A 54,499-nucleotide genomic window follows, 5' to 3' on the forward strand; every position below is an offset into this window, starting at 1 on the left:
CGTGAAATGCCGTCGCAGCTGGAAATACTTCGATCCGGCAACCGCTGACCCGGCTTTCCCGGACATCACGCCCCGCGATGCCCTGGCCGTGAAGGCCTGGGACGCAATGCACGACTGATCAGGGGCGGCCCTCACCTCCCATCGCTTTGCGATGGGCCCCTCCTCTCCCAGAGGGAGAGGGGTTTGACGGCTCTGAACCTCTTACCCCCTCTCCCGCTTGCGGGAGAGGACGGGCCTGCTGCCGAAGGCAGGGGGAGGTGAGGGCCCCAAGTGTACAGAATCGCTTGATCGGCTGGGCGGGGTCTGCAATCTGCTCGGCATGAAGTTCAATCCGGCTAATATCTGGGCGCTGGCCCTGGTGCCCGTCGTCATCCTGGCTGACCAGGTGTCGAAGTGGCTGATCCTGTCCGAGCCGCGTTTCAATGCGCTCGACTGTCTCAACGCGCCTGTGCCGTGCGGCCGTATTCCGCTGCCGGGGCCTGTCGACTTCAGCATGCTTTGGAACCGGGGCATGAGCTATGGCTTCCTGCAGTCCGAAGGCTTCATGCGCTGGGTGCTGAGCGGCGTCATGCTGTTGATTGCGCTGGGTTTTCTGGTCTGGCTGTTGCGCGCCGAGGGCCGCATGCTCAAGCTGTCGCTGGCCATGGTCGTCGGCGGGGCCTTTGGCAACCTGATCGACCGGGTGCGTTTCGGGGCGGTTGTCGACTTTATCGACGCCGGCGCACTGTATTTCCCGTGGGTCTTCAATGTGGCCGATGCTGCGATTAGTGTTGGTGCGGTCTTGCTGTTTGTGGATCAGTTCTTACTGTCGGGCCGAAAGCAGCCTAAGGCCGCTAATGAGAATTAAACCGATGCCAACCGGAGGCGAGGACGCCCTATCATGATGAAACCAGTTCTTTTGATCGCGGCCGGCGCGGCCCTTGCGGCCGCCACGGCCTGCACATCCGGCGGTGGCGGGTCGCGTACGCCTGACGAATTTCGGGTTGTCACCAAGGCGCCGCTGATCGTGCCACCGGAATATGGCCTGCGTCCACCTCCGGCCGGTGGCTCGCTGCCAGCGGAAGTCGATTCGGCCCGCGCCGAAGTCGCGACCGCTTTCGGCACCACGGTCGGCAAGGATGCCAGCAAGTCCGAGCGTGCGCTCGTGGCCGCAGCCGGTGCCAATGCGGTCAACCCGATGGTCCGTTCGCAGGTCGACTATGAAGAGACCAAGACGATCCGCAAATCCACGGGCGTGGTCGACAAGATCCTGTTCTGGCGCAAGGACAATGCGGAAGACATCGAAGCCGCCAGCACCGATAACGCCACCGGTGGCGGTGCTGTCGAGATCGTGAAGGCCAAGCAGGGCGCCCGCCTGAAACTGCCGGGAACCTGATCCAAGACTGATAAATGCGCGCAAGAGACGACCAGAGGGAGTAGCCCATGAAACGGATAATCACCGGAGGGCTGCTCGCGGTCGCTCTCTTCTGCGGAGGCGCTTCAGCCGAAGACGCCGCCTGGACCCCAGAGACATTCACGCTCGACAATGGCATGCAGGTCGTTGTCGTGCCGGACCATCGCGCGCCCGTCGTGACGCACATGGTCTGGTACAAGGTTGGCGCCGTTGACGAGGAGCCGGGCAAGTCCGGCCTTGCGCACCTGTTCGAGCACGTCATGTTCAAGGAGACCAAGAACCTTGGTCCCGAAGAGTTCACCACGATCGTCCAGCGCAATGGGGGCCAGCTCAACGCTTTCACAAGCTGGGACTATACGGCCTATTTCGAGCGCGTGGCCAAGCCGCAGCTGAAGACCATGATGGAACTTGAGGCCGAGCGCATGCGCAACCTCAAGATCAATGATGATCCCAAGGGCCCCTTCATTTCCGAACGCGACGTCGTGAAGGAAGAGCGCCGCCAGCGGATCGACAATGATCCGGGCTCCATCCTGCAGGAACAGGTCCTCTCCGAACTCTGGAAGGGCCACCCCTACGAGATCACCGTCATCGGCAAGATGGACGAAGTGGCCAAGCTCACGCCCGCCGATGGCATGGCCTTTTACCACAAGTATTATTCGCCCGAGAACGCGATCCTCGTTGTCGCCGGAGACGTGACGACAGATGAAGTCCGCACGCTGGCCGAGGAAACCTATGGCCAGATCGAGCCTACGGGCACGGTCGACGGCACACGCAAATGGGCGCCCGTGCCGCTGTTGACCGAGAACAAGCTGCTCGTCCATTCCGACCCCAAGGTGCGCCAGCCAAGCTGGAGCCGCTATTATAGTGGCCTGTCGGAATCGCGTGAACGCCGCGAATCCTATGCCCTGGATGTCGGCCTCGCGGTTCTGGGCGGCGGCATGACCAGCCGTCTCTATCAGGCACTGGTCGAAGACGAACAGATCGCCATTGATGTCAGCACCGCCGCATGGACCACGCTGCACGACGAAGGCCCGGCCGTCATCAGCGCCAGCCCCGTGGACGGTGTCTCGCTGGATGAACTCGACACGGCCGTGATGGCCGAGGTCCGCAAGGTGCTCGCTGAAGGCTTTACCGATGCCGAAGTGGAGCGCGCTCGCAACTCGCTGGCTGCCCGGGCGATCTATGGCCGCGACAGCCAGTCCAACATGGCCAACACGTTTGGCTCGACACTGGCGCTGGGTGGCACCATCGATGACATCCTCGACTATCCTGACACCATCAAGTCGATCACGACCGAAGAGGCGCTTGCAGCCGTTCGCACCGTGTTCGGCGAGGACCGGCATTATATCGAAGCGGAACTCATTCCAGCCGAAGGAGACCAGTAAGATGACCTACCTTAAGCTGATGATGGGCGCCGCCAGCGCGCTCGTGCTTGCCGCCTGCGCCTCTGCCCCGGTGACTGAACCGGTGCCCGAAACGCTCGTCGAGACACCGGCCGCCGAACCGGCCATGACGGTCGACGTCCACAAGGGCGACTTTGTCGAGATCCAGCAATTCGTGACGCCCGGCGGCGTATCGGTCTGGCTCGTGTCCGAACCATCCATTCCGATTGTCTCGGTCGAGATGGCCTGGAAGGGCGGCGAGACGTCCGATCCGGAAGGTCTCGAAGGCCTGTCCGACGCCGTCGTGTACAACATGAATGAAGGCGCGGGCGACCTGGACTCGCTCGGCTTCCAGACTCGGATGGAAGAGCTGAACATGAGTTTCGGCTGCTCCACCGGCAATGACTGGACGAGCTGTTCAGCTTCCATGCTGAAGGAAAACGCGCCCGAGGCTATGGGCCTGATCGCGACGGCCTTCGACGCGCCGCGTTTCGATACCGGCCCGTTCGAGCGCTTCCAGCGGGAAAACCTGATCGGCATCAAGCAGCGCGAAACGAGCGCCGGCTGGCTCGCCCGCAAGGCCATGACAGACGCGCTCTATCCCGATCATCCCTATGCCCGTCAGACCAGCGTCGAGAGCATCACGGCCCTGACACCGGAACTGGCGCGCGAACAGATGCGCAAGCTGATGGTCAAGGACCGGCTTCTGGTAACCGCCGTTGGCGCGGTGTCGCCGGAGGAACTCGCGCCGATGATCGACATGGCCCTTGGTGGCCTGCCGGAGACGAGCGAGCTGCCGCCTGTCGCCGATATCACGCTGCCCACACCACCCGCCGAGCCCATCGTGGTGGACCTGCCGCAGCCGCAGAGCCTCGTGATGTTTTCCGCGCCCGGCCTTGAGCGTCATGACCCGGATTTCTTCGCCGCCTATGTGCTGAACTACACGGTCGGCGGCGGTGGTTTCGAAAGCCGCCTGATGAAGACACTGCGCGTCGACAAGGGCCTGACCTACGGCGTCAGTACGGGCCTTTCCACGTCAGACCATCTCGACACATGGACGGGCGGTGGCCAGACAAAGAACGAGAGCGCGGGCGAATTCCTGGCCGGCATCCATGACGAGCTGAACCAGTTCGTTGCCGATGGCATGACGGAAGAGGAACTCTCCGACGCCAAGGCCTATCTCACCGGTTCCTACGCGCTCGGCTTCGATTCCAATGCGAAGATTGCCGATCAGATCATGTCGGTGCGCCAGCAGGATCTCGGCATCGACTATTTCGACACGCGCAATGCGAACATGAATGCCGTGACGCTGGACGATGTGAACCGGGTGGCGAAGGAATATCTCTCGCCGGATAATTTCATCTACGTCGTCGTCGGCGAGCCCGAAGGCGTGGAATAGTCAGTCCGGCGTCTTGCGCGGTGTCGCAAGGCCCGGGGCGGCAATGCCCCTGACATAGTCCCGGCGGAATGCGTAAAGCTCCGCCGGGCGCCCGCCCGTCCCGGTCTCAAGACGGCCTGTGCCCTCGACGAGTCCGGTCTTGTCCAGTGCACGGCGGAAGTTCTGCGTGTGCAGGGAGAGGCCAAGAATGCCCTCCACGGCGCGTTGCAGCGATGACAGCGTGAATCGATCCGTCAGCAATTCAAACACGACAGGCCGGTACTTGATCTTGCCGCGCAGGCGCGACAGCGCGGTGGCGAGGATGCGGCGGTGGTCGGAAGCCATCGGCGCGCCGAGCGTCACGGCGGGCTGCGGCAGGCCGGCATCGCGCGCGCATTCGGCGACGAGCCCGGCTTCATAGAGCAGCTCGTAGCGTTCCAGCACGCGCTCTTCCACCCAGCGGGCCCCATCGAGGCCGAATGCGATGCGGGCACGGTCCAGCCGCTTCGGATTGCCGGCAGCCCATGTGTAGAGATGCGGCGCGAGCTCGCCATCAATCATGGCCGGGCGCCCATTGCGGTGGTCTTCCCACGGGAAATAGCGGTACCAGCCCTGCCAGCGCGCCTCGAACGCCGCGCCGGTGGGCGCAGCATCCGGCATCAGCGCAAGATAGCCGACGGAGATCACACGCGCGGCAGGCGGCGCATCTGCCAGCGTCGCCTCGGGCGTGTCGCGGTCCTTGTCGCCGAACGTGTAGAGCTGTTCGACATAGCCGAGCTCGAATCCGGTCTGCTCGCGCACCCAGCCGCGCAGCGACAGGTCGAACGTGCGGTGGCGTTCCGGGTCGAACGGGCCGAAGGGCAGGGCGTCCTCGCCCGTCTCCCGGGTTGTGATCAGCACAAGCGGGTCGCCATCATCAATGGCGACCATTACGGCGGACAGACCGATCAGGACGGAAAGGGTCATCGGCGCTGGCTCATTTCAAAGTCATGGTGCAACTGGTTGTAGCGCGCAAGGAAAGCTTCCTGCGCTTCGGGCACGGCGAGCGGCTTCAGTTTCATGTGCATGCCTTCCGGCGGCTTGCCGAACAGCTTGTTTGATTCCTCCTCGGAGAAGCCGGCGAGTTGGACCGCTTCGAACCAGGCGCAGATAAGGTCGGCCCGTTTGATGAGTTTTTTCAGGCGCTGTGGCGTCACCGGCACGAGTTCGAATCGAATGTGGATGGCTTCCTGCAGGCGCGCCTCGATGGATTTGTAGCTTTCGCCGAGCAGCGCCTTGAAGGGCGAGATCATGTCGCCGATCACGTATTCCGGGCTGTCATGCAAGAGGGCCGTCAGGCAGTCGCGGGGCGTGAGATCGGGATTCAGCTCGCGGCAGATGCTTTCCACAATGACGGAATGCTCGGCCACGGAGAAGGCATGGCCGCCCCTTGTCTGACCGTTCCAGCGGGCAACACGGGCCAGGCCATGGGCAATGTCCTCGATTTCCACATCCACCGGCGAGGGATGCGCAAGATCGAGTCGGCGGCCCGACAGCATGCGCTGCCAGACGCGGGGAGGCTTAACAGAACGCTTCGCGGGAGTGCTCATCGGGGCCATCTTTAATGTATTGGTAGCAAGGGTAAAGAAACGGAGGCGATACGGTTACAAACTGACCCCATTTCTGCCTCGATCCAAGAATGCAGTGTTAAGGCCTTTCCGGCATAAGGGTTGCACCACACCGGACAGAGACCGCTCAGCCAGATGCGGCCAGACCTAGGACAAGACATGATCGACATGATGACACAGTTCGTTTCGGGCCAGACACTGCCATTCTGCGTGTTGCTTGGGGGCTGTATCATTATGGTTGTTGAAGCGGCCCGCGCCAGCCGCCGCGCCCTCTGGGGCGACATGTTCTCCGAAGACCTGGAAGAATAGTACGTCTGCGGCTTGCCGCCTCAGGCCGTCTTTTCCACCAATACAGTCCCTGCCGAATAGCCTGCGCCGAATGAGCAGATCAGGCCTTTTTCGCCCGCTTTGAAATCACCCGAATGCTTGTGGAAAGCGATGATCGATCCGGCTGACGATGTGTTGGCATAGGTGTCGAGCACGGTCGGGCTTTCGTCTTCCGTCGCCTCGCGGCCCAGCACTTTTGACGAGATCAGCCGGTTCATGTTGGCGTTCGCCTGGTGCAGCCACATGCGGCGCAGGTCTGTGCCTGACATGCCCAACTCGCCGAGATGTTCGCCGATCATGGTTGCCACCATGGGCACGACTTCGCGGAACACCTTGCGGCCTTCCTGAACGAAAAGCTTGTCCGGCGAACCGACGCCTTCCGGCGCAGCACGGTTCAGGAAGCCGAAATTGTTGCGGATATTGTTCGAGAACTCGGTCTTCAGTTTGGTGCCGAGGATTTTCCAGTAGCCAGCCGGGGCAATGCTTTCTTCTTCCACGAGCACGGCCGTGGCCACATCGCCAAAGATGAAGTGGCTGTCGCGGTCGGTGAAGTTCAGGTGGCCGGAACAGATTTCCGGATTGACCATGAGCACAGATTTCGCGCTGCCGCTGCGGATGAAGTCTGCGGCGGTCTGGATGCCGAACGTGGCGGAGGAGCAGGCGACGTTCATGTCGAAGGCAAAGCCGCTGCACCCGAGCGCGGCCTGGATTTCAACAGCCATGGCCGGATAGGCGCGCTGCATGTTCGAGGCGGCGCAGATGACGGCGTCGACGTCTTCCGGCTTGCGGCCAGCGCGTTCCAGCGCCTGGCGGGCCGCATGAACGGCCATTTCGGCCATGACGGAGATCTGCTCGTTCGAGCGTTCCGGAATGCGGGGGGCCATGACGCCCGGATCCAGCACGCCTTCTTTGTCCATCACATGGCGGGATTTGATGCCCGAAGCCTTCTCGATGAATTCCACCGAGGAATGGGTCTTGGGCTCAACCGCGCCGTCGGCAATGTCGGTGGCGTAGGCGATATTCCAGTTGTCGGCCCACGCGTTGTAGCTCGCGACCAGTTCTTCATTGGAAATCGATTCGGGAGGCGTCCAGAGACCGGTCGCCGATATAACTGCTGTTTTCATCTTGCCCTCAGCAAGGGTGCGGCGGAATCCGCACCTCGTGTATTTCGATGCACTTGCTGTAACGCGCGTCGCGCATCCGGTCGAGAGAAGAGGTGCAGGTGGCTAGCGGGGCCGCTCGATCCCGGGATCGGACGATTCGCGGGCCATTTCAGGGGAAACGCCGCTGGCCACACGATCGGCTTCACGGTTTTCATACTGGCGTTGCCGTGCGGCGATGCTTTCGGCTTCGGCGCGGGCCGCCGCTTCCATCAGGGCGATCTGGGTCGTCACGCAGGACTTGCGGGCTTCAGGGCCTGGCGAGTTGGCGCAGCGCGACCAGGCAATCTGCTCACGTTCCTTTGCGATCTTGTCGGAGGCGCAGGCGCCAAGAAGCATTGTGCCGGACAGGAGGACAGTCAGTGTGAGGGCGTGTTTCATGTTGGCTCCACGGTGTTGTGGTCACAGCGGCCGGGAATGGTCGCTCAGTGATCAGATGCGAGGTCCGTCTGGGTGGTCGTATTGGTGGCCGTTTCAGAATCCTTCGCCTTGGTCTTCTCATAGATGCGGCAGGCCTGCTCCTCCGCCGGCGAATCGATCAGGCTGCAATCGGTGCTTTCCTGGCTCGCCGTCGTGCCTTCGGTGATGCAGGCCGTGAGCAGGAGTGCCGGAAGAAGCAGGATGGCCAAACGCATTATCAGGTCCTCTGTACAGCGCTGTGTCGCGGGCAATGTATCTCATGATCATTCACCATGCCAACGGCCTGTGCCCATGCGTAGACAATGGTCGGGCCGACGAATTTGAAGCCGCGTTTCTTCAGATCCTTCGACATGGCGGTCGACCAGTCAGTGAATGTCGGCGCCTTGCGGAAATCCTTCCAGCTGTTGACGATCGGATCGCCGCCGACCCAGCTCCAGCAATAGGCGGAAAAGTCTTCGCCCGCTTCGGCCATGTCGAGATAGGCGCGGGCATTGCCGATGGTCGCCTCGATCTTTTTCGGACTGCGGATGATGCCCGGATTCTGCAGGGCTTTTTCAATCCGCTTCGGTGTCCAGCGCACGAGGCGTTCGGGATCAAACCCGTCAAACTCCTCGCGGATCGTGTCGCGCTTGCGCAGGATGGTGATCCAGGAGAGTCCCGCCTGCATGCCGTCGAGCTGCAGCTTTTCCCAGAGGGCGCGGCCGTCGCGCTCAGGCACGCCCCATTCCGCGTCGTGATAGTCGCGATAGAGTTGGTCGTTCACCGGCGCCCAGCCGCAATAGGGTGCGTCAGTCATTGGCCGCCGTGAGTGCAATGAGTTCCATCTTGAGCCATTCGGGCCGGTCGATTGTGACCGGGCGGCCGCCACAGGTGAAGGCCTTTCCCGCTGCATCGGCCTGCACCATCCGGTCGGTGCGGATCAGGGCGAGGCCCATTTCGCCGGATACGCTGGTGACATTACCGATGGACGAGCCGGCGAGGATATCCGCGCCGCGCTTCAGGCCTTCGCCGCGCACGGGCAGCGTGCGCTTGCGCACCTTGGCCTTGCGCTTCATGCGGCTGGCGACTTCCTGGCCGACAAAGCAGCCCTTCTTGTAGTCGATCCCGCCCATGACATCGAGGTTCACATCGGTCGGGAACACTTCCGAGCCGCGATAGTCCGCGCCCCATTCGGGCACGCCGGCGGCGATGCGCGTCTTGTGCCATTCCTCATAGGACATTTCGAGGCCGATCTCGGCTGCGGGCGAAATCGCGCGGTGCGGCAGTTGTGTCGAGCGTACATCGACCCAGCTGCCCTCGGTGACAACGTCATCTGTGAGGCGGTCGATCTGCACGTCTGAGCGCAGGCGGAACAGCTTCAGGCGTTTTTCCAGCTCGTCAGCGGCGCCGGAGTGCATATCGAGATAGATGTTCTCGAGCGACAGCATGGCCAGATAGTCGGCAATGATCTTGCCCTGCGGGGTGAGCAGCGCGCCGTAGCGCATCTCGCCGGTGTTCCAGTTGTCGACCGAGTTGGTGACGGTGCGTTCCATCAGGGCCAGCATGTCCGGGCCGGACAGGCGAATGATGGAGCGATCGGGCAGGGCGCGTTTTGACATTTGGGTAATCTAGTGTGCCCGACCCGCTTTGTCTGCGCCTTTCCATGTTGCGTAGAGGCCCGTGGCGAGGCCGCTTTTCAGGACCGAACCGATCAGGAAGGGCAAAATGCCAGCAACGATGGCGGTTTCAGCGCCGACAAAGCCCGCAAGCCAGGCTGCACCGAGGCCAAGCACGAGGCCGTGAAGGCCGAGGAAACCGGCCAGGCGCAGGGCGTGGGCGCCAATCCTGTCGCCCTTGGGCAGGTAACCGGCGAGGAAGGCTGCAATCGGGAAGGCGGCGAGATAGCCGGCCGTCGGGCCCGCAAAGGCGACGAGGCCCGATTTGCCGTCTGCCAGAACCGGGGCGCCGGTGAAGGAAAGGGCCAGCCACGAGAGCACCATCGCAGCGCCCATGCGCGGGCCGAACAGGGCGCCGAGCAGCAGGACCGTCATGGTCTGCAGCGTCACCGGGACGGGATACATGGGCACCGATATGTAGGAGGACGCTGTCAGCGCCGCGACGCCGAGGGCGCCGATTGCCAGCGGGCGCAGGGCAGGATGGACGAAAGCGTCGGTCGCAGTGTGTTTCATGGGTGGTCCTGTAGCTGATAAGTGGCGGTTGTGCGGTGCAGCAGGGACGAGGTCAAGCACTGCGGCAGCGTCACGGGATGACAGGCCCCGCGCACGGGAGCATAAGGGGGCCATGAGCAAGACATATGACCTGATCCTGAAGAATGGCACCGTGGTGTCGCCCGGCGGCGAAGAACGCGTGGATGTGGCGATCAATGGCGAGAAGATCGTCGCGATCGGCAAGTTCGACGCGTCCCAGGCCGGGGAAGTCTATGACGCGACCGGCCTGCACATATTGCCGGGCGTGATCGACAGCCAGGTTCACTTTCGTGAGCCGGGGCTGGAATACAAGGCCGACCTCGAGACCGAGGCGCGCTCTGCGGCGCTGGGCGGTGTGACGGCCGTGTTCGAAATGCCGAACACCAATCCCTCAACCATTACGCCCGCTGCGCTGACCGACAAGCTGAACCGCGCCAGGGGCCGCATGGATGTCGACCACGCCTTCTATGCCGGCGCGACCAATGACAATCCACACCTGCTGGCCGAGATGGAGCAGATGCAGGGCTGCTGCGGCGTGAAGGTGTTCATGGGCGCTTCGACCGGCGACCTGCTGGTCAAGGATGACGAGGGCGTCGAAGCCGTGCTGCGCGCGATCAAGCGCCGGGCGGCGTTCCATTCGGAAGACGAATACCGCCTCGAAGAGCGCCGTTCTCTGGCCGTTCCGGGCGACTGGCAGAGCCATATCGTGGTGCGCGACGTGGAAGCGGCGGTCAGCTCGACGCGGCGCCTGCTGCGGCTCGCGCGCAAGACCGGCAAGCGTATCCATGTGCTGCATATCTCGACGGCGGAAGAGATGGAGCTGCTGCGCGATGCCAAGGATGTGGCCTCGGTTGAAGTGTTGCCGAACCATCTGACGCTGGCGGCGCCTGATTGCTATGAACGGCTGAAGGGCTTTGCCCAGCAGAACCCGCCCGTGCGCGAGCAGCGCCATCAGGATGCGCTCTGGCGTGCGCTGAATGCGGGGATCGTCGATGTGCTGGCGACCGATCATGCGCCGCACACGCGCGAGGAGAAAGAGCGGCCATATCCGGCGTCGCCGTCGGGCATGCCGGGCGTGCAGACCTTCGTGCCGCTGATGCTGACGCATGTCGCCAATGGCAAGCTGAGCCTGCGCCGCTTTGTCGAGCTGACCAGCGCCGGGCCGCAGCGCGTCTTCGGCATCGCCAACAAGGGCCGGATCGCCGAAGGCTATGACGCCGACTTCACGGTCGTCGACCTGAAGCGCAAGGAAACCATCACGAATGAATGGGCCAAGGCCAAATGCGGCTGGACGCCCTATGACGGGATGGAAGCCACCGGCTGGCCCGTCGCCACGATCATCCGTGGCCAGTTCGTCATGCGCGATGGCGAGATCACGCAGAAGGGCGGCGGCAAGCCGGTGAGGTTCAACGAGACGCTGGAGCCTGCGGGTTGATCCCACCTAGCGACCTTCTTGACCCGCTCAAGACGCGCTACGCAGAGCCGCAGCGCCACTATCATACATGGGCGCATATCGAGGCTTTGCTGCGTCACTTCGAGCGACTGAAGCCGCACCTCAATCGGCCTGAGGCCGTGCTGTGGGCGCTCTACTGGCATGATGCGATCTATGACCCGTTGGCCAAGGACAATGAGGACAAGAGTGCCGACTTGCTGGTGGCGGACGCAGGCCCCCATGTCGCGCCGGACGACCTTGCGCTTGCGGACAAGATCATCCGGGCGACAGCCAGGCATGTCGTACCGGAAGGGCTGAGCCCGGAGGACGAAAAAGATCTCTGCTTCTTCCTCGACATGGACCTGTCGATCCTCGCCGCGCGGCCGGACGTGTTCGACCAGTATGAGCGCGATGTGCGGGCGGAATATGCCGCTGTTCCGGCCATGGCGTTCCGAGTCGGACGGGCGATGATCCTGCAAGGCTTCCTCAAGCGGGACCGGCTCTATTTCACAGATACGTGCCGCGCCGAGTGGGAAGAGGCGGCCCGCGCCAATCTCGCACGTTCGATGGCGGCGCTAGAGGCATCCCTATGAGTGATCGCAAGGGGCTGAACCGGCAGCTGTTCTGGCTGTACGAGGGGCACGGCACGGCGCCGTTCGTGTTCCGGTGGGCGATGCTGATCTTCGACATGGTCACGATCGTCTACTTCCTGTGGGCGCCGTTCGAGGCGCGGGGGCGGACGCATTTCATTGTCGACTACATGATCGGCGGCGTGATCCTGCTCGACCTGCTGGCGCGGCTCTATATCGCCCGGCACAAGCATCTCTTCTTCATGAAATGGATCAACTGGGCCGACATGATCGTCGTGTTGACGATGTTTGCGCCGCTGCTGGTGTCGAACTTTGCGTTCCTGCGTGTGCTGCGGGCCGTGCGGGCGGTACGGGCCTTCACGTTCGTGAAGCGGGTGCGGGTGCTGACGCCTTTCTTCCAGCGGCACGAGCGGATCATCGACAAGGTGACGAACCTGGTCGTGTTCGTGTTCATCACGGCAGCGCTGGTCTATGCGCTGCAGGTGGGGCGGCCGAACTCCAATGTGCACACCTATATCGACGCGCTCTATTTCACGGTCACCAGCCTGACCACGACCGGCTATGGCGATGTCATCCTTGAGGGCCAGCTGGGCCGTTTTGTGGCCATTCTGGTGATGGTCCTGGGCCTCTCCATGTTCCTGCAATTGCTGCGGGCCATCATCGAGCCGAGTGACAAGGTGGAATGCGAATGCGAGGATTGCGGCCTGCTGCTGCATGATCGCGACGCGGTTCACTGCAAGCATTGCGGGCGCGTGATGCATATCGATACACGAGGGCAAGTATGAGTACGTCTGGCATTCCGTTTCGCGAAGTTCCCTACCTGCCGCTGAAGCTGGATGTGGACCGCCGGCCGGACGGTACGATCTACCTGAACAATGGCCAGCCGCTGAAGGCGCACCCGCCGCACATGCTGGCGCCGCTGGTGAAATGGGCGGCCGAGGCGCCGGAGCGGATCTGGCTGGCCGAGCGCGTGCCGGAAGACCCGGCCTCCGAGGGCTGGCGCGAGATGACCTATGGCGACGGGCTGGACCGTGTGCGCCGCCTGGCGCAGGCCTTCATTGACGCGGGCGCGGGGCCGGATGCGCCGGTGATGATCCTCGCGTCGAACTCCATCGACAATGCGCTGATCATGTATGCCGCGATGTGGGCCGGCAGCCCGGTCGTTCCGGTGACGCCAGCCTATGCGCTGCTGAGCGAAGACTTTGCGCGGCTGAAATATATCGACCAGCTGACCGAGCCGAAGATCATCTATGTCGAGGACGGGGCCGTCTACCAGCGCGGGCTCGACGGCATGGGCGTCGGCGACCGGCTGGTGATCTATAGCCGCCGCGAGCCGAAGGGATGCGACAGCGCCCAGATCGGCCGTTTCGCCAAGGAGCCGACGCGGGCGGTGGACGATGCCTATGCTGCGCTGGCGCCGGATACGGTGGCGAAATACATGCTGACATCCGGCTCCACCGGTGAGCCCAAGGCGGTGATCAACCTGCACGGCATGGTGGCGGCGAATGCCAAGATGATCCGCTCGGTATGGGACGAGGAGCGCCTCGACGCGATCTGCGGCGGGCCGCAGGTGATGTGCAACTTCCTGCCGTGGAGCCATACCTATGGCGCCCATTCCATCCTGCACAACATGCTCGACTGGGGCGGCACGCTCTATATCGACAATGGTGCGCCGACGCCTGCGCGCCTGCCGGAGATGATACGCAGCCTGACGGAAATCGCGACGACGCAGCACACGACCGTGCCGGCTGCATGGGCCGCGCTCGCGACGGAGCTGGAGCGCAATGACGCGCTGGCTGAGACCTTTTTCAAGCGGCTCGTGTCGATGGCCTATGGCGGCGCCGCGATGGGGCAGGACATCTATGAGCGCATCCAGGCGGTGGCTGTGCGGGTGACCGGTGAGCGCATTTCGCTGTCGGCCGGCTATGGCGCGACGGAGACGTCGCCCACCGCCTCGAACGTGCACTGGCCGAATGACACGATGGGCCTGATCGGCCTGCCGTTGCCGGGCAACACGTTCAAGCTGGTGCCGAATGCGCAGAAGCTGGAACTGCGGGTGAAGGGCGTGAACGTGACGCCGGGCTATTTCCGCAATGCCGAGCGCACGCTGGAGGCGTTTGACGATGAGGGCTTCTACCGGCTTGGCGACGCGGTGCGTTTTGTCGATCCGGACCATCCGGAAAAGGGCCTCGCCTTTGACGGGCGCACGGCCGAGGAATTCAAGCTAGCGAGCGGGACATGGGTCTCGGCGGGCACGGTGCGGGTTCAGGCGGTTGCGGCGACGGGCGGGGCGCTGTCTGACGCGGTGGTCTGTGGCCTGAACGAGGATGCGATCTGCCTGCTGGGCTTCCTCAACGAGGCCTGGTGCCAGCGGCTGGTCGGGGAAGCGCTGCCGTTGGCGGAGCTGGCGCATCACCCCAAGGTGATTGCGGCGGTCAGAGACGGCCTGCAGGCCTATAATGCCAAGAACCCGATGCCCTCGGCCCGGATCGCCCGGATATTGCTTCAGGAGACGCCGCCGCAGGCCGATGCCGGCGAGATTACCGAAAAGGGCTATATGAACCAGTCCCGGACGCTGGACCTGCGAAAAGCCGATGTTGAGCGGCTTTATGCGGGTTCTCTATCTGATGCTGTAATCGTTATTGCGAAATAAACGCAAGAAAACGCGATATTTCGAGTACGGAGCGCGGATTAACTGTCGCATTTTCAAGAATGTGACCGTAACTTGCGGGCAGAGCCGAGCGTCCACCTATATCGGCTCTAGCCAGATCCCCTTTGGCTGCGGGCGGATCGTGAACCAGTCGGCGTAAACCCCAAGTCTGCTCCGGCTGACACGATCCGTCCCGCTTTGACCCCCTCTGAAGACACGCTAAAGAAGCAGTCAAACAAAGGGAGCGACACACTTTATGACAGACCAACCTGAACGCACGATGACTGGCGCTGAAGCCCTCGTCTCGACCCTCGCCGATCATGGTGTGTCTGCCTGTTTTGCCAATCCCGGCACGTCGGAAATGCACCTTGTGACGGCGCTTGACCATGAACCACGCATCCATTCGGTGCTTTGCCTGTTCGAGGGCGTGGCGACCGGCGCGGCGGATGGATATGCGCGCGTCTCCGGCGGCCCGGCGATGACGCTGCTGCACCTTGGCGCGGGCTACCTGAATGGCGGCGCCAACATTCACAATGCGCGCCGGGCGTGGACGCCCATGGTCAACGTGATCGGCGACCATGCCGTGCCGCACCAGCGCTATGATGCGCCGCTCGCCTCCGACATTCGCGGCATGGCGGGGCCGAACTCGGTGTGGATCAAATCGGCTGACACGGCGGCAACGGCGGGCGAGCTGGCGGCGGAAGCCTGGGAGGCGAGCCTCGCGCCGATCTCCGGACCTGCGGCGCTGATCCTGCCCGCGGATACGGCCTGGCTCGAAGGCGGCAAGCCCGGCAGGAAGCGCGCGCGGCCGTCGCTGCGGGCGCCCGATGCGGCGCGTGTCGAGGCGGCGGCGAAAGCCATAAAGGGCGCGTCCAAACCGATGATCCTGATCAATGGCACGGCGCTGACCGAGGCGGGCCTCGCGACAGCGGCGCGGCTGAAGGCGGCGGGCGTGCGCGTGATGACGGACACGTTCTTCCCGCGTCAGGCGCGGGGCGCGGGAAGGTTCATTCCGGACCGGATGCAGTATTTTGCCGAAGGCGCGATGACCGACCTTGAGGGCTGCGACCTGATGCTGGTGGCAGGCACGCAGGTGCCGGTGGCCTTCTTCGCCTATCCGGGCAAGCCGAGCGTTCTGGTGCCCGAAGGTTGCACGCCGATGATCATTGGCGGGCCGGAGAGCGACAGTGCGGCGATCCTTGAGGCGCTGGCCGATGCCCTCGGCGCGAAAGAGGCGGCACCGATGGCGACGCTGGAACAGCCGGGCCTGCCGAGTGGCGGGCTGAATGCCGTGGCCGTGGGCCAGTCGATTGCGCGGCACATGCCGGAGGGCACGTTCGTGTCGGACGATGCGGTGTCGAACGGGCTGCCGACCTTCCTGATGACGCAGAAGGCTAGGCCGCATGACTGGATGCAGCTGACCGGCGGGGCGATCGGGCAGGGCATGCCGCTGGCGCTTGGCGCGGCGGTGGCGGCGAAGGACAGGAAGGTGCTGTGCCTGACAGGCGACGGCGCGGCCATGTATACCAACCAGGCGCTGTGGAGCATGGCGCGCGAAGGGGCGAATGTGGTGACGGTCGTGTTCGTCAACCATTCCTACCGCATCCTGAATATCGAGCTGGCGCGCACCGGCGCGGGCAATCCGGGGCCGACGGCGAAGAGCATGCTGGAGCTGGACCAACCGGAGATTGACTGGGTGGCGCTGTCGAAAAGCCTCGGCGTGCCGGCGGTGGCGGTGGATACGGCCGAGGCTTTTGACAAGGCGCTGGAGCGCGCGTTTGCCGCTGAGGGGCCGCAGCTGATCGCGGCGCACGTGCCTGCACGATAGTCGCATGCGCTGCGGTATTGAATGATGTGGTTAATGGGGCCACATGGGAATCATGACCCCTTACCCCACCCCCGAATATGAGCGAGACAACCTGATTCCCCAAAGGCCCGGCGTTGGCCAGATGGCCGGCCGTGTGGCCGTGGGGGCAACGCGCAGCACGTTCAAACTCGTTGCGTTTATCCTTAATTTCTTCGTTCCGGGACTCGGCACGATCTTCATCGGTCGTATCGGCACGGCGATCATCCAGCTGATGCTCATTCCCGTGGGCGTGATTCTCATTCCGTTCAGCGGATTCGGATTTCTCGTCCTGATCGCTAACTGGGTCTGGTCGCTCACCACGGTTGTGCAGGCCTGGCGCCATCCCGGCGTGATTTACGTGCGCGAGCGGTCCCGCCGATAGGGTTTTCCCTATGTTAAGATTCCTCCGTTAGCTGCCTAAAGTGGCTGCTAGAGGAGACAGGCCATGGAAAACATGAGCTGGGGCGCCATCGCCTCGATTGCGCTGGTGGCGATTATCGCGCTGTCGGTCATCTATAATTTCGTCAAGGAGCGCGGATCCAGCGGCAACGGTGCGGGCACGCCCGCGCCATCTCCCACGGCTGCCGCGCCGCTGTCGCAGGCAAGTCTCGACGCGATGGTGATGTCGAGGGCTGCGGCGCATGCCTATTCGCAGGCCGGATTCCAGGAATATATTGCCGATCATACGCGCGACCAGCTGGACGAGATTCCCGTCTATGCCGTCATACAGGTCATCACGGCCTCCATGCCGTCGGACACAACGCGGTGGAAATGGATGGAGCATGTGGCGGGCGCGGTCATTGCGCGCGGGGCCGACAAGCAGATGCTCGATACGGCCGACCTGTTCTGGGACGTGAACGAGAAATGGCTTTTCAGCCAGACCGCCTTTGCCGATTTCTGCAATGATTACCTGATCGCCAACCGGAATGAGTGGCCCGCTGCCGTTCACGAACAAATCGTGCTGGCCGGATACACGGCGCTGGCCTCGCGCGACAAGGGCGACGGACCGGAGTCGCCGGACATTCTGCGGGTCGTTTCCGACTTCATGGCGGGCTTGGACATGGTCGCTGACGCCTATTTCGGCGCTGAGGCGGGGCAGGTGCGTGCGCGTTTGCAGGCCGAGGCTGAAAGGCTGGCGCCCGGCGTGCGGGCGAACATGGCCTGATACTGGCGCCTGCGCCGAAAGCCGGACTGGCGGGGCCATCCGGTCTGCCTGGGCAAAAAGGGCGCGGGAGGGAAGCTCCGGGCGCGCATTGTCAGTCTGTTGGTCAGGTAGGGTAGAAGGTGCGCACCTTCGGCCTGCCATCCCGCGCCAGTCATGAACGAACTGCACGAGCTGGGAACTCGTGCAGCCCGGTCATTATAGGCCGGGCAGGGAGAGGGCGGAGAAGATGGGCGGGATCTGCTGCCTGCGTTGGGCCATTGGCGTGGAGAGAGCGCTCAGGATGAGCCTTCGGGCGGGTCAGGCCTCGCCGTCGCCTTCCGGGCCGCCCTCGAAACCCTGCCTTGGGCGGGCGACGCGGTCGCCGAGGTCTTCGAGGTCGATGAAATTGTCGGCTTCGCGGCGCAGTTCGTCGCCGATCATGGGCGGGTTGGAGGCGACCGTGGAGACGACCGAGACGCGCACGCCGCGGGCCTTCACCGCCTCGACGGCCCGGCGGAAATCGCCATTGCCGCTGAACAGCACGATATGATCCACATTGGCGGCCATTTCGAGCATGTCGATGGCCAGTTCCACGTCCATGCTGCCCCGGACGCGCTTGCGGCCTTCCCGGTCGGTGAACTCGCGGGCGGGCTTCTTGATGACATTGTAGCCATTATAGGCGAGCCAATCGACCAGCGGGCGGATGGGGCTGTATTCGTCGGTTTCGACGAGGGCGGTGTAATAATTGGCGCGCAGGAGGCGGCCCTTGCCCTGGAATTCCTTCAAAAGCTTGCGGAAATCGATCTCCAGATCGACTGCACGGGCCGCTGAATAGAGATTCGCGCCATCAATGAACAGCGCCAGGCGCTCGTCCTTGTAAAAGGCCATTGGCTTAATTCCTCAGGTAATATAGGGTATAGGCTAATAAAAACGCCGAAAATACTTATAGAACTGGCATACTCAGGCTGCGTTTCAGGCGCAAGGCCGGGTTGCGCCAGCTTGTTGCACTGCATATAAGGGTCGGCTTCAAGGAGATTGACTGCCCATGGCCCGCGTGACCGTCGAAGACTGCATCCAGAAAGTGCCGAACCGTTTCGAGCTCGTCCTGCTCGCTGCACATCGTGCCCGCATGATCCGTGAAGGTTCGCCGCTGACGGTGGACCGCGACAATGACAAAGACCCTGTCGTGTCGCTGCGCGAGATCGCTGAAGAGTCCGTCGACCTGAAAGTCGTCAAGGAAGCGATGATTTCCAACCTGCAGGAAGTGCGCCCGAGCGAGGAAAGCGAACGCGAAGCCGACCGTATCGCGCTCATGTCCGGCCCGGCTGCGACCGAAGACGACGTGATGCGTGCCTATCAGGCTGAAATCGAGTCCGGACGCGACGACCGACTCTAGGAGGCTCCATGGACGGCAGCGCCCTTTCCGCTGAGGACAAAGGGGCTGGCGACACGGCTGGCAAAGCCGTTTCGGCTGACGCTCCACTTGCATCTCCACATGTGCTTTCCCGTGAAGAACTGATCGCCAAGGTGCGGGCTTACCACCCGCGCGTGAAGTCCGAGCTGCTGGGCGCGGCCTATGATTTTGCCAAGCTGCACCATGGCGAGCAGACGCGCGATTCCGGCGACGCCTATTATTCCCATCCCGTTGAGGTCGCGAGCCTGCTGGCCGACGTGCGCCTCGATGAAGTGACCATCGTGGCGGGCCTGCTGCACGATGTGGTCGAAGACACGGGCATCGACATTGGCGACATTGAAGTGCGCTTCGGCGCCGATGTGGCCGAACTGGTCGACGGGGTGACCAAGCTCGACGCGCTGGAATTCACGTCCAAGGAATCCGCGCAGGCCGAGAACTTCCAGAAATTCATCCTCGCGACGACGAGCGACCTGCGCGTGCTGCTGGTGAAGCTGGCCGACCGGCTGCACAACATGCGCACGCTGCATTTCCGCAAGAAGGCCGAGAGCCGTCAGCGCACCGCCCGCGAAACCATGGACATCTATGCGCCGCTGGCTCGCCGTGTGGGCCTCTATACGCTGGCTGCCGAGATGGAAGACCTGGCCTTCCAGGAGCTGAACCCGGAAGCGCGCCGCGCGATCCTCTACCGGCAGGAAGAGCTGGCCCGCGAGAATGCCGACGACCTCGACCGCATCGATGGCGACCTGCGCCAGCTGATGGAGATGGCCGGTATCAAGGCCAAGATCAAAGGCCGCCGGAAACAGCCCTATTCGCTGTGGCGCAAGCTGGAGCGCAAATCGATTTCCTTCCTTGATGTGGCCGATCTGTTTGCCTTCCGCATCATCGTTGAGGAGGTAGAGGAATGCTACCGCGTGCTGGGCGAAGTGCACACGCTGTGGGCCTGCATCCCTGACCGTTTCCGTGATTATATCTCGGTGCCGAAACCGAACGGCTATGCCTCGCTGCACACGACCGTGCGGGCGGCCGGCAACCGCCGCGTTGAGCTGCAGATCCGCACACGGGCGATGGACCGCACGGCTGAGTTCGGCGTGGCGGCGCACTGGGGCTACAAGAACAAGTCCTATGGCTTTGACGTGGATTCGGCGCGGGCGGCGGGCCTTGACCCGGCGGCCAACCTCGAAGCTTTTGCCGAGCTGATCCAGGATGGTGCCGAGCCGAGCGAATTCCTCGAGCATGCGAAGCTGGAAATGTACCGCGAGCACGTCTTCGCGTTCAGCCCCAAGGGCAAGCTGATCATCCTGCCGGCGGGCGCGATGCCGCTGGACTTTGCCTATGCCGTGCACTCGGCCGTGGGTGACACGACGATTGGCGCGAAGATCAATGGCGAGGTGAAGTCGCTGCGCCGGCCGCTGAAGAATGGCGACGTGGTGGAGATCCTGCGGGGCAAGACGCCCGCGCCGGTGATCGGCTGGGAGGCCATGACGCTGACCGGCCGCGCGCGCTCTGCCATTCGCAAGCTGGTGCGCGAGCGCGACCAGATCGAGTTCCGGCGCTTGGGCGTCGGCCTGATCAACATGGCGCTGCGCCGTGCGGGCATCGACCCTATCGACGTGAAGATGACGCATACCGCCCAGCTCGCCGGATTTGAAAACCGCGAGGAGATGGCCGAGGCCGTGGGGCGCGGGCGCGTCTCGTCGGCCGATATCATGGAGGCAGCCTTCCCGGGCTATCGCGCCGAGCGTTTTGACGCCGACAACAAGCTGCGCCTCGACAGCGAACATGCGCCGCTGCTGGTGTCGGGCACGGACCTGACGCCGGGTGTGACGCTGCACCTTGGCCAGTGCTGCTGCCCGCTGCCGGGCGACCGGATCATGGGTGTGCAGGAGCCTGAAGTGGGCCTCGTGGTGCATATCGCGAGCTGCCCGAAGCTGGCCGAGTATGACGACCATCCGGAGCTTTGGGTCGACCTGAAATGGACCGAGCTGGCCAAGACCGGCGCCGTGGCCGTGGGGCGTATCCGTATCAATGCGGCGAACGAAAAAGGCGTGCTGGCCAAGCTCTGCACGGCGGTTGCCCAGTCCAACGGCAATATCATCCGGATCGCCACGAGCGAGCGCGGGACCGATTTTACCGAGCTGGTGATGGAGATCGAGGTTGAAGACCTGAAGCGCCTGACGCAGATACTTGCCGCACTACGATCCCTGGCCGTTGTGGACCGGGCCGTGCGCGACCAGGAGCTAGAAGATGACGAATGAAGACGTACTCGCGGTGTTTCGCGAGGCAGGTGCCCTCCTGGAGGGGCATTTTATCCTTTCCTCCGGACGACGCAGCCCCGTCTTCCTGCAGAAGGCGCTCGTCTTTTCGCAACCTGACCTGTCGGAAAAGCTGTGCAAGGCGCTGGCGTCAAAGCTGACGGCGACATTCGGCAAGATCGACGTCGTGGCCGGGCCCGCCGTGGGCGGCATCATTCCGGGCTATGAGCTGGCGCGGCACCTGAACGCGAGGGCGATCTTTGCCGAGCGCGTCGACGGCAAGCTGCAATTCCGACGCGGCTTCTCGATTGCCGAGGGCGAGCGCGTGCTGATCGCCGAGGATATCGTGACGACGGGGCTGTCCTTCCGCGAGACGGTCGAGGCGCTGGACAGGCTGCCGGGCGAAGTGGTTGGCGGGGCGTGCATCATCGACCGTTCCAACGGCAGGGCCGATGTCGGCTGCAAGCTGGTCTCTCTGGCGGCGGTGGACTTCCCCGACTATGCGGCAGACGACCTGCCGCCGGAACTCGCCGCGATGGAAGCGGTGAAGCCCGGTTCGCGGGGCCTTGCCTGATGGCGGAGCGGATACGCCTCGGCGTGAATATCGACCATGTGGCAACGATCCGGAATGCGCGCGGCGGCGCACACCCTGACCCGATGCGCGCGGCGCTGATGGCGACGGAGGCGGGCGCCGACGGCATCACGCTGCACCTGCGCGAGGACCGCCGGCATATTCGCGACGGTGACCTGACGGAAATTCGCAACGCAACGGCGCTGCCGATCAATATGGAAATGGCGGCGACCGAGGAAATGCTCGAGATTGCGCTGAAGTTCAAACCCGAGACGGCCATGTTCGTGCCGGAAGAACGCGCGGAGCTGACGACCGAAGGCGGCCTCGATGCCGCGCGGGCGCACAATCATCTCGCGCATTTCGTCCGCCAGCTGAACAAGAATGGTAGCCGCGTCTCCTTCTTTATCGAACCGGACATGGTGCAGCTGCATGCCGCCCATGCGCTGGGCGTTCAGATCACGGAATTCCATACGGGCCGTTACGTGGAGCTGGTGCAGGCGGGCGAGGCGAAGCTGGCCGAGCTGGAGCTGGACCGGATCCGCAACTGTGCCGAGGAGGCCCGGCGGATCGGAATCGAGCCGCAGGCGGGTCACGGCCTGACGTTTGATACGGTGAAGCCGGTCGCGGCCATTCCGCAGATCACCGAGCTTAACATTGGCCACTTCCTTGTCGGCGAGGCCATCTTCATCGGCATGCCGGCCGCGATTGGCGAGATGCGCCGCCTGATGGACGAGGCGCGCGCATGATCATCGGGATCGGCAACGACCTCTGCAATATCGAGCGGATCGAGAAGACGCTGGCCCGTTTTGGCGAGCGGTTCGAGAAGCGCGTCTTCACCGAGACAGAGATTGCGCTGGCCCGTCGCCGCAAGCTGACAGCCGAGACCTATGCCAAGCGCTTTGCCGCAAAAGAGGCCTGCGCCAAGGCGCTGGGCACCGGCGTGCCGCGCCGGGGCGTGCACTGGCAACATATGGGCGTCGTCAATCTGCCGAGCGGCAAGCCGACCGTGGCGCTGACCGGTGGCGCGGCTGCGCGGCTCGCGGCGATGACGCCGGAGGGCCATACGGTCGTCATCCACCTTACCATCACTGATGACCATCCGTGGGCGGAAGCCCAGGTGATTATCGAAGCCCTGCCGGCCGTCTGATGAAACCCGCCCGTCCCAAACGCGCACGCCAGCGCGCCGCCGCGAAAGCGCACGTGCCGAACCTGTCGGACGCGGACGTGAAGACGATCCAGGAGCGGATCGGCTATAGTTTCAAGGACCGTGACCTGCTGGTGCGCGCGCTGACGCATCCGAGCGCCGTAGCGTCGGCGGACTCCGTGCGCCTGTCGAACCAGCGGCTGGAATTCCTGGGCGACCGTGTGCTGAACCTGACCATTGCCGAGCGCCTGATCGAGCGCCGCAAGACCGAGAGCGAAGGTGATCTCGCCCCGCGCCTCAACCGGTTCGTCAGGAAGGGCGCCTGCGCCGAGGCCGTGCGCCATTTCGGGCTACAGGACTATATCATCCTGTCCGATGGCGAAGTGGCCTCCGGCGGCCGCGACCGTGAATCGACGCTGGGCGATGCCTGCGAGGCCATGATTGGCGCGATTTACCAGGATGGCGGGCTATCTGCCGCGCGCAAGTTCATCGAGCGTGGGTGGGCACAGCAATTCGAGTCCGCCCCCGTGGAAACGCGTGATCCGAAGACACTGTTACAGGAATGGGCGCAGGGCCAGGGCCTGCCGCTGCCGAAATACAGCGTCGTTAGCCGTTCGGGCCCTGACCATGCCCCTGTTTATGAGATAGAAGTACAAGTGGCGCCCCATGGCGAGGCAACGGCCACCGGATCCTCCAAACGCGACGCCGAGCGCAATGCAGCCGCCTTGCTGCTGAACACCCTGACTGGAACACAATGACCGAAACCGAAATCACCCGCGCAGGTTTTGCCGCCATTATCGGCGCACCGAATGCGGGCAAGTCCACGCTGACCAACCGCCTCGTCGGCGCCAAGGTCGCCATCGTGACGCACAAGGTGCAGACGACGCGCTTTCCCGTGCGGGGCGTCGCGCAGGTGGGCGACGCGCAGATCGTGCTGGTCGATACGCCCGGCATCTTCGTGGCCAAGCGCCGGCTCGACCGGGCCATGGTGAAAGCAGCCTGGAGCGGCGCAGCGGACGCCGATGCCATCGTGCACCTGATCGACAGTTCGGCCTGGGTGGCTGACAAGGCAGGCAATGCCACCGGCGCGCAGAAGATGTCTATTGCCGACGACCTGCGCGTGATCGAGCAGCTGAAGCTCACCGAGAAGCGCGCTTTCCTCGCGCTCAACAAGATCGACCTTTTCCCGCATGACCAGGTGTTGCCGGTGATGGGCGAACTGAACGATACGGGCGTCTACGACGAGATATTCATGATCTCGGCCGAGAATGGCGATGGCGTCGGCCGGTTGTCGGCTGCGCTGGCCGACCGTATGCCAGCGGGCACGGCGCTCTATCCGCCGGACCAGACGGCTGACCTGCCGATGCGCCTGCTCGCTGCTGAAGTGACGCGCGAGAAGCTGTTGCTGCGCATGCACCAGGAACTGCCTTACCAGCTGATGGTGGAAACAGAGAGCTGGGAAGAGCGCAAGGACGGGTCCGTCCGTGTGCAGCAGGTGATCATTGTCGGGCGCGATGGCCACAAGGCCATGGTGCTGGGCAAGAATGGCGCGTCGATCAAGGAGATCGGGCGCATGGCCCGCAAGGAACTGATCGAAATGCTCGACCGGCCTGTGCACCTCTTCCTGTTCGTGAAAGTGGACGAGAAATGGCAGGAGCGCCGCGACAGCTATTCCGGCATCGGCCTGGAGTTTGATGTCTAGGGCGCGGCATGAACTGGACCGATGAAGGCTTGATCCTCGGCGGTCGCCGGTTTGGTGAGGGCGGTCTCATCATTGACGTGCTGACGAAAACCAGGGGCCGCAGGTCGGGCCTTGTCTATGGCGGCGCGTCGCGGGCGCGGCGGGCGCAGTACGAGGCGGGGAATACTGTTTCATTATCGTGGACAGGCCGACTGGAGGAACAGCTGGGGCGCTTTGACGTGGCCGAGGCAAGCCGTGAGCGGGCCTCGCGCGTGCTGGATGATGCCGGGGCGCTGTCGGCGATCTCGGCGGTGACGACGCTGCTGCGCGGCGCGCTGGACGAGGGCGATGCCGCCGGTTCGGCGCTCTACGAGGCCACGACGATATTGCTCGACCAGATCGAGGCGCGCGAAGTGTGGCCCGCGCTCTATGTGCGCTGGGAGCTGGGGCTGCTGTCAGCGCTGGGCTTCGGGCTGGACCTTGATGAATGCGCGCTGAGCGGGGCGAATGACGGCCTCACCCATGTGTCCCCGAAGACGGGACGGGCGGTGCGCGGGTCTGAAGCCGAAGAGTATGTCAGCCGCCTGCTGCGCCTGCCGGGATTCCTCGTGACGCCGGGCGCGCCGGTCGGCGTGGACGACATAGCCGACGGGCTGGCGCTGACCGGCTATTTCATCGAGGCGCGGGTATTCAACGGCATGAACCGCGCCGTGCCGCCCCAGAGGGCGCAGCTGGTGGCGCGGCTGCTGAAGCGGACCTAGACGCTGGCGCTGGGCCGGGCGCCGACTTTCTCGAACCATGCCGTGACGTTCTGGAAGGCCGGGTTCAGCGGCTGGCCGACCTGGTTGCCGAAGGCCTGGAAGCAGAACAGCATGATGTCCGCGAAGGTGAAATTATCGCCGGCGATGTAGGCGCGGCTTGCGAGCTGGCCGTCGAGGAATTTGAGCTTGTCCTGCGCGCGGGCTTTGAGGCCCGGTGCGGCGTCGGGCAGGCAGCGCGTGCGGTCCTTGAACATGGCAAGGCCTTCGGAGAAGCGGAAGCCATTGGTCATCGGGTCGAGCACGTTAAGGTCCACCCAGCGGGTCCAGCGGCGCGTCTGCGCACGTTCCTCGGGATTGGCGCCGAACAGGCTGTCGCCGGTATGGGTTTCATCAAGATATTCGCAGATCGGCCAGATCTCGGTGATGATGCTGCCATCGTCGAGTTCCAGCGCGGGCGACTGGGCGGCCGGATTGACCGAGAGATAGGACTCGCCGAGGTTTTCGCCCTTCACAATATCCACGTTCTGCGTGGGCAGGGTGATGCCGCGTTCGGCCATGAACATGCGCACGACGTGCGGGTTGGGGCCGATGGATGTGTAGAGTTTCATGTGGCGCTTCCCTTTGGAATGATTGTTGTTTTCAGCTTGTCGCGAGGATGTAGATTGCCCGCCCGGCAAGCGGGAAGAGCATCAGGGTCGAGGCGATGAAGAAGTAGAACCGGATCATCACCTTGTTGGCCGTGGCCTGCCAGAGCGAGTGCCCGACCCTGATGATGACGTAAGCCCACGCAAAGCCGACATCGATCATGCCTGCTGCACCGCTGACGGCGAGGGCCAGCGCCAGCGCATAGAAGATGGTCGGCTGCTCCATCAGATGATTGTAATTGTCCGAAATCTGGCGGACTTCCGAGGGCAGGGCGTTGAAGGCGTCGCTGCGTGTATGCTTGGCCTTTTCAGGGTGCATACGCGCCTTTTGCATGGCCGGAACACGCGTCGCGAGCATCCATATCCACATCACCAGTGACCAGGCCGCGAGGACGGCGACGGGTAGAAGCATGGCATGGGTCATTCGAAACTCCCTGATCGTCTTGTTTTCAGCAATGTAGCGAAGATTGCCGGGCGCAGAAGGGGCGACGCCGGGGCAAGGCCTTAGCGGCAGACGCGCCCCGGGCCCATGTCGAAGTGGAAATGGTCCTTGTGGGCGGCGTTATAGTCGGGCCCGAGGGTGACCGAGAAGATATCGCAGCCGCCATCATGGACGCGTTTCAGGAATTTCGCTTCCTTTCCGCCCTGTTTCCAATGGGTTTTCACGTCTATCAGGCGGCCATCTTCCAGCCTGAAGCCGGAAATATCGACCGCATTGGCATGGGCATGCTGGGAAAGGCGGCTGCTGCCGGCGATGTTGCGGCAGGAGAAGCTGCCATAGGTCTCGATCCGCGCGATGGGAGAGCCGAAGATTTCCACAGCCGCAGGCCGGGCGACATGGCGCTCCCATGTGTAGACGGCGGCGGTCTCTGCGCAGGTCATGCTGAGCGTGGCCGAATAGGGCGTGAGGGTGCGATCAAGCGTCAATGCGTTGTAAAGACCGCATTTTTCGCCTTCGTTTGCGTCTTCCAGCGGCGTGTAAAGCACACCCGCATCGTCCAGTGCCTTGAAGCAGACTTCGCGCTGGTCGCGGGCCCGCTGCAGCTTGGCGTGCGTGGCGAGGCCGATGCGGTCGGTCAGGTCTATCGGCGCAAACGGGTTATGCCGGGGCGGGGCCAGCCATACCAGCATGGCCACCAGCAGGAGCGGTACGCCGAGAAGGAGGAGCCAGGCCCGAAACTCAGTCATGTGCTTGCGTTTTACCCATTCCTTAACCAAACCGCCGTCTTTGTTAATGCTGCGCAGCGGCCCGAGTCGGTATAGATTCGGTCCTGCACCAGAATGTGGCACGAGATGCAAAGAGGCCAGAATGTCCGACCTGCTAGATGACGGCCCGGAAGACCGGATCATAAACGAACCCATGAGCGAGGCGCTGTCGAAGCGCTATCTCGCCTATGCGCTGTCGACCATCACCTCCCGCGCCCTGCCGGATGTGCGCGACGGGCTGAAGCCTGTCCAGCGCCGCATCCTGTATGGCATGCGCGAATTGCGGCTGGACCCTGAAGGCGGCTTCCGCAAGTGCGCCAAGATCGTCGGCGACGTGATGGGTAACTGGCACCCGCATGGTGACAGCTCGATCTATGACACGCTGGTGCGCCTGGCGCAGGATTTCAACGTCCGTTACCCGCTGGTCGATGGCCAGGGCAACTTCGGCAATATCGACGGGGACAGCGCGGCGGCCTATCGTTACACCGAAGCGCGGATGACCCATGCGGCCGAGCTTCTGCTGGACGGCCTCGACGAGAACGCGGTCGATTTCCGCGCCAACTATGCCGAGAATGATGAAGAGCCGGTCGTGCTGCCGGCCGGTTTCCCGAACCTACTCTGCAATGGTGCGACGGGCATCGCGGTGGGCATGGCGACAAGCATTCCGCCACACAATGCGGCCGAAGTGATCGACGCGGCGCGCTTCCTGATCGAGACGCCGAAAGCGACGACCGAACAGCTGATGGGCTTCGTGAAGGGGCCTGACTTCCCGACCGGCGGCGTGATCGTCGAGACGCAGGAAGCCATGCTGGACGCCTACGAGACGGGCCGTGGCAGTTTCCGCATGCGCGCCAAGTGGGAAGTCGAAGACACGGGCCGGGGCACCTACCAGATCATCGTGACGCAGATTCCGTATCAGGTGCAGAAGTCGCGTCTGCTGGAGAAGCTGGGCGAACTGCTGGAGCAGAAGAAGCTGCCGCTGCTGGACGATGTGCGCGACGAGAGCGCCGAGGACGTGCGCCTTGTTCTGGTGCCCCGCGCCAAGACGGTCGAGCCGGACGTGCTGATGGAAAGCCTGTTCAAGTCATGCGACCTGGAAACGCGCTTCAGCATGAACATGAACGTGCTGCACAAGGGCGCGCCGCAGGTCATGGGCCTGAAGGATGTGCTGAAGGCCTATCTGGAGCATCGGCGCGAAGTGGTGGTGCGCCGGGCCGAGTTCCGCCTCGACAAGATCGAGAAGCGCCTGCACCTGCTCGACGGCTACCTGATCGCCTATCTCAATATTGATGAAGTGATCCGCATCATCCGCGAGGAAGACGAGCCGAAACAGGTGATGATCGCCCGGTTCGGCATTACGGACATTCAGGCCGAAGCCATCCTCAACCTCCGCCTGCGTGCATTGCGCAAGCTGGAAGAGATGGAAATTCGCGGCGAGCACGCGAAACTGGTCGAAGAGCGCGACGAGCTGGTCAAGCTGATCGGATCGACCGCGCGCCAGTGGACGAAAGTGTCCAAGGAACTGAAAGCCGCGCGTGACACTCTGGGCCCGGATACCGAGCTTGGCCGCCGCCGCGCGCAGTTCGAGGACGCGCCGGACGTGGACCTCGCCGCTGCACTGGAAGCCTCCAAGCCGAAGGAGCCGCTGACGGTGGTTCTCTCCGCGCAGGGCTGGATCCGCGGCATGAAGGGCCACGGGCTCGACCCGGATTCGACCAAGTTCAAGGATGGCGACGAGCTGTACCTGAGCGAGGAAGTGATGAGTACGGACAAGATTATCCTGATGGCGTCCGATGGCCGCGCCTTCACGCTGATGGCCGACAAGCTGCCGGGCGGACGCGGACATGGCGAGCCGATCCGGCTGTCCATCGACCTGGAAGACAATGTCGATATCGTTGCCATGTTCCGCTACGAGGAAGGCCGCAAACGCGTGATGGCCTCGACGGTCGGTTATGGTTTCGTAGTCGACGAGAAGGAGCTGGAGTCCAACCGCAAGGCGGGCAAGCAGGCGGTAAACCCCGGTGACGGCACGCTGAATGTGTGCATCCCGGTTGAGGGCGACATGCTGGCCGTGGTCGGCACCAACCGCAAGATGCTGATCTTCCCGCTCGACGAGCTGCCGGAAATGGCGCGCGGCAAGGGCAACAAGCTGCAGGCCTATCGCGGCAAGGATGCGATGGCCGACGTGATGACCTTCGACAAGGAAGACGGCCTGATCGTGATGACGGGCGGTCGCCACCGTGCCTTCCCGGAATGGCAGGAATGGATCGGCAAACGCGCCCAGGCCGGCAAGACCGTGCCGAAGGGCTTCCCGAAGTCGGGCACGTTTAATGGCTGATACACTGATGCGGCAGCGCATCATGGCGCTGACCCTGGTCGTGCCGGAATATGAGGCGGGACTTGCCTTCTATGTCGGCAAGCTCGGCTTTGACCTGCTGGAAGACACAGACATGGGCGGCGGCAAGCGCTGGGTGCGCGTGCGGCCGAAAGGCGGAGATACTGAACTGCTGCTGGCGCGCGCCGTGAACGATGACCAGCGCGCGGCGATTGGCAACCAGACCGGCGGGCGCGTGTTCCTCTTTCTTGAGACGGATGATTTCGACCGGGACTATGCAGCCTACGTTGCGGCGGGCGTCACGTTCCTCGAAGCGCCGCGCAGTGAGCCTTATGGTAAAGTCGTCGTGATGCAGGACCCGTTCGGCAACAAGTGGGACTTGCTCGAACCTGCAGATGACGGCTCATCCTGAGCGCCCACTGAACCTCCACCCTTCCTGAACGATGGTTGCACACCTAAATGGTAGCCAGTGTTATTGAAGAGGAGACAGCCATGTCCCAGCCAAAGCCTGTCCTGCGGCTCCACCCTGCCGAACGCGATGATATCGCCGATCTGGTGACGCGGCGGCCTGTGCCGGGGCGTGGCATCAACAATGTCGGTGCCTTCCTTTTCCTCAATCATCATGGGCCCCAGACCTACAAGCCGGGCAATCGCGGCCTGCCATTCGGGCCGCACCCGCATCGCGGGTTCGAGACGGTGACGTTCATTCTCGAGGGCGACCTCGCGCACCGCGACAGCGCCGGGCATGAGAGCATCATCAGCCAGGGGGGCGTGCAATGGATGACGGCTGGCAGCGGCCTCGTGCATGAAGAAGTCTCGCCGGAAGCGTTCAAGCGCAACGGCGGACCGATGGAGATCCTGCAGCTATGGGTGAACCTGCCCTCGAAACTGAAAATGGTTCAGCCGCGTTATGTCGGCGTGCAGGCCGACCAGATTCCGGTGGTGGAATCAGACGGTATGAAGCTGCACCTCGTCTCGGGCGACTGGCAGGGCACGGCCGGGGCGATCGAGTCGCTGACGGGCGTGTTCATGACATGGTTGGAGATGAAAGCGGGCAGCCGCATCGCGTTTGACGCGCTGGCGGGCCGCGATGTGTTCGCCTATGTCGCGCGCGGCGAAGTCAGCATCAACGGCACGGCGGTGAAGGGTTTCAATCTCGCAGAACTCGGCGCGGGCGACAGCGTGGAACTGGTCGCCGGTTCTGAGGCGGTGGTCCTGTTCGGCCATGCCGAGCCGATTGACGAGCCGATCGTTTCGCATGGTCCGTTCGTGATGAACACGGTCGCGGAAATCCACGAGGCCTATGCGGACTATCAGGCGGGCAAGTTCAGCGCACCGGTGAATGTGGGTTAGGCAGGTTGTCCGAACGGCTCGCCTTGAATGGTCTCAGGATGAGCGTGGCTATTTAAATGGGTCTGCTTCGGGCAATCGCGGCCTGTTCAAAACCGTTCTTCAGTCGATCCCGGAATACGAAGAGGCACAGCGGCCAATAGAAGGCGAGTAGAGTGTAACCAACTGTGCCGGATACAGTCTTACCGAGGCGTTCTCCAATCTGGCAAAGCAGCAGAAGATATAGTGTTGCATATGCTGCGATAGCCAATGCGGAGACATCCGGGGAGGGTTCCGGGATGCCGTCGAGCAAAATAGTGAGCGGGAAGGCCGTAAAAAACAATACGAAAAAGATGGCTGCAAACACTGCATAGAGTTTGACGGGAAGCGTCCATCTCTCTTGCAGGAGGAGGTAAGTGCTTAGCGCCCAGAACGCCTGCACAAGCATTCCGGACCCGGTGCCGATTATCACTCCGATAGAGTCGCCTGTCCTGAGGCGGCCGCCTAACAGCTCGGCAACCCCGAAGGGGATAAGCATGATGCAGGCAAGCAGGACAATCATGAGAATATGATTGGCCAGAAGATTGCGAAGTTTGGCCGTCATTTGGTGTACAGAAGCTCAAGCACGTCGCTCATTAACGGCCCGATCTCGGTGTGGAGCACCAAGTCGGCCATCAGGTCCTGATCAGTCGCCTCGCGGTTCACGATGACGAGTTTGGCGCCATTGCGTTTGGCCTCCAGCGGGATGCCGGCGGCGGGGTAGACGACGAGGGATGAGCCAAGCACAAGGCAGAGGTCGCAGAGCAGCGCCTCTTCGGCGGCGCGGGCCATTTCGGCTTCCGGCATGGCCTGTCCGAACGAGATGGTCGCGGTCTTGATGAGGCCCTTGCAAAAGATGCAGGTGAGGTCTTCGCCCGCTTCCCAGCGGGGTTTGAGCTTTTCGATCTCGTAGCGCTTGCCGCAATTGAGGCAGCGGGCATAGGTGGCGTTGCCATGGATTTCGATCACCTGATCGGCCGGCACGCCGGAATCCTGATGCAAATTGTCGACATTCTGCGTGACGACCGCGCCGACCTTGCCGGCGGCGACGAGCTTCGCAATGGCGTTGTGCCCGGCATTGGGACTGGCGCCTGTCCATCCGGCGGAGCGGTTGAAGACGCGTGTCCAGGCCTCGCGGCGCTTCCCGGCGGAGGAGACGAAGTCCTGGAAATAGATCGGCGTCATCTGGGACCAGACGCCGCCGGGACTGCGGAAATCCGGGATGCCGCTCTCCGTGGAAATGCCCGCGCCTGTGAAAACCATCACGCGGTTGGCGGCGTCGATCATGCGCGCGAGGGTGGCAGCATCGGACATGGCCCTGATGCTACACATTTTGAGCAACCTTGCTACCGGGCGCGCAAATTAGATTCTATTTATACATGCCCTCGCGCAGGTTGAGCCCATGCTCGAGATAAGCCTTCATGGCACAGATCATTTGCGACCAGCCCATGCAATTGCCATAGGATGACTTCAGGCCCGCAGGCGTTTCGCGCCAGCCTTCCTCGGCGATGGTGACGATGGTGCGGCCATCATCGGTCGGCTCGAAGCGCATCGTGACGGTGGTTTCGTAGGGCGCAGGCGTTTCCGGATCATTGGCGCCCCATTTCAGGATGATGCGCTTGTCCTTCTCCACCTCGACGACATGGACCGGGAAGGCGCCGGGAAAATCGTGGAAGTCCCAGGTGACCGTGGCGCCGGTTTCGAGCCGGCCCTTCGCGCCGCCGGTGGTGAAATAGCCGGACAGCTTGTCCGGGTTCACGACGGCTTCGAACACGTCGGATACCGGGCGGCTGATACGGCCGCTGACTTCGAATTTCAGGTCCATGACATCACTCCTTGTCTTGGCTTCAATCATGTTATAAAAAAGTAACATGTCAAGCGACGATCAAACCGACTTGGTCTTCAGGGCCCTCGCTGCGCCGATAAGGCGTGACCTGATGGATGCCCTGAAGGACAATCCGCAGACCACAGGCGAGCTGTGCGCGCGCTTCGATACGCTGAACCGCTGCACGGTGATGCAGCATCTCGGCGTGCTGGAGGAAGCGGGCCTCGTGATTGCCCGCAAGCAGGGCCGCCAGCGCTGGAATTATCTCAATGCCCTCCCGATCAAGCAGATCCACGACCGCTGGATCGGTGCCTATGCCTCCGGCGCCGTCGACCTGCTGGCCCGCATGAAGGACGACATGGAGAGCCTGCCGGTCAGCCAGAAAGCCTGACGACACTTGCCTTGAGGCCGTTCAATCGATAAAATCGATTGAAAATATAAAGATACCTCGTTGGAAAGATTGATCGTGGCTCTGTATCTCCAAGGCATTCCCGTGAAGGCCGAGATGATGCTGACCCTGTTCCACACTGAAACCCATGCGCCGAAAACGATTGAGCGCGCGACGCCCGGCATCCTGCCTGGCCTTTTGCTGGCGACGCTGATTGCGGCGGGGGCCTTTGCGCTGCGGGCGCTTCCGGGTGTCCACGCGCTCAGCCCGCTGATCCTTGCGATCCTGCTCGGCATGGCTTTCCATAACGTGATCGGCACGCCTGCCAGCGCCAAAGCCGGCGTCAAGTTCAGCCTGAAGCGTGTGCTGCGCGCCGGCATCGTGCTGCTCGGCCTGCAGCTGACGCTGTCGCAGGTGGTGGCTGTGGGCGGCATGGGCGTGCTGGTGATTGTGGTGACGCTGGTCTCGACATTCGCCTTTACGGTCTGGCTGGGGCGCATGCTGAAAGTGGATGCGCGGGTGACAGAGCTGATTGCAGCAGGCACGTCGATCTGCGGGGCGTCGGCGGTAATTGCCACCAATACGGTGACGCGGGCGCGCGACGAGGATGTGGCCTATGCGGTGGCCTGCGTGACCGTTTTCGGGTCGTTGTCGATGATGCTTTACCCCGTGCTGGGCGGCCTGATGGACCTTGGCCCGCACGCCTTTGGCCTCTGGGCGGGCGCATCGATCCATGAAGTGGCGCAGGTCGTTGCGGCGGCTTACCAGCGCGGCACCGAGGCCGGGGAATTCGGCACGATTGCCAAGCTGACCCGCGTGATGATGCTGGCGCCCATGGTGCTGGGCCTCGGCGTGCTGGCCGCGCGCCGCGTCAAGGCATCGGGCGGGGAGGCAAGCCGCACCGCGCCGCCGCTGCCATGGTTCGTGTTCGGCTTCATCGCCATGGTCGCAGTCGCCAGTCTTGGTGTTGTTCCGCATGCGGTGTTGCAGCCGGTCTCCACCGCCACGCAATTCCTGCTCGCCATTGCGCTTGCCGCGATGGGCCTTGAGACAGACGTGCGAAAGCTTGCGGCCGAGGGCTTTCGCCCGGCGCTTGTCGGCGCGGGCGGGTGGATTTTCATTACGCTGGTCAGTCTCGTGCTGATCCGGCTCACGACGGGATGAGACACGCATGACGCTCGAACAGCTTCGCATCTTCGTCGCCGTCGCCGAGCGGGAACACATGACCCGCGCCGCCGAGGCGCTGAACCTGACGCAGAGTGCAACCAGCGCCGCGATTGCTGCGCTGGAAGAGCGTCATGACGTGAAACTGTTTGACCGGATCGGGCGGCGCATTGTGTTGACGCAGACCGGGCATGCCTTCCTTGACGAGGCGCGCGCCGTGCTGGCCCGCGCGACACTGGCGACGCAGGCGCTGGACGATCTTGCGGGCCTGCGCCGGGGGCAGCTGCGCCTTGGCGCGAGCCAGACCGTGGCGAACTATTGGCTGCCGCCGCTGATGCAGGCTTTCAGGCTGGCGCATCCCGGCGTGACGCTGGACCTGCAGATCGGGAATACCGAGCAGATCGCCGAAGCCGTTGCGGACCTGTCGGTCGATCTCGGCATCGTGGAGGGCAAACCGCAGCGCAATGACCTGAACCAAACGGCTGTGACCGGCGACCGGACAGCGCTTATCGTGCCGAAGGGCCATGAGTGGACCGGGAAGCCCCCGCGAACGGGCAAGGATTACCGCGCGGCGCGCTGGGTGTTGCGCGAGCCGGGGTCCGGCACGCGGGCGATGCTGGAAGACCTGCTGGCCGGGCATGGCCTCGGCCTTGGCGATCTCGATGTGGCGCTGGAACTGCCCTCGAACGAGGCCGTGCGGGCCGCCGTGCAGGCAGGGGCAGGCGCGAGCCTGTTGTCGATTCTCGTGGCCGAGCCGTCGATCATGGCCGGCACGCTGTGCGAAGTGGCGGTCGATCTGCCGCCGCGCAGTTTCCACATCCTGCGCCACAAGGAACGTCATGAAACCGGGCTGGAACAGGCCTTTATCCGCCTCGCCGACGCGCAGGGCCCAAAGGCGGAAGCCTGACATTCTAGGCGTCACTTGCCTCTGCGGCAGATGGCGGTTACGCCTGACATATCGTTTTTGTGGAGGGACGGCCCATGAGCCCCATTCTGATCGTACTTGCGGTCGCAGTCGCCATCGTCGGCTTTATCATCCTGATCTACAACGGACTGGTGATGAAGCGCCAGCGGGTCAACCAGGCCTTTGCCGACGTGGACGTTCAGCTGAAGCAGCGCCAGAACCTGATCCCGAATCTGGTCGAAACCGTGAAGGGCTATGCCAAGCACGAGCAGGAGACGTTCCAGCAGGTGATCGCGGCGCGCGCGGCGGCCCAGTCGGCCTCGACACCGGCCGAAATGAGCCAGGCCGAAGGCATGCTGACCGGCGCGCTGGGCAAACTGTTCGCGCTGGCCGAGGCTTATCCGGACCTAAAGGCCAACCAGAACTTCATCCAGCTGCAGAACGAGCTGTCGACCATCGAGGACAAGCTGGCCGCGGCGCGGCGCTTCTACAACTCGGCCGTTCAGGACTACAACACGTCCCGCGAACAGTTCCCGGGGTCTGTCATCGCCGGCATGTTCAGCTTTGAACCGCGTGACTTCTTCGACGTGGGCGTGGAAGGCCGAGAGGCGCTCTCGACGCCGCCGGAAGTGAAGTTCTAATCTGATCCTTTATCATGTAGTGTGCCTCCCATGCCTGTCGTGGGAGGACGCATGATGAAACCCTTTATACTTGTCTCGGCCATGCTGCTGGGGGCGTGCGTCAGTTCCGGCGCGAGCTGGAGTGCATCGACATGGGACGGTCTCGTGCCGCAGACGATTGCGACGCAGAACTATGCCTTCATGGCCGCGCCGATGGCCGGACAGGGCTTCAAGCTGAAACTCACGGTCAAGACCGATGGCAGCTTCGGCGTCGCCAATGCGGGCCCGGCGACGGATGACCAGCTGACAGAGGCCGCCATCGTCGCCGCGCCGGATGGCTGTACGTTCGTGTCGCTGGAACGCACGCCGGATGGCGGGGCGGAAGCGGCGTATGATTGCAAATAGGTTGACCTTCTGACTTCATCCGCAGTCCCGGCGAATGCCGGGATCTCAGGCAATTGAAGCAGGAAGCCAGCCGCAAGAGACCCCGGCGTTCGCCGGGGGTGCGGAATTATTATAGGGATTGAGCCTGGCCCCGCGCCCTGAACCAGGGCGTGATGCGCTCGAGGGCATCTTCGAGTTCCGGCGTTGAGACGGCGAACGAGAAGCGCATGAACTTGTGGCCGTTGATCGGGTCGAAATCGACGCCGGGGGCCGTGGCGACGCCGGTATCCTTCAGCAGCTGCATGCAGAAGCCGAGGCTGTCATCGGTGAAACGCGAGATGTCCGCATAGATATAGAAGGCGCCGTCAGGCGGGGCGATGCGTTCGAGACCGAGCGCCGGGAGCGCTGCGAGCATCAGGTCGCGGTTGCGGCGATAGGTGTTGAGGTGGCCTTCCAGTTCGTCGCGGCAGTCCATGGCGACGAGGCCTGCGTGCTGGGAGAGCGACGGCGCGGTGAGGAACATGTTGCCGATATAGGCGGCCGTGCGGCTGGCCATGCTGTCAGGCGACACGATCCAGCCAAGGCGCCAGCCCGCCATGGAAAAGTATTTCGAGAAGGAGTTGATGACATAGGCGTCGCTCGTGTGTTCGAGGACGGACGCCGTGCGCGGGCCGAACGACAGGCCGTGATAGATCTCGTCGGAGATGATGCGGATGTTGCGCGCGGCGCAGACCTTGACGATGGCGGCGAGTTCGTCGGCGGGAAGGATGGTTCCGGTCGGGTTCGCGGGGCTGGCGATGATGAGACCGGCAGGCGCGGGTTCGAGCGCGGCGATCTGGGCGGCGGTCAGCTGGAAACGCGTTTCCTCGCCGCATTCGATCTCGAGCGGGACCATTTTGAGGGCCTTGATCGTGCCGCGATAGGCGACATAGCCGGGGCGGGCGAGGGCAACCTGATCGCCGGGATTGAAGGCGGAGGAAAGGGCCAGCACCAGCGCAGGCGAGGCGCCACAGGTGATCGCAAGGCGGCGGGGCGCGACCTCGACGCCATAGGTGTCGCCATAGTGCTGGCAGATGCGCGCCTTGAGCTGGGGGCTTTCCCAATAGCCCATGGATTCTGCATCGAGCACCGCGTGCGCGGTCTCGACGGCGCGTTTCGGGGCGCCGGTCGAAGGCTGGCCGAATTCCATATGGATGACCGAGCGCCCGGCCGCCTGCAGCTCATGCGCAAGACGGCTGACCGCAATGGCCTGGAACGGGGAGACCTCGCCACTCAATTGGCGGCGAGGCTGGGCAGCCACGTGGCGAGGGCGGGAACGAAACCGACGAGAATGATCATGGCGATCTGTAACCCGATGAAGGGCACAGCGCCACGCCAGATGTCCATCGTGTTGATTTCGTCCGGGGCCGCGCCGCGCAGGTAGAAGAGGGCAAAGCCGAAGGGCGGCGTCAGGAAGCTGGTCTGCAGGTTCAGCGCCATCAGGATGGCGAGCCAGACCGGATCAAAGCCGAGCATGATCAGCGGCGGCGCCACAAGCGGCACGACGACGAACACGATCTCGATGAAGTCGAGGAAGAAGCCGAGAATGAACATGACGAGCATGGTCATGGCGAGGGCGCCCCATTTGCCGCCGGGCGCCTGATGCAGCAGCGCGGCCACCATCTCGTCGCCGCCATAGCCGCGGAAGACGAGGCTGAACAGCGAGGCACCGATCAGGATGAGGAAGACCATGCTGGTGATATGCGTGGCGCTGGTGAGCGCGGGCAGGAGCTGGCGCATCTTGCGCAGCACGAGGAGGCCCGCAGCGACACCCGCGAAGAAGACGAGGCTGGCAAGGATCGTGAGGATGATGCCGATGGAGTTTGCGCCGCTGATGGTGGCGACGCCCGCGCGCAGGTCCATCGTGTTGCGCAGGACGAGGATGGCGATGATGCTGCCGAGACCCGCGAGGATGAGCGGGGCGAGGCGGCTTTTGGCTTCGTCGGCAAGGCGGATGCCCGCGAGCAGGACAGCGCCCGCTGCGCCGATGGCAGCGGCTTCGGTCGGAGGCGCAACGCCGCCAAGGATGGCGCCGAGCACGGCTATGATGAGCAGGAGCGGCGCGCCGAGACCGAAGGCGACCTCTTTGACGGTCAATGGTTGGGTGTCTTCAGCGAGCGTCACCGGCGGGCATGTCGCAGGCTTCAGCCAGGCCATGGCCGCGATATAGAGCAGGTAGAAGACGACCAGCAGCACACCGGGGATCAGCGCACCGGCGAACAGGTCACCGACCGAGACGACGCCGGAGCCTGCGCCCTTGAGGCTGGCCTGACTGGCGGCATTGGAGACGGCATCGGCGAGCAGGATGAGCACGATGGAGGGCGGGATGATCTGGCCGAGCGTGCCGGACGCGGCAATGGTGCCGGTGGCGAGCTTGGGGTCATAGCCCTGACGCAGCATGGTGGGCAGGGCGATCAGCGTCATCGTGATGACGGTGGCGCCGACAATGCCGGTCGAGGCAGCGAGCAGCGCACCGACGAGGACGACGGCGTAGCCGAGGCCGCCGCGCACACGGGCGAGCAGGCGGCTGGCAATGTGCAGCAGGTCTTCTGCCACGCGGGAGCGTTCAAGGATGACACCCATCAGCACAAAGAGGGGCACGGCCACGAGCGTCTGGCTCTGCATGATCGAGGCGCCCTGGATGCGGCTCGGGAAAGCGATCAGGAAGGAGGGCGAGAAGGTGCCGGTCGCGATGCCGACAAGGGCGAAGAGGAGGGCGACGCCGCCGAGCGTGAGGGCTACGGAATAGCCCGCCAGCAGGCCGAGAATGGCGCAGGCGAACATGGCGACGGCGAGGATGATTTCAAACTCCATCATGGCCTCCCCCGGTTTCGCCTTCGATGGGCGTGGCCGCTGGCGGCAGCTTGCCGGTAAGGCGCAAGGCGGCCTTCAGCGCGACCGAGAGACCGGCGGTCATCAAGAGGACCGCGAAGACCGGCACCAGCGTCTTGAACAGGAAGAGGATCGGCAGGCCGTCGGATTCGCGCGAGCCTTCGAGCAGGCTCCACGAGCGCGTCAGGCCCTGCTCGCCATTGGTGATGAGCCGCAGGCAGATCGGGAAGAGGAAGAGGTAAGTGCCGACCAGTTCGATCCAGTTGCGGCCTGCCTCGCCAAAGCGCGGGCGCAGGATGTCGACGCGGACATGGGCATCGTCGCGCAGGGCGGCGGCCGAGCCGAGCATGAACATGGCCGCGAAGGCATAGATCACGATCTCGCTGAGCCAGGTGAAGGAGAGGCCGAAGGCGTAGCGCAGGATCACGACGGCGAGCTGGGCGAGGACGAGGATCAGCGCGCTGGCAATGGCGAGGCCCAGCGCGCCGCCCGACAGCACGTCGAGGAAGGCGATCATGCGCTTGGCAAAGCGGTCGATCAGGCCGGGAAAGGCGAGGGTAACAAGCGGGACGGCGAAGAGGGGCAGGCAGAGGACGCCGAGGACTTTCAGCCAGGCACCGAGGTAGAGGAAAAACGTCGGATCCATGTTGCCCCCCAGCCAGCCTATTTGCCGAGTTCGCGGGCGGGATAATAGGCGCCGTCGGAGACCTTCGCCCAGCCGCGCATCAGCTTGAGGCTCGCCTCGAAGCTTTCGTAGATGCGCTTTTCGATGCCGTCCTTGCCGCTGGCGGCGCGCACGTCATAGGCGGCTTCCGACATGGCCTTGACGACTTCCGGCGGGAAGGAGCGCAGCTGCGTGCCGTGCTCGCGCACCAGCAGGTCGAGGTAGACGGAGTTCTGGTAGGTGAACTCGCCGAGCGATGTGTGGTTGGTGGACTCGCAGGCGGCCTTGATGATGGCCTGCTCGCCGGCCGTGAGGCTTTCCCACACTTTCAGGTTCATGCCGACAGCGAGGCTTGCGCCGGGCTCGTGGAAGCCGGGTCCGTAATAATAGGGCGCCTCGCGGTGGAAGCCGAGCGAGTAGTCGTTCCACGGGCCGACCCATTCGGTGGCGTCGATGGAGCCGGTCTGCAGCGCCTGGTAGATTTCGCCGCCCGAGAGCGCGATGGCCGACCCGCCGAGGGCGCGCAGCACGTCGCCGCCTTGCCCTGGAATGCGCATCTTGAGACCGACCAGATCGTCGAGGCTGTTGATTTCCTTGCGGAACCAGCCGCCCATCTGGTGGCCGGTATTGGCGCCCTGAATGGCTTTCACGCCGAACTGGCCGGAGAGTTCGTCCCAGAGTTCCTGACCGCCGCCGAAATCGATCCAGCCCATGATTTCCTGCGCCGTCATGCCGAAAGGCACGGCGGTAAAGAAGGGGAAGGCGGAGGACTTGGCCGTCCAGTAATATTCGGCGCCGTGATACATGTCGGCCGAGCCGTTCGCGACAGCATCGAAGCTTTCGAAGGCGGGGACGAGTTCACCGGCGGCGAAGACCTTGATCTCCATCAGGCCGTCGGACATGGCGAACACACGTTCTGCAACGCGTTCGGCGGCGCGGCCGAGGCCGGGCAGGCCTTTGGGCCATGTGGTGACCATGTTGAACTTGCGGCGGTTGCGATTGATCTTGGCGGGCGCGAGGACCTGCGCGGCTTCAGGATTGGCAAAGGCAGCGGCTGCGCCAGCTGCGCCGAGGAGGCCGGCGCCGACGATATTGCGTCGGTTGATCATCAGATGTCCTCCCAGAGAGCCCCGCCCTGCACTCCGTCAGGGTCTATTCGTCGTCTCTTAGCGTCCGCCACTGGTCGCCGTCCAGCACTTCAAGGGGCTTGTAGCGCCGTTTATAGTCCATTTTCGGACTGCCTTTGACCCAATAGCCGAGATAGACGTGCGGCAGGCCCCGGTCCTGGGCATGCTGGATATGGTCGAGGATCATGTAATGGCCGAGGCCGCGCGATTCCTGCTCGGGGTCGAAGAAGGTGTAGACCATCGAGAAACCGTCGCGCAGCACATCGGTGATCGAGACCGCCAAGAGGGGCGAGTCTTCGTCCGGACCGTCGCGGTATTCGAAGATCAGGCTCTGCACCGGGCTGCCGCCGACCATGGTGGCATAGTCGCGATAGGTCATCTCGGACATGCCGCCCTTGTCGTGGCGGGTCTGGACATAGGTCTTGAGCAGGCGGAACTGTTCGCGGGTCGCCTCGGCCTTGACCGGCGTGCGGATCAGGCCGGCATTGCGGGCAATGGCGCGGCGGTCATTGCGCGAGAAGGCGAATTCGCGCGTCGGTACACGCACGCTGCGGCAGGCATTGCAGCGCGGGCAGGCGGGCCGGTAGGCGATTGTCTGGCTGCGGCGGAAACCGGCCTGGCTGAGCGAATTATGGATGGAATCGGAGTCCGGCACCGAGAGATTGGTGAACGCCTTGCGCTCGCGCAGCCCCGGCAGGTAGGGGCACGGCGACGGGTTCGTCACGTAGAAACGGAGCGACCTTTCGAGCCCTGCAGGCAGTATCTGGGAGTCCATGAACTTCATGATTTGGGACGATACACTTACAGATCAAACCGCCAAGAGGCGAACAGCGTAAAGACACACCAAAGCAATAAAACGAGCGGAACGCCAAATTTCATGAAATCGCCGAACTTGTAGTGTCCGGGGCCCATTACGAGCATGTTTGTCTGGTAGGCGAAGGGGGTCGCGAAGCTGCAATTGGCCCCGTAGATGACGGCCAGAAGGAAGGGCAGCGGGTCGTGCACGCCGAGTTCAGTGGCCGCCGAGAGGGCGATCGGCGAGAACAGGATGGCGGTGGCGGCATTGGTCAGCAGGTTGGTCAGGATGGCGACGCTGAGGAACAGGGCCGACAGGACCGCGAGCGTGCCATAGGGCGCCGCATAATTGACCACAGCATGCGCAATCGCAGCAGCAGCGCCGGTTTTCTCCAGCGCCATGCCCATGGCGAGGGCGGCGCCGATGACGAGGAAAATGCGCAAGTCGAGCGAGCGGCTGGCCTGGCGGGTGTTCACGCAGCCGACCACGAGCATGGCCACGGCGGCGAGCACCGAGGCGTGCAGGATGGACAGGAGGCCAGTCGCGGCGAGGCCGACCATGCTGAGCGCAATGACGCGGGCGGCGACGGCGCGTGTGGTCAGCGGGATTTCGGTCTGGGACCATTCGAGCAGGATGATGTCGCGGCTGGAGCGCAGGTCGACAAAGGCATCGACCGGGCCGCAGAGGAGCAGCGTATCGCCGGACTCAAGACGGATTTCGCCGAGCTTGGTGCGAATCATCCGGCTGCGGCGCTGGATGCCGAGGGTCACCGCGCGGGTCAGGCGGCGGAAACCGAGCATCTCGACCGTCCGGCCCACCATGCGCGAGCCGGGGGCGATGACGGCCTCTGTCAGGGCAAGCGCGCCGGAACGGCTGTTCTCTTCGAGGTCGCCGCCGGCCGATTCCCAGACCTGCTGGAGGAAATCCGGCTGGCGGGCGAGGACGTTCTGGAGCGCGGCGCGGGTGGCGGCGACGATTACAAGGTCACCCGGCTGGAGCGTGATGTCTTCATAGGGGGGCAGGAAGGCCCGCTCGCCGCGCTGGATCATGCGGACGGTCATGTCGGGCAGGTCGGCGAACATGCCGGCGACGGGCTTCTTGCCCTTCAGGAAGTGGCCGAACGTGACCTCGATCTGCGCCACGAACTGCTTGCCGGAGGGCTGGGCCAGCTCGTCGCTGAGGCCGCGGCGGTTGGGCAGCAGGAATTTCGAGAAGATGGCGATGTAGAGGAGGCCGGTGCCGGCGAGGATCAGGCCCATGGGCGTCTGGTCGAAGAAGCCGAGCGTGCGCCCGTCGATGCGCTGGAAGGCTTCGGCGGCGAGCAGGTTGGTCGAGGTGCCGATCAGCGTGGTCATGCCGGCGAAGATCGAGGCGAAGCTGAGCGGCATCATCAGCTTGGACTGCGAAGCGTTCATGCGCTTGGCGATGGCGCTCATCACCGGCAGGAACATGATCACAATGGGCGTATTGTTGACGAAGGCGCTGGTGACGAAGACCGCGAGGAAGGCGAGCACGAGCGTGGTGACGGGGCGTTTCTCATAGCCGCCGACAAGGGCCTTGGTCGGGCCTTCCAGGGCGCCGGTCTGGAACAGGCCCTGACCCACGACCAGCAGGGCCATGATCGTGATCAGCGCCGGATTGCCGAAACCCGACAGCAACTCGGCCGCGCTGACGGGCGTGCCGTCCGCCCCGTAGGCACCTGGAATGGTGAACAGGAGAAGCAAAGCCGCAATGACGCCGACAGAGACAAGCTCCATCGGCCAGCGGTCCGACATGTAGAAACCAATTGCAGCAACAATAACCGCGAGGCTTGCCCACATGGGCCAGTGGGCCAGGAAATCAGCGATCATCAAGGCTCCGGTTCATCCGTCCGTCCTGATCCCTCTACAGGTTATCAGTCGTTTGTGTGAACCAATATGCTGACCCGGCGGTTCGCTGACAAGTGCGGCTGACCGGCATCAAGGGGGTGCGTGTCGGCGAGACCCGTGACGGCGCGGATGCGCGAGGGGGCCAGACCGGCGGCAATCAGGGCGCGGCGCGCCTCGTTGGCCCTGTCTGCCGAGAGTTCCCAGTTGGAATAGGCAGTGCCGACAGCGCTGAAAGCGTCGGTATGTCCCTCGATGGATACCCCTTCGGAAAAGTGTGAAAGGGCTTCACCCGCGGCCGTCGCAAGGGCGAGACCGTCTTGCGTGAAGGCGCCGCTGCCCGAATCAAACAGGGGCCGGCGGGCGCTGTCGACGAGATCGATGCGCACGCCATCAGCTTCGCGTGTGAGGAGAACGCTGTCACCCGCATCGGTGAGGCCGGATTGGGTCTTCAGGGTGGACATCAGCTGGCTGGCCGTGGAATCGGGCAGAACGGCCGTCATTGTCAGGGTGGGGGCAGCCTTGTTGTGGAATGTGGCGGCAATCTCGGCCCGGTCATCAGCGGACACGCCGCTGACCAGCCACATGATCAGGAAGAAGGCCATAAGCGCGGTCAGGAAGTCGGCATAGGCCATCTTCCATGTGCCCGTTTTACGGGCGGGCGCGACGGGCATTCTGCCCGCGTATCGCCGAGAGTGAGTGGCAGTTGCCATGCGCTCGAAACCGATCCTTCTGATCAACACTCACAGTCATAGCAGGGCTTGGTGAAGGTCAGCTCTAGGCGGAACGGTGGATTTCGATGAAATTTCAACGAATTCTGGCCTGTGGATGGGGCACGACCTATGTTCAGGGCAGTGGTTCCCCGGGCGACGCCTTGAAGTCATTCGGCGAAGGCGTCACTGATGGCAAAGACACAGGAGACACTTGTATGGCGCGGACGGCATTTCTTGGACTGGGCGTGATGGGCTTTCACATGGCGGGCCACCTCGCCCGGGCGGGCCATCAGGTCAGCGTGTGGAACCGGACAGGCGCCAAGGCCGCCAAGTGGAAGAAGGATCACAAGGGCGAAGTGGCGAAGGACCCGGCGACGGCGGCCTTCGGTGCGGAATTCGTGTTCCTCTGCCTCGGCGACGACCCGGACGTGCGCACCGTGTTCGATGCGCTGGAGCCGAGCCTCGGCGCCGGCATGATCGTGGTCGACCACACAACGGCCTCGGCCGGTCTCTCGCGGGAACTGCATGAACGCTGCAAGGCCAAGGGCGCGCACTTCATTGATGCGCCGATCTCGGGAGGCGAGGCAGGCGCCATCAACGGCAAGCTGACCATCATGTGCGGCGGCGAGGAAAGCGCCTTCGCGGCGGCTGAGCCGGTTATGGCGGCGTTCGGCAAGAAGATGACTCTGATCGGGGAGAGCGGCGCGGGGCAGCTGGCCAAGTCCGTCAACCAGATCTGCATTGCGGGCATTGTGCAGGGCCTCGCCGAAGGGCTGCACTTTGCCGAGAAGGCGGGGCTGGATGCGGCCAAGGTGATCGAGGCGATCACCGGCGGCGCGGCCCAGAGCTGGCAGATGGAGAACCGCTGGAAGACGATGGTCGAGGGGCATTTCGAGCATGGCTTCGCGGTTGACTGGATGCGTAAGGACCTGCGGATCACGCTGGAAGCGGCGCGCGAGAATGGCGCCAGCCTGCCGCTGACGGCGACAGTGGACCAGTATTATGCCGACGTGCAGGCCATGGGCGGCGCACGCTGGGATACGAGCAGCCTGATCGCCCGCCTGACCCGGGACGCGTAGGCGCATGCGGCGCCTCGATATCCACCTCGCACAGGATGCCGCCTGCGACACGGTGATCAGCGCCATCAAGGCGGCTGACCCGATCGACTATGTCGTCATGGAGACCGAGCAGACCGACCGGTGCATGATTTCCGTGTTCATGCGCGACGGCACCAACCAGACGCTGATGGACAATATCCAGATGGCGCTGGAAGGCCGCAATGACTGGCGCGTGGCCGTGCTGCCCATCGAGGCGACTGCGCCGAAACTGGAAGAGGCCAAGGGCGAGAAGGCCATCAATGCCGACCAGGCGACCCGCGAGGAATTGTTTTCGGACATTTCGGACGGCGCGCGGCTGGACCGGAATTTCGTCATCATGGTCGTCCTGTCGACCATCGTGGCGGCGATCGGCCTGAACTCGGATGGCATCGCGGCCGTGATCGGCGCGATGGTGATTGCGCCATTGCTGGGCCCGATCCTCGGCTTTTCGATGGGCGCGGCGCTTGGCGATTTCGACCTGCTGAAGCGGGGCTTCATTACGCTCGCGGTGGGGATATTCACGGCGCTGGCCGTGTCGTTCGCGATCTCGTTCATGCTGCCGCTGAACCTGCAGAGCCACGAGCTGATGTCGCGGGCCGAAGTGCGCGTGGACGGGCTGGCGCTCGCCATGGCGGCGGGTGGCGCGGCGGCGCTGTCGCTGACACGCGGGCAGGCCGAGGCACTGGTCGGCGTGATGGTGGCCGCGGCGCTGTTGCCGCCGGGCGCGGCGCTGGGCCTGTTTGCAGGCGGCGGGGAATATGACCTCGCTTTGCGCGCGGCCCTGCTGCTGGCGCTGAACGTGGCGAGCCTGATCCTGTCGGCGCTGCTCGTGTTCCGGCTGCGCAAGATCCGCCCGCGCAAGTGGATCGAGCAGAAGAATGCGACCTGGGCCGTGTGGCTGAATGCCGGTCTGTCCGCCTTTTTCCTGATCGTCGCGGCGACACTGATTGTGCTGCTTGACCTCGGGGCCAAGGTCGAAATCGGCTAAGTGCAGGATATTTTGGACTTTTTGGGCCTGTGGCTGTAAGGTAACACTAACTTTCACTTCAAAGGACTGTGTCACCCACCCATGACCGTTGTAGAACCCGTCGCTAATGTCTCCCAATCCCGTGTCGAACGCTATATTTCCACTCTCGATGATCCGCAGCGCAAGGCGGAATCGGAAGCCCTGCTGGCCCTGTTTGCCCGTGTGACGGACCTCCCAGCCATGATCTGGGGGACGCACAAGGTCGGCTATGGCCGCTATGCCTATACGATGGATGGCGGGCGCAGCAGCGAGTTCATGATTGCCGGGTTCGAGCCCGCCAAGAAGCATGTCATCGTCTACCTGTCGCCGGACTTTGAAGAGTTCACGGCGCCGCTGGAAATCCTCGGCAAGCATGAGAAGGGCAAGTCCTGCATCTTCATCAAGGCGCTCAAGGACGTGAACCTGGCCGCGCTGGAAGAAATGGTGCGCCTCGGCATGGCCTCCACCGAGAAGAACTACAAGACAAGCGAGAGCTGAGGCCGGGGGCGATGGGGAAAGCCGCGAACAAGACGCAGCAGACCACCCTTTCGCCCGAGGCTTTCATTGCCGGCATTGAGTCTCCGCGCCGCAAGGCCGACGCGGAGACCCTGCTCGTGTGGTTCGGCGACGTCACCGGCCTGAAGCCGAAGATGTGGGGTCCGTCGATCATCGGCTATGGCCGCTATCACTACAAATATGAGAGCGGCCGCGAAGGCGACATGCTGATGACCGGCTTCTCGCCGCGCAAGGCCTCGCTCGTGCTTTACATCATGCCCGGCCATGAGGGCATGGATGCGTTGCTCGCCCGCCTCGGCAAGCACAAGACCGGGGCAGGTTGCCTCTATATCAACACGCTGGCCGACGTGGATATGGACGTGTTGCGCGAGATGGTCGAAGAGGGCGTGGCGCATATGCGCGCCACCTATGAGACCTGGGACGAATGAGCGAGACTTTTGTATTCCGTCACCGCGTTGCGACGGAAGAGGACATACCGGCCATCGTGGACCTGATGAAGGCCTCGATTGCCGAGAACATGAAGGCCTTCCTGTCGGCTGAGGAAATCGCCGCCGCGCAGGAGTCGATGGGGCTCGACCGCTCCTTGATCAATGATGGCACTTATTTCGTGATCGAGACGGACGTGGACGGCGCGACCGTCATGGCGGCGTGTGGCGGCTGGGGCAAGCGCCGCACGCTCTATGGCGGCGACCAGACGGCGGGCCGCGACGACTCGCTGGCCGACCCGGCGATCCATGCCGCGCGCATCCGCGCCATGTATACGCATCCGGGCTGGACGCGGCGGGGCATCGGCTCGCTGCTGCTGGACCTTGGCGAGGGCGCGGCGCGGGAAGCAGGGTTCAAGACGATCGAGCTGGGCTCCACCGTGCCGGGCTATCCGCTTTATCTGGCGCGGGGGTATGAGCCCTATCACACCGAGGAACAGGTCGCCTCGAACGGTCAGGTGAAGACTGTCATCCATATGCGCAAGACGCTCTAGAACGCGCCCATGGCGAGGCCGGCGCCAAGGGCCTGGCCGAGATTGGCGCAGCGTGTGAGGCCCGCCTCGGGAATGGTCTTTGGCGCGAGGATGTCTTCCTGCGTCTGCGCATTGGTGCAGATGATGATTGGCGGCTGGGCTTCCTTGAGCCGCCAGCCCATCGCGATGCGGCGGATCTGGCGGGCGGCATTCTCGCCATCTGACCCTGCGCAAACCATCTGGGCATAGGGACGGCCCTCGACCTGACCGAGCATCGGGTAATAGCAGCGGTCGAAGAATTCCTTCATCTCGCCGGAGAGGCCTGCGAGATTTTCCGGCGCGGCGAAAAGGAAGCCGCTGGCGGCGAACATGTCGAACGGGGTCGTGTCTTCGGCGCGCTTGAGGATGGTCTCGGTTTCGGCGCGCGCAGCTTCGGCGGCCGCCTCTGCCATTTGCAGGGTGCCACCAGTGCGGGAGTGCCAGACGATAAGGAGTTGCGCCATGTTCGCGTCATAAAACGAAATGTGCGGGATAGGCAATCCGGCCGATGGCGAGAATGTACAATCCCCGCGCCGCGGCGACAGGCAGCATGGTCTCAAGGATACCATGACGGGGGAACGGACAATGTCGCAGGCCTGGAAATCGATTCTTCAAACACTCGGCACGGCGATTGCCCTGATGGCGCTGGCGCCGTCCGCGTTGGCGGAATCAACCGATGCCACGCTCAAGGCGGACATGGCCGCCTGCAAGCAGGCGAACGACAACAAGGCCTGCGAGGAGGCCTATGACTATTACGACGCCCGACTGGACGATGCGAAGGGCAAGAAGGCGGCGGGTTACGTGGCCGAGATGGTCGTGCTGGCAGATACGGGGTGTGCTGCAGGCAATGGCTGGCTCTGCACCGAAATCGGCGTGTCGTACAAGAACGGTTACAAGGGGCGGGCCGAGGACCAGGTGCTCGGGCTGCAGCATAATCTGAGGGCCTGCGATCTCGGCAATGGTCTTGGCTGCGCCCGGACGGGGCAGGCGTATCAGACGGGAAAGGGGGTCGCGAAGGACGAGGCGGAGGCGACGCGATATTATCTGAAGGGCTGTGAGCTGGATGGTTCGAACGGCTGCCAGTATCAGGCCTATCTCGTGCTGCTGCAGTATCTGAACAGGATACCCTATTCCAAGGATGCCATTGAAACGCTGAAGGGCCGGTGCGCCGATACGGGCCTTGACGGGGCGGCATGTGTCGAACTCGGCAAGGCGTCCTTCTACGGTGCCTACGATATGCCGGAGGACGAAAAGCAGGCGCGAATATACTGGGGCAAGGCCTGCGCGCGCGCCGTTTATGCGCCCGGGTGCACGCTGCGCGCGCTGCTCGTGCTGAGTGATACGGACATGAGGGAGCCGCATTCGCCGGACAATCTGAACGGTATACAAAGCCTTTATCGCGGCTGCCTGCTGGGTGACCTTCCGGCGTGCGAATTCATGGTTTTCGCCGGGCAGGAATATGCATGGGACTATGAGGACGTTGTTGCACAGGGCATGTATGGCCGCTGCCTGGCGAAGCCGTCCGTCGAGGACTGTACGATGTCGGGCAAGGCGTTCAGGAACTACAGATTTCCGGACCATCCGCTGAAGGGTGAAGTAGCGAGCGACAAGTCGATGCGAGCCCTGACGACGGCGTGCAGGGAATTCAACGTCGCATGCGTCGATGTCGCCAATTCCTATCTGGAAGATCAGAAGTTTACCATGGGGTCCGCCAACCTCGCCATCGGCGTGCTGGAATCTGCTTGCGAAAAAGGCGACGCAGCGGCCTGCGCACGCAAGGATGAAGTGGTCGCGGAAACCGGCGGCGTCACGGGCAGCTATATCGACCCCATGCTGAACGATGACGAGCGCTTCCTGCTCGCGCGGTTCGACATCGAAAGCGGTGAGACACAGCGAGGCCGGGAGACGATGCAATGGCTGGCCTTCATGGGCCACACGCACGCCCAGCTCTACCTCGCCTATGCCTACGAGAATGGCCTGAGCGTGGCGCAAAAGGATGCAAGCGGACGGATGCCGGACCTGCCCTATACGGTCAGCGACAAGGAGAGAATGATCTACGAGCTGTTCGATGCGGCAGCGAAGAAGGGCGTACCCGACGCGGCCATGAAGGTTGCCGTAATCAAGTATTCCGAGAACGACCACGAGGGCAGCGACAGCTATGAGAGCGCGATTTACAACGCGCTCTATCTCGGTGCCGACGGCGCCCAGCAGTTCTACGATGCCGTCATCGCCCAGAACAAGGCGCGGACCGAGGCCCAACTCGCAGCGATCCGCGAGATGAACCGCCAGAACATCCAGTCGCGCGACAACATGGATCGCCAGACGGTGCAGAGCGCGTGGGACCAGTATTACAAGCGCCAGGAAGAGCGGAAAGAAGCCGAGGGCGGCGAGGTCTGCGGCACGGTCTATGGCGAAGGCAACTCGACCTATCGCACGTGCATGTCACGGGCGACGGCGATGAAACATTATCGCGGGAATTTCTGACAATGGGGATGCGCATGATCCGGATGATTGGGGCGATGTGGCTGGCGCTCGCCATGGGGATGTTTGCAACCGCGATTGCCCAGGAGCCAGGGACGCCTCCCGTAGCGCAAGTCGCGCTTGATCCGGGTGTGCCATTGAAGGCGCCGAAGAATGGTACACTGAGCGCCCTGTCGCCGATCGGAAAAGTGCTGGTCGGGTGGGAGGCGAAGAAGAAATGGGGACTGGAGCGCGGCGACGCAGTGCCCTTCCATTATGCGCGCTACACGGTGAGCGCCGACACCAAGGTCAAGAAGGGCACCGCCCGCGCCGGCACTGACCTCTACGGCATCTATTACAAGAGCGCCAATGGCAGCTCGAAGAAGGATGGCGACTGGGTGGTCAAACCGGAATGGTCCGGCCTTTTTCCGCTGAACACAGACCAGATGCTGGTGCGGGCACCGGGGACGGAGACCTGGTATGTGCTGCGCCTGTCGAACGGCAAGCTCAAGCAGCTCGACGATGGCGAGATTGCAATCACCCATATCGTGGATGAGGAAGTGACCGATCTCGTCAATCTCTATGGCGATGAGCTCTATTATCTTGTCACCGCCGACAATGGCACGAGCCAGACGATCCGCCTTCTCAGCTGGAACGCGTTCGAGCAGGAATTCTCGCTGCGCGCGCCGATCGACAATGTCGTGCCAGCCGCGACGCTTGGCGAGCCTCCGGTCAAGGTGACGATGCATCAGGATTTCTTCGTGCGCCGCTACAAGGCGGACGGATCGGCCTATGATTTCGTGGTCGTCAGTGACCCGGCTTCGACAAAGAATGTCCAGCCGCGTGTCGCATCGACACTGGAGGTGACCTACCCGTTCAAGCAGGCGATGTATGTGCTGGATGCCGAAAAGCAGCTCTATCTGCCGGTCGAGGATGAAATGTCACTGTCAGCCATGAGAAACGCGCAGGAGAACAATCCGGATTTTCTCGGTGTGCGCCCGGTTGGCCTCGGCGTGACGACCGGCACCAGGGAACATCCGCTGGAAGCCTACAAGGATGGCTTCATGGTCGCCGTGTGGAACACGCCGAAGGGCGAGCGCCTTGCCGTGCTCAAGCCCGACTGGCGCAGCTACATGTATTCCATCGATACCTGGAGCGCGGCCTACAAGCCGGAAAGGTCGACCTATTATTTCAACTATCTGAATCCGCATCATGCCGCGGCTTCGAAATCATGGGCAGCCTATAGCGAGATCTATCCGATCTACATACCCGACGAGGTTCGCAATGACCCCGATCCGGAGCTCGCCATATACAGTGGCATTTATTGCGTGGGGCCCGATGGGACCGTCGATGTGAACGTGGTGCAGGCCGGTTTCGCTGACGGCTGGTACTTCCGCGCCAACCCGGAACGGCTGGAGGACATGGACGCGGCGCGCGAATTCGTTGCGCAGGCCATGACGGTTGAGGGACGCCGCGCCGTGCATGCCCATCTGGGGAAACTGATCGCTGACAAGCAGGACAGGATTGCCGCCTCGGAACTTCGCAAGAAGGAGGCTGAGCAGGCAGCGATCGTGGCGCGCCGCGAGGCCCAGGAGAAGGCGCTCGAGGCCAAGCATGGGGAGATCAGATCCCTCCTGGCAAGGGGAGACTATTACCGCGCACTGGACCTTGCCTATATCGAACCCCGTTTCCTGCCCGAGGCCATCAAGGCGACGATGGATGCGGGCTATGAAAACCTGGTCACGCTCGAGATGGCCGAGTCCTGCATGTACTGGGCGGACAACTGGCAGGCCGCCTATTGCGGCAACCGGATCTGGAAACTGAAGCCGCCATCGAACCGGACGGTGCAGTACGGCCCGGCCTATTCAGGCTCGTCGAGCGGCTCATCGGCCGCAGCAGATACCAGCCAGTATGACATCATGGAGGCGGCCCGCCAGAGCTCGCGCGATGCCTACAATAGCGGCCGTACTGGCAGCTATCTCTGCGGCTCTGGCCAGTCCTGCAACTAGCGTCCGCGCTAGTCGTCAAAGCCCCGGAACACGGCCGCTTCGTCGACGGACTTGCGGGTTGAGACGACGGCGTTGGCGGGGAAGCTGTCGTCTGGCCAGCCCATGGCGACGCAGGTCTGGATGACCTGATCGTCGGGGATGCCGGCATGTTCGCGCACGACGGGGCTCTGCATGATGCCCTGCGAGTTGATCACACAGCCAAGGCCCCTGGACCATGCGGCGTTGACGAGGCAGTTGACCACGCCGCCGCAGTCGAAGGGCGCGATGTCGCTGCCCTGAATGGACTTGTCATAGGTGATGACGATGGAGACCGGCGCGTCGAACTGGCGGAAGCCGCGCAGCACCCAGTCATGGCGCTTTTCCTTGTCGTGACGCTCGATGCCCATGGCTTCGAAGAGCTGGATGGCGATGCCGATCTGGCGCTCGCGGTGGACGCCTTCATAGCCGGGGCCCATGCGAAATTCGCGACTGTCGGGCACGCCGGCAAGGTTGCGTTCGACATTGCCTTCGCGGATCTTGTCGAGGACGTCACCGGCGACGACGTAGAAGTTCCAGGGCTGGGTGTTGAGCGAGGTGGGCGCGCGCATCGCGAGTTCAAGCACCTCGCGGATCAGGGCCTTGGGAACGGGTTTCTTCTGGTAGCCGCGAATGCTGCGCCGGCCCATGATCACGTCATCGAATTCCATCTGGAAGCTCCCTTATTTTATTGTGCCTGTTTAGGCATATCGGGGCGGGCTCGCCACCCTGCCGTTGCGACAATCAGCCGACCATCTGCCGCGAGACCTTGTCGGCGATCATGATGGTGGGCGTGTTCGTGTTGCCGGACGTGATGGTCGGCATGACCGAGGCGTCGATGACACGCAGGCCCGTGGTGCCGATGACGCGCAGGTCGCTGTCGGTGACGGCGAGCGGATCATCCGGGCGGCCCATGCGGGCGGTGCCGACGGGATGGAAGATGGTCGTGCCGATGTCGCCTGCAGCGCGGGCGAGTGATGCGTCGTCATCACCAACGGCGGGGCCGGGCAGGATTTCGGCGGGGCCGTAGGGCGCGAGCGAGGGCTGTGCCATGAGGCGGCGGGTGACGCGGATGGCGTCGGCGGCGACACGGCGGTCGTCTTCGGTCGCGAGATAGTTTGGCGCGATGACGGGCCTGGCGTGTGGGTCAGCGGAGGGGACGCGGACCTCGCCGCGCGAAGTGGGGCGCAGGTTGCAGGCGCTGACGGTGATGGCGGGCGTGCGGTGGAGCGGCGAGCCGAACTTGTCGAGCGAGAGGGGCTGGACGTGGAATTCGAGATTGGCGCGGGCCTGTGAGGGATCGGAACGCGTGAAGATGCCGAGCTGCGACGGGGCCATGGTGAGCGGGCCGCGCTGGCGCAGGGCATAGTCGAGGCCCATCAGGGCGCGGCGGGGCAGGGAGTGGTAGGTCTCGTTCAGGGTGCGGGCGCCGGTGACGGCATAGATGGCGCGCTGCTGCAGATGGTCCTGCAGGTTGCGGCCAAGGCCGGGGCGGTCGATGCGGGTTTGGATGCCCGCGGACTGGAGCGCGGCGCCGGGGCCGATGCCGGAGCGCTGGAGGATCTGGACCGAACCGATGGCACCGGCCGAGACGATGACCTCGGCGCGGCAGCGGGCGGTGTGGCGGGCGCCGTTCTGGATATACTCGATGCCGACGGCGCGGGTGCCGTCCATGACGAGGCGGTCGGCGAGGCAGCCGGTCTCGACGCGGAGGTTCGGCCGTTTGCGGGCGGGCCGCAGGAAGCCGCGCGCAGCGGACCAGCGGAGGCCCCGTTTCTGGTTCACATGGAAATAGGAGGAGCCTTCATTGTCGCCTGTGTTGAAGTCCGGCACGGCCGGCACGCCCATGTCGCTGGCGGCGCTGCGCACGGCGTCGAGGATGGGCCAGGTGACGCGCGGGGCCTCGACACGCCACTCGCCGCCAGTGGCGTGATGGTCGCTGTCGCCGAGGAAATGATCCTCGATGCGGCGGAAGACGGGGAGGACATCCGACCAGCTCCAGCCGGGCAGGCCAAGGCTCGCCCAATGGTCATAGTCGGCAGCCTGACCGCGCATCGAGATCATGGCATTGATGGCGGACGAGCCGCCGAGCACCTTGCCGCGCGGATAGGCGAGGGCGCGGCCATTCAGGCCGGGTTCGGCCACAGTCTCGAACATCCAGTCGGCGCGCGGATTGCCGATGGCGAA

60 protein-coding genes (1 of these 60 cut by a window edge) are annotated in these 54,499 nt (G+C 63.5%); 35 read left to right on the top strand and 25 right to left on the bottom strand.

Annotation, left to right across the window (positions count from 1 at the left end):
• Positions 1–319 precede the first annotated feature (319 nt).
• The 4 genes from lspA to HY30_RS02945 are packed head-to-tail and all read left to right on the top strand — an operon-like array spanning position 320 to position 4,174.
• Entirely contained in the window at positions 320–847 is a 528-nt protein-coding gene (lspA, locus tag HY30_RS02930; RefSeq protein WP_034736951.1) for a signal peptidase II, read from the top strand.
• A gap of 33 nt (positions 848–880) precedes the next feature.
• Positions 881–1,375: a DUF3035 domain-containing protein gene (locus HY30_RS02935; protein ID WP_034736953.1), complete on the top strand. Its 495-nt coding sequence runs from the start codon at positions 881–883 to the stop codon at positions 1,373–1,375.
• Positions 1,376–1,422: 47 nt separating this feature from the next.
• On the top strand, positions 1,423–2,778 hold the full coding sequence (locus HY30_RS02940; RefSeq protein WP_034736955.1) for a M16 family metallopeptidase: 1,356 nt from the start codon (positions 1,423–1,425) through the stop codon (positions 2,776–2,778).
• Between the two features lies 1 nt (position 2,779).
• The gene (locus HY30_RS02945; RefSeq protein ID WP_081812024.1) at positions 2,780–4,174 is read left to right on the top strand and encodes a M16 family metallopeptidase; all 1,395 of its coding nucleotides are present in this window, start codon (positions 2,780–2,782) and stop codon (positions 4,172–4,174) included.
• On the opposite strand, the gene HY30_RS02950 is transcribed toward HY30_RS02945, so the two are convergent.
• Positions 4,175–5,119: an NUDIX hydrolase gene (locus HY30_RS02950; protein WP_034736958.1), complete on the bottom strand. Its 945-nt coding sequence runs from the start codon at positions 5,117–5,119 to the stop codon at positions 4,175–4,177. It abuts the gene before it with no gap.
• Positions 5,116–5,751, bottom strand: coding sequence for a YfbR-like 5'-deoxynucleotidase (locus HY30_RS02955; protein ID WP_081812025.1), 636 nt, complete (start codon positions 5,749–5,751; stop codon positions 5,116–5,118). Before HY30_RS02955 ends, HY30_RS02950 begins: the two co-directional genes overlap by 4 nt.
• Positions 5,752–5,919: 168 nt before the next feature.
• On the opposite strand from HY30_RS02955, the gene HY30_RS19925 reads away from it, so the two are divergent.
• Entirely contained in the window at positions 5,920–6,069 is a 150-nt protein-coding gene (locus tag HY30_RS19925; RefSeq protein ID WP_155839227.1) for a hypothetical protein, read from the top strand.
• A gap of 20 nt (positions 6,070–6,089) precedes the next feature.
• Here HY30_RS19925 and HY30_RS02960 read toward each other — a convergent pair whose 3' ends face one another.
• The 6 genes from HY30_RS02960 to HY30_RS02985 all read right to left on the bottom strand — a co-directional run bounded on the left by HY30_RS02960 (position 6,090) and on the right by HY30_RS02985 (position 9,835).
• Entirely contained in the window at positions 6,090–7,211 is a 1,122-nt protein-coding gene (locus tag HY30_RS02960) for a beta-ketoacyl-ACP synthase III (RefSeq protein ID WP_034736962.1), read from the bottom strand.
• A 102-nt stretch (positions 7,212–7,313) separates the two neighbouring features.
• On the bottom strand, positions 7,314–7,628 hold the full coding sequence (locus HY30_RS02965; RefSeq protein ID WP_034736963.1) for a hypothetical protein: 315 nt from the start codon (positions 7,626–7,628) through the stop codon (positions 7,314–7,316).
• A gap of 44 nt (positions 7,629–7,672) precedes the next feature.
• Positions 7,673–7,882: a hypothetical protein gene (locus tag HY30_RS02970; protein ID WP_034736966.1), complete on the bottom strand. Its 210-nt coding sequence runs from the start codon at positions 7,880–7,882 to the stop codon at positions 7,673–7,675.
• A 2-nt stretch (positions 7,883–7,884) separates the two neighbouring features.
• Complete coding sequence (locus tag HY30_RS02975) at positions 7,885–8,463, bottom strand: DNA-3-methyladenine glycosylase I (protein ID WP_034736968.1); 579 nt, start codon at positions 8,461–8,463, stop codon at positions 7,885–7,887.
• Positions 8,456–9,265: a CAF17-like 4Fe-4S cluster assembly/insertion protein YgfZ gene (gene ygfZ / locus HY30_RS02980; RefSeq protein ID WP_034736970.1), complete on the bottom strand. Its 810-nt coding sequence runs from the start codon at positions 9,263–9,265 to the stop codon at positions 8,456–8,458. The genes HY30_RS02975 and ygfZ overlap by 8 nt, the downstream gene beginning before the upstream one ends.
• Before the next feature lie 9 nt (positions 9,266–9,274).
• Positions 9,275–9,835, bottom strand: coding sequence for a biotin transporter BioY (locus HY30_RS02985; RefSeq protein ID WP_034736972.1), 561 nt, complete (start codon positions 9,833–9,835; stop codon positions 9,275–9,277).
• Positions 9,836–9,947: 112 nt separating this feature from the next.
• On the opposite strand from HY30_RS02985, the gene HY30_RS02990 reads away from it, so the two are divergent.
• The 7 genes from HY30_RS02990 to HY30_RS03020 all read left to right on the top strand — a co-directional run bounded on the left by HY30_RS02990 (position 9,948) and on the right by HY30_RS03020 (position 17,536).
• Entirely contained in the window at positions 9,948–11,288 is a 1,341-nt protein-coding gene (locus HY30_RS02990) for a dihydroorotase (protein ID WP_034736974.1), read from the top strand.
• Positions 11,285–11,878: an HD domain-containing protein gene (locus HY30_RS02995; protein WP_034736975.1), complete on the top strand. Its 594-nt coding sequence runs from the start codon at positions 11,285–11,287 to the stop codon at positions 11,876–11,878. Before HY30_RS02990 ends, HY30_RS02995 begins: the two co-directional genes overlap by 4 nt.
• A complete protein-coding gene (locus HY30_RS03000) occupies positions 11,875–12,660 on the top strand; it encodes a potassium channel family protein (protein WP_034736977.1) in 786 nt (261 codons plus the stop codon). Before HY30_RS02995 ends, HY30_RS03000 begins: the two co-directional genes overlap by 4 nt.
• The gene (locus HY30_RS03005; RefSeq protein ID WP_034736979.1) at positions 12,657–14,528 is read left to right on the top strand and encodes a feruloyl-CoA synthase; all 1,872 of its coding nucleotides are present in this window, start codon (positions 12,657–12,659) and stop codon (positions 14,526–14,528) included. Before HY30_RS03000 ends, HY30_RS03005 begins: the two co-directional genes overlap by 4 nt.
• Positions 14,529–14,805: 277 nt before the next feature.
• Complete coding sequence (locus HY30_RS03010; RefSeq protein ID WP_034737129.1) at positions 14,806–16,353, top strand: acetolactate synthase large subunit; 1,548 nt, start codon at positions 14,806–14,808, stop codon at positions 16,351–16,353.
• A 52-nt stretch (positions 16,354–16,405) separates the two neighbouring features.
• The gene (locus HY30_RS19000; RefSeq protein WP_155839228.1) at positions 16,406–16,753 is read left to right on the top strand and encodes a hypothetical protein; all 348 of its coding nucleotides are present in this window, start codon (positions 16,406–16,408) and stop codon (positions 16,751–16,753) included.
• Between the two features lie 63 nt (positions 16,754–16,816).
• Complete coding sequence (locus tag HY30_RS03020; RefSeq protein WP_034736981.1) at positions 16,817–17,536, top strand: hypothetical protein; 720 nt, start codon at positions 16,817–16,819, stop codon at positions 17,534–17,536.
• Between the two features lie 297 nt (positions 17,537–17,833).
• Here the strand turns inward: HY30_RS03020 and HY30_RS03025 are convergent, their stop codons facing one another.
• Positions 17,834–18,403: a LabA-like NYN domain-containing protein gene (locus tag HY30_RS03025; protein WP_034736983.1), complete on the bottom strand. Its 570-nt coding sequence runs from the start codon at positions 18,401–18,403 to the stop codon at positions 17,834–17,836.
• A gap of 157 nt (positions 18,404–18,560) precedes the next feature.
• Here HY30_RS03025 and rpoZ point away from each other — a divergent pair, with 157 nt between their 5' ends.
• From rpoZ to recO, 8 genes are read left to right on the top strand one after another with little or no spacing between them, the layout of a single operon-like run.
• The gene (gene rpoZ, locus HY30_RS03030) at positions 18,561–18,911 is read left to right on the top strand and encodes a DNA-directed RNA polymerase subunit omega (protein ID WP_034736985.1); all 351 of its coding nucleotides are present in this window, start codon (positions 18,561–18,563) and stop codon (positions 18,909–18,911) included.
• Positions 18,912–18,919: 8 nt separating this feature from the next.
• Entirely contained in the window at positions 18,920–21,184 is a 2,265-nt protein-coding gene (locus HY30_RS03035) for a RelA/SpoT family protein (RefSeq protein ID WP_034736987.1), read from the top strand.
• A complete protein-coding gene (gene pyrE, locus HY30_RS03040) occupies positions 21,174–21,755 on the top strand; it encodes an orotate phosphoribosyltransferase (protein ID WP_034736989.1) in 582 nt (193 codons plus the stop codon). The genes HY30_RS03035 and pyrE overlap by 11 nt, the downstream gene beginning before the upstream one ends.
• On the top strand, positions 21,755–22,498 hold the full coding sequence (locus tag HY30_RS03045; protein ID WP_034736991.1) for a pyridoxine 5'-phosphate synthase: 744 nt from the start codon (positions 21,755–21,757) through the stop codon (positions 22,496–22,498). The genes pyrE and HY30_RS03045 overlap by 1 nt, the downstream gene beginning before the upstream one ends.
• Positions 22,495–22,899: a holo-ACP synthase gene (acpS, locus tag HY30_RS03050; protein WP_034736993.1), complete on the top strand. Its 405-nt coding sequence runs from the start codon at positions 22,495–22,497 to the stop codon at positions 22,897–22,899. The genes HY30_RS03045 and acpS overlap by 4 nt, the downstream gene beginning before the upstream one ends.
• Entirely contained in the window at positions 22,899–23,654 is a 756-nt protein-coding gene (gene rnc / locus HY30_RS03055; RefSeq protein ID WP_081812026.1) for a ribonuclease III, read from the top strand. Before acpS ends, rnc begins: the two co-directional genes overlap by 1 nt.
• Positions 23,651–24,598, top strand: coding sequence for a GTPase Era (gene era / locus HY30_RS03060; RefSeq protein WP_034736995.1), 948 nt, complete (start codon positions 23,651–23,653; stop codon positions 24,596–24,598). The genes rnc and era overlap by 4 nt, the downstream gene beginning before the upstream one ends.
• A gap of 8 nt (positions 24,599–24,606) precedes the next feature.
• Positions 24,607–25,338, top strand: a complete 732-nt coding sequence (gene recO / locus HY30_RS03065; RefSeq protein WP_034736997.1) for a DNA repair protein RecO — start codon at positions 24,607–24,609, stop codon at positions 25,336–25,338.
• On the opposite strand, the gene HY30_RS03070 is transcribed toward recO, so the two are convergent.
• The 3 genes from HY30_RS03070 to HY30_RS03080 form a co-directional block, all read right to left on the bottom strand.
• Complete coding sequence (locus HY30_RS03070; RefSeq protein ID WP_034736999.1) at positions 25,335–25,946, bottom strand: glutathione S-transferase family protein; 612 nt, start codon at positions 25,944–25,946, stop codon at positions 25,335–25,337. The two genes, recO and HY30_RS03070, sit on opposite strands and share 4 nt — an antisense overlap.
• Positions 25,947–25,977: 31 nt before the next feature.
• Positions 25,978–26,406 carry an MAPEG family protein gene (locus HY30_RS03075; protein ID WP_034737001.1) on the bottom strand — a complete coding sequence of 143 codons (429 nt, stop codon included), beginning with the start codon at positions 26,404–26,406 and terminating at the stop codon, positions 25,978–25,980.
• Between the two features lie 80 nt (positions 26,407–26,486).
• Positions 26,487–27,170 (bottom strand): extensin-like domain-containing protein, encoded by a 684-nt coding sequence (locus tag HY30_RS03080; protein WP_034737003.1) that lies wholly within the window; start codon positions 27,168–27,170, stop codon positions 26,487–26,489.
• Between the two features lie 121 nt (positions 27,171–27,291).
• Between HY30_RS03080 and parC the strand changes: the two genes are divergently transcribed.
• The 3 genes from parC (at position 27,292) to HY30_RS03095 (ending at position 30,876) form a co-directional block, all read left to right on the top strand.
• Positions 27,292–29,526: a DNA topoisomerase IV subunit A gene (parC, locus tag HY30_RS03085; RefSeq protein WP_034737005.1), complete on the top strand. Its 2,235-nt coding sequence runs from the start codon at positions 27,292–27,294 to the stop codon at positions 29,524–29,526.
• Between the two features lie 7 nt (positions 29,527–29,533).
• Complete coding sequence (locus HY30_RS03090) at positions 29,534–29,935, top strand: VOC family protein (RefSeq protein WP_034737136.1); 402 nt, start codon at positions 29,534–29,536, stop codon at positions 29,933–29,935.
• A gap of 80 nt (positions 29,936–30,015) precedes the next feature.
• A complete protein-coding gene (locus HY30_RS03095) occupies positions 30,016–30,876 on the top strand; it encodes a pirin family protein (RefSeq protein ID WP_034737007.1) in 861 nt (286 codons plus the stop codon).
• A gap of 52 nt (positions 30,877–30,928) precedes the next feature.
• Here HY30_RS03095 and HY30_RS03100 read toward each other — a convergent pair whose 3' ends face one another.
• The 3 genes from HY30_RS03100 to HY30_RS03110 are packed head-to-tail and all read right to left on the bottom strand — an operon-like array spanning position 30,929 to position 32,716.
• On the bottom strand, positions 30,929–31,456 hold the full coding sequence (locus tag HY30_RS03100) for a hypothetical protein (protein ID WP_034737009.1): 528 nt from the start codon (positions 31,454–31,456) through the stop codon (positions 30,929–30,931).
• Complete coding sequence (locus HY30_RS03105; RefSeq protein ID WP_034737011.1) at positions 31,453–32,205, bottom strand: SIR2 family NAD-dependent protein deacylase; 753 nt, start codon at positions 32,203–32,205, stop codon at positions 31,453–31,455. Before HY30_RS03105 ends, HY30_RS03100 begins: the two co-directional genes overlap by 4 nt.
• 55 nt (positions 32,206–32,260) lie before the next feature.
• Positions 32,261–32,716, bottom strand: coding sequence for an SRPBCC family protein (locus tag HY30_RS03110; RefSeq protein ID WP_034737138.1), 456 nt, complete (start codon positions 32,714–32,716; stop codon positions 32,261–32,263).
• Positions 32,717–32,762: 46 nt separating this feature from the next.
• Between HY30_RS03110 and HY30_RS03115 the strand changes: the two genes are divergently transcribed.
• From HY30_RS03115 to HY30_RS03135, 5 genes are all read left to right on the top strand, one after another.
• The gene (locus HY30_RS03115; protein WP_034737014.1) at positions 32,763–33,107 is read left to right on the top strand and encodes an ArsR/SmtB family transcription factor; all 345 of its coding nucleotides are present in this window, start codon (positions 32,763–32,765) and stop codon (positions 33,105–33,107) included.
• Between the two features lie 117 nt (positions 33,108–33,224).
• A complete protein-coding gene (locus HY30_RS03120; protein WP_199286276.1) occupies positions 33,225–34,268 on the top strand; it encodes a YeiH family protein in 1,044 nt (347 codons plus the stop codon).
• Positions 34,269–34,275: 7 nt separating this feature from the next.
• The gene (locus HY30_RS03125) at positions 34,276–35,175 is read left to right on the top strand and encodes a LysR family transcriptional regulator (RefSeq protein ID WP_034737016.1); all 900 of its coding nucleotides are present in this window, start codon (positions 34,276–34,278) and stop codon (positions 35,173–35,175) included.
• A 74-nt stretch (positions 35,176–35,249) separates the two neighbouring features.
• On the top strand, positions 35,250–35,813 hold the full coding sequence (locus HY30_RS03130; RefSeq protein WP_034737018.1) for a LemA family protein: 564 nt from the start codon (positions 35,250–35,252) through the stop codon (positions 35,811–35,813).
• A gap of 51 nt (positions 35,814–35,864) precedes the next feature.
• Positions 35,865–36,197 (top strand): hypothetical protein, encoded by a 333-nt coding sequence (locus HY30_RS03135; RefSeq protein WP_034737020.1) that lies wholly within the window; start codon positions 35,865–35,867, stop codon positions 36,195–36,197.
• Positions 36,198–36,306: 109 nt separating this feature from the next.
• Here HY30_RS03135 and HY30_RS03140 read toward each other — a convergent pair whose 3' ends face one another.
• Genes HY30_RS03140 through HY30_RS03170 form a run of 7 tightly spaced genes read right to left on the bottom strand, consistent with a single transcriptional unit; the run spans position 36,307 to position 44,173 of the window.
• Positions 36,307–37,452 (bottom strand): pyridoxal phosphate-dependent aminotransferase, encoded by a 1,146-nt coding sequence (locus tag HY30_RS03140; RefSeq protein WP_034737022.1) that lies wholly within the window; start codon positions 37,450–37,452, stop codon positions 36,307–36,309.
• Entirely contained in the window at positions 37,449–39,029 is a 1,581-nt protein-coding gene (locus HY30_RS03145) for a TRAP transporter large permease (RefSeq protein ID WP_034737024.1), read from the bottom strand. The genes HY30_RS03140 and HY30_RS03145 overlap by 4 nt, the downstream gene beginning before the upstream one ends.
• Positions 39,019–39,693 (bottom strand): TRAP transporter small permease subunit, encoded by a 675-nt coding sequence (locus tag HY30_RS03150; RefSeq protein ID WP_034737026.1) that lies wholly within the window; start codon positions 39,691–39,693, stop codon positions 39,019–39,021. Before HY30_RS03150 ends, HY30_RS03145 begins: the two co-directional genes overlap by 11 nt.
• A gap of 17 nt (positions 39,694–39,710) precedes the next feature.
• Positions 39,711–40,820 (bottom strand): TRAP transporter substrate-binding protein, encoded by a 1,110-nt coding sequence (locus tag HY30_RS03155; RefSeq protein ID WP_034737028.1) that lies wholly within the window; start codon positions 40,818–40,820, stop codon positions 39,711–39,713.
• A gap of 43 nt (positions 40,821–40,863) precedes the next feature.
• The gene (locus HY30_RS03160) at positions 40,864–41,622 is read right to left on the bottom strand and encodes an arginyltransferase (protein WP_051614730.1); all 759 of its coding nucleotides are present in this window, start codon (positions 41,620–41,622) and stop codon (positions 40,864–40,866) included.
• Between the two features lie 17 nt (positions 41,623–41,639).
• On the bottom strand, positions 41,640–43,484 hold the full coding sequence (locus HY30_RS03165; RefSeq protein WP_034737030.1) for an SLC13 family permease: 1,845 nt from the start codon (positions 43,482–43,484) through the stop codon (positions 41,640–41,642).
• Between the two features lie 44 nt (positions 43,485–43,528).
• On the bottom strand, positions 43,529–44,173 hold the full coding sequence (locus tag HY30_RS03170; RefSeq protein ID WP_034737032.1) for a flagellar motor protein MotB: 645 nt from the start codon (positions 44,171–44,173) through the stop codon (positions 43,529–43,531).
• 254 nt (positions 44,174–44,427) lie between these two features.
• Here HY30_RS03170 and HY30_RS03175 point away from each other — a divergent pair, with 254 nt between their 5' ends.
• From HY30_RS03175 to HY30_RS03195, 5 genes are all read left to right on the top strand, one after another.
• Positions 44,428–45,291 (top strand): NAD(P)-dependent oxidoreductase, encoded by an 864-nt coding sequence (locus HY30_RS03175; protein WP_034737035.1) that lies wholly within the window; start codon positions 44,428–44,430, stop codon positions 45,289–45,291.
• Positions 45,292–45,295: 4 nt separating this feature from the next.
• Positions 45,296–46,297 (top strand): TIGR00341 family protein, encoded by a 1,002-nt coding sequence (locus tag HY30_RS03180; RefSeq protein WP_034737037.1) that lies wholly within the window; start codon positions 45,296–45,298, stop codon positions 46,295–46,297.
• A gap of 81 nt (positions 46,298–46,378) precedes the next feature.
• Positions 46,379–46,813 (top strand): DUF1801 domain-containing protein, encoded by a 435-nt coding sequence (locus HY30_RS03185; RefSeq protein WP_051614731.1) that lies wholly within the window; start codon positions 46,379–46,381, stop codon positions 46,811–46,813.
• Between the two features lie 11 nt (positions 46,814–46,824).
• The gene (locus HY30_RS03190) at positions 46,825–47,259 is read left to right on the top strand and encodes a DUF1801 domain-containing protein (RefSeq protein WP_034737040.1); all 435 of its coding nucleotides are present in this window, start codon (positions 46,825–46,827) and stop codon (positions 47,257–47,259) included.
• Positions 47,256–47,810 (top strand): GNAT family N-acetyltransferase, encoded by a 555-nt coding sequence (locus tag HY30_RS03195; protein ID WP_034737042.1) that lies wholly within the window; start codon positions 47,256–47,258, stop codon positions 47,808–47,810. The genes HY30_RS03190 and HY30_RS03195 overlap by 4 nt, the downstream gene beginning before the upstream one ends.
• Here HY30_RS03195 and HY30_RS03200 read toward each other — a convergent pair.
• Positions 47,807–48,292, bottom strand: a complete 486-nt coding sequence (locus tag HY30_RS03200) for a flavodoxin family protein (protein ID WP_034737044.1) — start codon at positions 48,290–48,292, stop codon at positions 47,807–47,809. The two genes, HY30_RS03195 and HY30_RS03200, sit on opposite strands and share 4 nt — an antisense overlap.
• 121 nt (positions 48,293–48,413) lie before the next feature.
• Here HY30_RS03200 and HY30_RS19005 point away from each other — a divergent pair, with 121 nt between their 5' ends.
• Together HY30_RS19005 and HY30_RS03210 are read left to right on the top strand one after the other, a co-directional pair.
• A complete protein-coding gene (locus HY30_RS19005; RefSeq protein WP_162176882.1) occupies positions 48,414–50,312 on the top strand; it encodes a tetratricopeptide repeat protein in 1,899 nt (632 codons plus the stop codon).
• 14 nt (positions 50,313–50,326) lie between these two features.
• Complete coding sequence (locus HY30_RS03210; RefSeq protein WP_155839229.1) at positions 50,327–52,297, top strand: cell envelope integrity TolA family protein; 1,971 nt, start codon at positions 50,327–50,329, stop codon at positions 52,295–52,297.
• Positions 52,298–52,305: 8 nt separating this feature from the next.
• On the opposite strand, the gene HY30_RS03215 is transcribed toward HY30_RS03210, so the two are convergent.
• Both HY30_RS03215 and HY30_RS03220 read right to left on the bottom strand, forming a co-directional pair.
• Positions 52,306–52,983 (bottom strand): nitroreductase, encoded by a 678-nt coding sequence (locus HY30_RS03215; protein WP_034737049.1) that lies wholly within the window; start codon positions 52,981–52,983, stop codon positions 52,306–52,308.
• 73 nt (positions 52,984–53,056) lie between these two features.
• Positions 53,057–54,499 carry the 3' portion of a GMC family oxidoreductase gene (locus HY30_RS03220; RefSeq protein ID WP_051614735.1) on the bottom strand. The gene runs 198 nt beyond the window's last position, so only the last 1,443 of its 1,641 coding nucleotides appear in the window; its start codon lies beyond the right edge, outside the window — the gene reads right to left on this strand; it ends in the stop codon at positions 53,057–53,059.

The sequence above is a fragment of the Hyphomonas chukchiensis genome (assembly GCF_000682695.1).
In the GTDB taxonomy this organism is placed as follows: Bacteria; Pseudomonadota; Alphaproteobacteria; order Caulobacterales; family Hyphomonadaceae; genus Hyphomonas; species Hyphomonas chukchiensis.

Bases quoted from the DNA above. Each gene is read 5' to 3' on its own strand.
- HY30_RS19925 (WP_155839227.1), top strand. From the start codon at position 5,920: ATGATCGACATGATGACACAGTTCGTTTCGGGCCAGACACTGCCATTC.
- HY30_RS02945 (WP_081812024.1), top strand. From the start codon at position 2,780: ATGACCTACCTTAAGCTGATGATGGGCGCCGCCAGCGCGCTCGTGCTT.
- HY30_RS03105 (WP_034737011.1), bottom strand. From the start codon at position 32,205: ATGTCCGATGCTGCCACCCTCGCGCGCATGATCGACGCCGCCAACCGC.
- HY30_RS03185 (WP_051614731.1), top strand. From the start codon at position 46,379: ATGACCGTTGTAGAACCCGTCGCTAATGTCTCCCAATCCCGTGTCGAA.
- HY30_RS03165 (WP_034737030.1), bottom strand. From the start codon at position 43,484: ATGATCGCTGATTTCCTGGCCCACTGGCCCATGTGGGCAAGCCTCGCG.
- HY30_RS03200 (WP_034737044.1), bottom strand. From the start codon at position 48,292: ATGGCGCAACTCCTTATCGTCTGGCACTCCCGCACTGGTGGCACCCTG.
- HY30_RS03020 (WP_034736981.1), top strand. From the start codon at position 16,817: ATGGAAAACATGAGCTGGGGCGCCATCGCCTCGATTGCGCTGGTGGCG.
- HY30_RS02950 (WP_034736958.1), bottom strand. From the start codon at position 5,119: ATGACCCTTTCCGTCCTGATCGGTCTGTCCGCCGTAATGGTCGCCATT.
- HY30_RS02965 (WP_034736963.1), bottom strand. From the start codon at position 7,628: ATGAAACACGCCCTCACACTGACTGTCCTCCTGTCCGGCACAATGCTT.
- HY30_RS03090 (WP_034737136.1), top strand. From the start codon at position 29,534: ATGCGGCAGCGCATCATGGCGCTGACCCTGGTCGTGCCGGAATATGAG.
- HY30_RS03005 (WP_034736979.1), top strand. From the start codon at position 12,657: ATGAGTACGTCTGGCATTCCGTTTCGCGAAGTTCCCTACCTGCCGCTG.
- HY30_RS02960 (WP_034736962.1), bottom strand. From the start codon at position 7,211: ATGAAAACAGCAGTTATATCGGCGACCGGTCTCTGGACGCCTCCCGAA.
- HY30_RS03045 (WP_034736991.1), top strand. From the start codon at position 21,755: ATGGCGGAGCGGATACGCCTCGGCGTGAATATCGACCATGTGGCAACG.
- HY30_RS03120 (WP_199286276.1), top strand. From the start codon at position 33,225: ATGCTGACCCTGTTCCACACTGAAACCCATGCGCCGAAAACGATTGAG.
- HY30_RS03160 (WP_051614730.1), bottom strand. From the start codon at position 41,622: ATGAAGTTCATGGACTCCCAGATACTGCCTGCAGGGCTCGAAAGGTCG.
- recO (WP_034736997.1), top strand. From the start codon at position 24,607: ATGAACTGGACCGATGAAGGCTTGATCCTCGGCGGTCGCCGGTTTGGT.
- HY30_RS03215 (WP_034737049.1), bottom strand. From the start codon at position 52,983: ATGGAATTCGATGACGTGATCATGGGCCGGCGCAGCATTCGCGGCTAC.
- HY30_RS03035 (WP_034736987.1), top strand. From the start codon at position 18,920: ATGGACGGCAGCGCCCTTTCCGCTGAGGACAAAGGGGCTGGCGACACG.
- HY30_RS03175 (WP_034737035.1), top strand. From the start codon at position 44,428: ATGGCGCGGACGGCATTTCTTGGACTGGGCGTGATGGGCTTTCACATG.
- HY30_RS02975 (WP_034736968.1), bottom strand. From the start codon at position 8,463: ATGACTGACGCACCCTATTGCGGCTGGGCGCCGGTGAACGACCAACTC.
- rnc (WP_081812026.1), top strand. From the start codon at position 22,899: ATGAAACCCGCCCGTCCCAAACGCGCACGCCAGCGCGCCGCCGCGAAA.
- HY30_RS19000 (WP_155839228.1), top strand. From the start codon at position 16,406: ATGACCCCTTACCCCACCCCCGAATATGAGCGAGACAACCTGATTCCC.
- HY30_RS03170 (WP_034737032.1), bottom strand. From the start codon at position 44,173: ATGCCCGTCGCGCCCGCCCGTAAAACGGGCACATGGAAGATGGCCTAT.
- HY30_RS03075 (WP_034737001.1), bottom strand. From the start codon at position 26,406: ATGACCCATGCCATGCTTCTACCCGTCGCCGTCCTCGCGGCCTGGTCA.
- HY30_RS19005 (WP_162176882.1), top strand. From the start codon at position 48,414: ATGTCGCAGGCCTGGAAATCGATTCTTCAAACACTCGGCACGGCGATT.
- HY30_RS03100 (WP_034737009.1), bottom strand. From the start codon at position 31,456: ATGACGGCCAAACTTCGCAATCTTCTGGCCAATCATATTCTCATGATT.
- HY30_RS03210 (WP_155839229.1), top strand. From the start codon at position 50,327: ATGATCCGGATGATTGGGGCGATGTGGCTGGCGCTCGCCATGGGGATG.
- HY30_RS03070 (WP_034736999.1), bottom strand. From the start codon at position 25,946: ATGAAACTCTACACATCCATCGGCCCCAACCCGCACGTCGTGCGCATG.
- HY30_RS03010 (WP_034737129.1), top strand. From the start codon at position 14,806: ATGACTGGCGCTGAAGCCCTCGTCTCGACCCTCGCCGATCATGGTGTG.
- HY30_RS02990 (WP_034736974.1), top strand. From the start codon at position 9,948: ATGAGCAAGACATATGACCTGATCCTGAAGAATGGCACCGTGGTGTCG.
- lspA (WP_034736951.1), top strand. From the start codon at position 320: ATGAAGTTCAATCCGGCTAATATCTGGGCGCTGGCCCTGGTGCCCGTC.
- HY30_RS03195 (WP_034737042.1), top strand. From the start codon at position 47,256: ATGAGCGAGACTTTTGTATTCCGTCACCGCGTTGCGACGGAAGAGGAC.
- HY30_RS03000 (WP_034736977.1), top strand. From the start codon at position 11,875: ATGAGTGATCGCAAGGGGCTGAACCGGCAGCTGTTCTGGCTGTACGAG.
- parC (WP_034737005.1), top strand. From the start codon at position 27,292: ATGTCCGACCTGCTAGATGACGGCCCGGAAGACCGGATCATAAACGAA.
- rpoZ (WP_034736985.1), top strand. From the start codon at position 18,561: ATGGCCCGCGTGACCGTCGAAGACTGCATCCAGAAAGTGCCGAACCGT.
- era (WP_034736995.1), top strand. From the start codon at position 23,651: ATGACCGAAACCGAAATCACCCGCGCAGGTTTTGCCGCCATTATCGGC.
- HY30_RS02935 (WP_034736953.1), top strand. From the start codon at position 881: ATGATGAAACCAGTTCTTTTGATCGCGGCCGGCGCGGCCCTTGCGGCC.
- HY30_RS02970 (WP_034736966.1), bottom strand. From the start codon at position 7,882: ATGCGTTTGGCCATCCTGCTTCTTCCGGCACTCCTGCTCACGGCCTGC.
- HY30_RS03110 (WP_034737138.1), bottom strand. From the start codon at position 32,716: ATGGACCTGAAATTCGAAGTCAGCGGCCGTATCAGCCGCCCGGTATCC.
- HY30_RS03145 (WP_034737024.1), bottom strand. From the start codon at position 39,029: ATGGAGTTTGAAATCATCCTCGCCGTCGCCATGTTCGCCTGCGCCATT.
- HY30_RS03135 (WP_034737020.1), top strand. From the start codon at position 35,865: ATGATGAAACCCTTTATACTTGTCTCGGCCATGCTGCTGGGGGCGTGC.
- HY30_RS03125 (WP_034737016.1), top strand. From the start codon at position 34,276: ATGACGCTCGAACAGCTTCGCATCTTCGTCGCCGTCGCCGAGCGGGAA.
- HY30_RS03150 (WP_034737026.1), bottom strand. From the start codon at position 39,693: ATGGATCCGACGTTTTTCCTCTACCTCGGTGCCTGGCTGAAAGTCCTC.
- HY30_RS03025 (WP_034736983.1), bottom strand. From the start codon at position 18,403: ATGGCCTTTTACAAGGACGAGCGCCTGGCGCTGTTCATTGATGGCGCG.
- HY30_RS03155 (WP_034737028.1), bottom strand. From the start codon at position 40,820: ATGATCAACCGACGCAATATCGTCGGCGCCGGCCTCCTCGGCGCAGCT.
- acpS (WP_034736993.1), top strand. From the start codon at position 22,495: ATGATCATCGGGATCGGCAACGACCTCTGCAATATCGAGCGGATCGAG.
- HY30_RS02955 (WP_081812025.1), bottom strand. From the start codon at position 5,751: ATGGCCCCGATGAGCACTCCCGCGAAGCGTTCTGTTAAGCCTCCCCGC.
- HY30_RS02940 (WP_034736955.1), top strand. From the start codon at position 1,423: ATGAAACGGATAATCACCGGAGGGCTGCTCGCGGTCGCTCTCTTCTGC.
- HY30_RS03130 (WP_034737018.1), top strand. From the start codon at position 35,250: ATGAGCCCCATTCTGATCGTACTTGCGGTCGCAGTCGCCATCGTCGGC.
- ygfZ (WP_034736970.1), bottom strand. From the start codon at position 9,265: ATGTCAAAACGCGCCCTGCCCGATCGCTCCATCATTCGCCTGTCCGGC.
- HY30_RS03180 (WP_034737037.1), top strand. From the start codon at position 45,296: ATGCGGCGCCTCGATATCCACCTCGCACAGGATGCCGCCTGCGACACG.
- HY30_RS03080 (WP_034737003.1), bottom strand. From the start codon at position 27,170: ATGACTGAGTTTCGGGCCTGGCTCCTCCTTCTCGGCGTACCGCTCCTG.
- HY30_RS02985 (WP_034736972.1), bottom strand. From the start codon at position 9,835: ATGAAACACACTGCGACCGACGCTTTCGTCCATCCTGCCCTGCGCCCG.
- pyrE (WP_034736989.1), top strand. From the start codon at position 21,174: ATGACGAATGAAGACGTACTCGCGGTGTTTCGCGAGGCAGGTGCCCTC.
- HY30_RS03095 (WP_034737007.1), top strand. From the start codon at position 30,016: ATGTCCCAGCCAAAGCCTGTCCTGCGGCTCCACCCTGCCGAACGCGAT.
- HY30_RS03115 (WP_034737014.1), top strand. From the start codon at position 32,763: ATGTCAAGCGACGATCAAACCGACTTGGTCTTCAGGGCCCTCGCTGCG.
- HY30_RS03190 (WP_034737040.1), top strand. From the start codon at position 46,825: ATGGGGAAAGCCGCGAACAAGACGCAGCAGACCACCCTTTCGCCCGAG.